The organism is Streptomyces sp. NPDC002911, assembly GCF_053591835.1.
The window spans coordinates 1-56,165 of record NZ_JBSFUO010000009.1; the positions used below are offsets into that span (position 1 = coordinate 1).

Annotated in this window: 51 protein-coding genes, 4 pseudogenes and 1 CRISPR repeat array (1 of these 56 running past the window's edge); of the genes and pseudogenes, 25 read left to right on the plus strand and 30 right to left on the minus strand. The window is 69.7% G+C overall.

The window, feature by feature from the left end:
- The first annotated feature begins 175 nt into the window (after positions 1-175).
- From ACWD04_RS16085 to ACWD04_RS16100, 4 genes are all read left to right on the plus strand, one after another.
- Positions 176-532, plus strand: a complete 357-nt coding sequence (locus ACWD04_RS16085) for a hypothetical protein (protein ID WP_451132281.1) — start codon at positions 176-178, stop codon at positions 530-532.
- A gap of 1,007 nt (positions 533-1,539) precedes the next feature.
- Positions 1,540-6,408 (plus strand): DUF6531 domain-containing protein, encoded by a 4,869-nt coding sequence (locus tag ACWD04_RS16090; protein WP_451132283.1) that lies wholly within the window; start codon positions 1,540-1,542, stop codon positions 6,406-6,408.
- A gap of 9 nt (positions 6,409-6,417) precedes the next feature.
- Positions 6,418-6,789 carry a DUF6193 family natural product biosynthesis protein gene (locus ACWD04_RS16095; RefSeq protein ID WP_451132285.1) on the plus strand — a complete coding sequence of 124 codons (372 nt, stop codon included), beginning with the start codon at positions 6,418-6,420 and terminating at the stop codon, positions 6,787-6,789.
- A 568-nt stretch (positions 6,790-7,357) separates the two neighbouring features.
- Positions 7,358-7,846 (plus strand): hypothetical protein, encoded by a 489-nt coding sequence (locus ACWD04_RS16100; RefSeq protein WP_451132287.1) that lies wholly within the window; start codon positions 7,358-7,360, stop codon positions 7,844-7,846.
- A gap of 290 nt (positions 7,847-8,136) precedes the next feature.
- Here the strand turns inward: ACWD04_RS16100 and ACWD04_RS16105 are convergent, their stop codons facing one another.
- Positions 8,137-8,325: a hypothetical protein gene (locus tag ACWD04_RS16105; RefSeq protein WP_451132289.1), complete on the minus strand. Its 189-nt coding sequence runs from the start codon at positions 8,323-8,325 to the stop codon at positions 8,137-8,139.
- 677 nt (positions 8,326-9,002) lie between these two features.
- Here ACWD04_RS16105 and ACWD04_RS16110 point away from each other — a divergent pair.
- Positions 9,003-9,686, plus strand: a complete 684-nt coding sequence (locus tag ACWD04_RS16110) for a hypothetical protein (RefSeq protein WP_451132774.1) — start codon at positions 9,003-9,005, stop codon at positions 9,684-9,686.
- A 677-nt stretch (positions 9,687-10,363) separates the two neighbouring features.
- Here ACWD04_RS16110 and ACWD04_RS16115 read toward each other — a convergent pair.
- Complete coding sequence (locus tag ACWD04_RS16115; RefSeq protein WP_451132291.1) at positions 10,364-11,218, minus strand: NAD(P)H-binding protein; 855 nt, start codon at positions 11,216-11,218, stop codon at positions 10,364-10,366.
- 103 nt (positions 11,219-11,321) lie between these two features.
- Here ACWD04_RS16115 and ACWD04_RS16120 point away from each other — a divergent pair, with 103 nt between their 5' ends.
- Complete coding sequence (locus tag ACWD04_RS16120) at positions 11,322-12,275, plus strand: AraC family transcriptional regulator (RefSeq protein ID WP_451132293.1); 954 nt, start codon at positions 11,322-11,324, stop codon at positions 12,273-12,275.
- Positions 12,276-12,457: 182 nt separating this feature from the next.
- On the opposite strand, the gene ACWD04_RS16125 is transcribed toward ACWD04_RS16120, so the two are convergent.
- The gene (locus ACWD04_RS16125; protein WP_451132295.1) at positions 12,458-13,339 is read right to left on the minus strand and encodes an NAD(P)H-binding protein; all 882 of its coding nucleotides are present in this window, start codon (positions 13,337-13,339) and stop codon (positions 12,458-12,460) included.
- Between the two features lie 89 nt (positions 13,340-13,428).
- Between ACWD04_RS16125 and ACWD04_RS16130 the strand changes: the two genes are divergently transcribed.
- On the plus strand, positions 13,429-13,890 hold the full coding sequence (locus tag ACWD04_RS16130) for an EamA family transporter (protein WP_451132297.1): 462 nt from the start codon (positions 13,429-13,431) through the stop codon (positions 13,888-13,890).
- Positions 13,891-14,014: 124 nt separating this feature from the next.
- Here ACWD04_RS16130 and ACWD04_RS16135 read toward each other — a convergent pair whose 3' ends face one another.
- The 4 genes from ACWD04_RS16135 to ACWD04_RS16150 form a co-directional block, all read right to left on the minus strand.
- Positions 14,015-15,448: an Nramp family divalent metal transporter gene (locus ACWD04_RS16135; protein ID WP_451132299.1), complete on the minus strand. Its 1,434-nt coding sequence runs from the start codon at positions 15,446-15,448 to the stop codon at positions 14,015-14,017.
- 71 nt (positions 15,449-15,519) lie between these two features.
- Positions 15,520-16,473: a phosphoglycerate dehydrogenase gene (locus tag ACWD04_RS16140; RefSeq protein ID WP_451132301.1), complete on the minus strand. Its 954-nt coding sequence runs from the start codon at positions 16,471-16,473 to the stop codon at positions 15,520-15,522.
- On the minus strand, positions 16,470-17,258 hold the full coding sequence (locus ACWD04_RS16145) for an HpcH/HpaI aldolase family protein (RefSeq protein WP_451132303.1): 789 nt from the start codon (positions 17,256-17,258) through the stop codon (positions 16,470-16,472). The genes ACWD04_RS16140 and ACWD04_RS16145 overlap by 4 nt, the downstream gene beginning before the upstream one ends.
- 30 nt (positions 17,259-17,288) lie before the next feature.
- Positions 17,289-18,269, minus strand: a complete 981-nt coding sequence (locus tag ACWD04_RS16150; RefSeq protein ID WP_451132305.1) for an aldo/keto reductase — start codon at positions 18,267-18,269, stop codon at positions 17,289-17,291.
- A gap of 353 nt (positions 18,270-18,622) precedes the next feature.
- Here ACWD04_RS16150 and ACWD04_RS16155 point away from each other — a divergent pair, with 353 nt between their 5' ends.
- The 3 genes from ACWD04_RS16155 (at position 18,623) to ACWD04_RS16165 (ending at position 21,732) form a co-directional block, all read left to right on the plus strand.
- Positions 18,623-19,867, plus strand: a complete 1,245-nt coding sequence (locus ACWD04_RS16155; protein ID WP_451132307.1) for a four-carbon acid sugar kinase family protein — start codon at positions 18,623-18,625, stop codon at positions 19,865-19,867.
- A complete protein-coding gene (gene pdxA / locus ACWD04_RS16160; protein ID WP_451132309.1) occupies positions 19,864-20,877 on the plus strand; it encodes a 4-hydroxythreonine-4-phosphate dehydrogenase PdxA in 1,014 nt (337 codons plus the stop codon). The genes ACWD04_RS16155 and pdxA overlap by 4 nt, the downstream gene beginning before the upstream one ends.
- Positions 20,878-20,946: 69 nt before the next feature.
- A complete protein-coding gene (locus ACWD04_RS16165) occupies positions 20,947-21,732 on the plus strand; it encodes a DeoR/GlpR family DNA-binding transcription regulator (protein WP_451132311.1) in 786 nt (261 codons plus the stop codon).
- Between the two features lie 76 nt (positions 21,733-21,808).
- Here ACWD04_RS16165 and ACWD04_RS16170 read toward each other — a convergent pair whose 3' ends face one another.
- The 4 genes and pseudogenes from ACWD04_RS16170 to ACWD04_RS16185 form a co-directional block, all read right to left on the minus strand.
- Complete coding sequence (locus ACWD04_RS16170) at positions 21,809-22,612, minus strand: hypothetical protein (protein WP_451132313.1); 804 nt, start codon at positions 22,610-22,612, stop codon at positions 21,809-21,811.
- Between the two features lie 137 nt (positions 22,613-22,749).
- Positions 22,750-23,511, minus strand: a complete 762-nt coding sequence (locus ACWD04_RS16175) for a polysaccharide deacetylase family protein (protein ID WP_451132315.1) — start codon at positions 23,509-23,511, stop codon at positions 22,750-22,752.
- A 297-nt stretch (positions 23,512-23,808) separates the two neighbouring features.
- Positions 23,809-24,048 carry a hypothetical protein gene (locus ACWD04_RS16180; protein ID WP_451132317.1) on the minus strand — a complete coding sequence of 80 codons (240 nt, stop codon included), beginning with the start codon at positions 24,046-24,048 and terminating at the stop codon, positions 23,809-23,811.
- A 504-nt stretch (positions 24,049-24,552) separates the two neighbouring features.
- Positions 24,553-24,684: pseudogene (locus ACWD04_RS16185) on the minus strand (LysR family transcriptional regulator); the annotation flags it as partial.
- 201 nt (positions 24,685-24,885) lie between these two features.
- Between ACWD04_RS16185 and ACWD04_RS16190 the strand changes: the two are divergent.
- Complete coding sequence (locus ACWD04_RS16190; protein ID WP_451132319.1) at positions 24,886-25,197, plus strand: NIPSNAP family protein; 312 nt, start codon at positions 24,886-24,888, stop codon at positions 25,195-25,197.
- Between the two features lie 444 nt (positions 25,198-25,641).
- Here ACWD04_RS16190 and ACWD04_RS16195 read toward each other — a convergent pair whose 3' ends face one another.
- Together ACWD04_RS16195 and ACWD04_RS16200 are read right to left on the minus strand one after the other, a co-directional pair.
- Complete coding sequence (locus ACWD04_RS16195) at positions 25,642-26,238, minus strand: hypothetical protein (RefSeq protein WP_451132321.1); 597 nt, start codon at positions 26,236-26,238, stop codon at positions 25,642-25,644.
- Between the two features lie 262 nt (positions 26,239-26,500).
- The gene (locus ACWD04_RS16200; protein WP_451132323.1) at positions 26,501-27,511 is read right to left on the minus strand and encodes a helix-turn-helix transcriptional regulator; all 1,011 of its coding nucleotides are present in this window, start codon (positions 27,509-27,511) and stop codon (positions 26,501-26,503) included.
- Between the two features lie 111 nt (positions 27,512-27,622).
- On the opposite strand from ACWD04_RS16200, the gene ACWD04_RS16205 reads away from it, so the two are divergent.
- The gene (locus tag ACWD04_RS16205; protein ID WP_451132325.1) at positions 27,623-28,045 is read left to right on the plus strand and encodes a VOC family protein; all 423 of its coding nucleotides are present in this window, start codon (positions 27,623-27,625) and stop codon (positions 28,043-28,045) included.
- Between the two features lie 156 nt (positions 28,046-28,201).
- Here the strand turns inward: ACWD04_RS16205 and ACWD04_RS16210 are convergent, their stop codons facing one another.
- On the minus strand, positions 28,202-28,585 hold the full coding sequence (locus ACWD04_RS16210) for a VOC family protein (protein ID WP_451132327.1): 384 nt from the start codon (positions 28,583-28,585) through the stop codon (positions 28,202-28,204).
- Between the two features lie 372 nt (positions 28,586-28,957).
- Here ACWD04_RS16210 and ACWD04_RS16215 point away from each other — a divergent pair, with 372 nt between their 5' ends.
- From ACWD04_RS16215 to ACWD04_RS16225, 3 genes are all read left to right on the plus strand, one after another.
- Positions 28,958-30,076: an NADH:flavin oxidoreductase gene (locus tag ACWD04_RS16215; RefSeq protein WP_451132329.1), complete on the plus strand. Its 1,119-nt coding sequence runs from the start codon at positions 28,958-28,960 to the stop codon at positions 30,074-30,076.
- A 521-nt stretch (positions 30,077-30,597) separates the two neighbouring features.
- Positions 30,598-32,262: an ABC-F family ATP-binding cassette domain-containing protein gene (locus tag ACWD04_RS16220; protein ID WP_451132331.1), complete on the plus strand. Its 1,665-nt coding sequence runs from the start codon at positions 30,598-30,600 to the stop codon at positions 32,260-32,262.
- Positions 32,263-32,336: 74 nt separating this feature from the next.
- Positions 32,337-33,041, plus strand: a complete 705-nt coding sequence (locus tag ACWD04_RS16225) for a class E sortase (RefSeq protein ID WP_451132333.1) — start codon at positions 32,337-32,339, stop codon at positions 33,039-33,041.
- On the opposite strand, the gene ACWD04_RS16230 is transcribed toward ACWD04_RS16225, so the two are convergent.
- Both ACWD04_RS16230 and ACWD04_RS16235 read right to left on the minus strand, forming a co-directional pair.
- Complete coding sequence (locus ACWD04_RS16230; protein ID WP_451132335.1) at positions 33,036-35,465, minus strand: glycoside hydrolase family 65 protein; 2,430 nt, start codon at positions 35,463-35,465, stop codon at positions 33,036-33,038. The two genes, ACWD04_RS16225 and ACWD04_RS16230, sit on opposite strands and share 6 nt — an antisense overlap.
- Entirely contained in the window at positions 35,465-36,226 is a 762-nt protein-coding gene (locus ACWD04_RS16235) for an HAD family hydrolase (RefSeq protein ID WP_451132337.1), read from the minus strand. The genes ACWD04_RS16230 and ACWD04_RS16235 overlap by 1 nt, the downstream gene beginning before the upstream one ends.
- 189 nt (positions 36,227-36,415) lie before the next feature.
- On the opposite strand from ACWD04_RS16235, the gene ACWD04_RS16240 reads away from it, so the two are divergent.
- On the plus strand, positions 36,416-36,634 hold the full coding sequence (locus tag ACWD04_RS16240; protein ID WP_451132339.1) for a hypothetical protein: 219 nt from the start codon (positions 36,416-36,418) through the stop codon (positions 36,632-36,634).
- 64 nt (positions 36,635-36,698) lie between these two features.
- Positions 36,699-36,923 (plus strand): annotated as a pseudogene (locus tag ACWD04_RS16245) (hypothetical protein); the annotation flags it as partial.
- A 94-nt stretch (positions 36,924-37,017) separates the two neighbouring features.
- Here the strand turns inward: ACWD04_RS16245 and ACWD04_RS16250 are convergent.
- Positions 37,018-37,908 carry a transglycosylase family protein gene (locus ACWD04_RS16250; protein ID WP_451132341.1) on the minus strand — a complete coding sequence of 297 codons (891 nt, stop codon included), beginning with the start codon at positions 37,906-37,908 and terminating at the stop codon, positions 37,018-37,020.
- Positions 37,909-38,032: 124 nt separating this feature from the next.
- Here ACWD04_RS16250 and ACWD04_RS16255 point away from each other — a divergent pair, with 124 nt between their 5' ends.
- Positions 38,033-38,398, plus strand: coding sequence for a PH domain-containing protein (locus ACWD04_RS16255; protein WP_356709317.1), 366 nt, complete (start codon positions 38,033-38,035; stop codon positions 38,396-38,398).
- A gap of 3 nt (positions 38,399-38,401) precedes the next feature.
- Here ACWD04_RS16255 and ACWD04_RS16260 read toward each other — a convergent pair whose 3' ends face one another.
- Entirely contained in the window at positions 38,402-39,142 is a 741-nt protein-coding gene (locus ACWD04_RS16260; protein ID WP_451132344.1) for an N-acetylmuramoyl-L-alanine amidase, read from the minus strand.
- A gap of 93 nt (positions 39,143-39,235) precedes the next feature.
- Positions 39,236-39,877, minus strand: coding sequence for a ScbR family autoregulator-binding transcription factor (locus ACWD04_RS16265; RefSeq protein WP_451132346.1), 642 nt, complete (start codon positions 39,875-39,877; stop codon positions 39,236-39,238).
- A 91-nt stretch (positions 39,878-39,968) separates the two neighbouring features.
- Between ACWD04_RS16265 and ACWD04_RS16270 the strand changes: the two genes are divergently transcribed.
- Entirely contained in the window at positions 39,969-40,895 is a 927-nt protein-coding gene (locus ACWD04_RS16270; RefSeq protein ID WP_451132348.1) for a ScbA/BarX family gamma-butyrolactone biosynthesis protein, read from the plus strand.
- A gap of 4 nt (positions 40,896-40,899) precedes the next feature.
- Here the strand turns inward: ACWD04_RS16270 and ACWD04_RS16275 are convergent, their stop codons facing one another.
- Positions 40,900-41,664 (minus strand): SDR family oxidoreductase, encoded by a 765-nt coding sequence (locus ACWD04_RS16275; RefSeq protein WP_451132350.1) that lies wholly within the window; start codon positions 41,662-41,664, stop codon positions 40,900-40,902.
- 185 nt (positions 41,665-41,849) lie between these two features.
- Here ACWD04_RS16275 and ACWD04_RS16280 point away from each other — a divergent pair, with 185 nt between their 5' ends.
- Both ACWD04_RS16280 and ACWD04_RS16285 read left to right on the plus strand, forming a co-directional pair.
- A complete protein-coding gene (locus ACWD04_RS16280) occupies positions 41,850-42,758 on the plus strand; it encodes a quinone oxidoreductase family protein (RefSeq protein ID WP_451132352.1) in 909 nt (302 codons plus the stop codon).
- Positions 42,759-42,837: 79 nt separating this feature from the next.
- Positions 42,838-43,914 carry an acyltransferase family protein gene (locus tag ACWD04_RS16285; RefSeq protein ID WP_451132354.1) on the plus strand — a complete coding sequence of 359 codons (1,077 nt, stop codon included), beginning with the start codon at positions 42,838-42,840 and terminating at the stop codon, positions 43,912-43,914.
- Between the two features lie 121 nt (positions 43,915-44,035).
- Here the strand turns inward: ACWD04_RS16285 and ACWD04_RS16290 are convergent, their stop codons facing one another.
- The 4 genes from ACWD04_RS16290 to ACWD04_RS16305 form a co-directional block, all read right to left on the minus strand.
- Complete coding sequence (locus ACWD04_RS16290; protein WP_451132356.1) at positions 44,036-44,344, minus strand: SCO5918 family protein; 309 nt, start codon at positions 44,342-44,344, stop codon at positions 44,036-44,038.
- Positions 44,345-44,408: 64 nt separating this feature from the next.
- Complete coding sequence (locus tag ACWD04_RS16295; protein WP_451132358.1) at positions 44,409-45,977, minus strand: DEAD/DEAH box helicase; 1,569 nt, start codon at positions 45,975-45,977, stop codon at positions 44,409-44,411.
- Positions 45,978-46,279: 302 nt separating this feature from the next.
- Positions 46,280-46,483 carry a cold-shock protein gene (locus ACWD04_RS16300; protein WP_031090619.1) on the minus strand — a complete coding sequence of 68 codons (204 nt, stop codon included), beginning with the start codon at positions 46,481-46,483 and terminating at the stop codon, positions 46,280-46,282.
- A gap of 305 nt (positions 46,484-46,788) precedes the next feature.
- Complete coding sequence (locus tag ACWD04_RS16305; protein ID WP_451132360.1) at positions 46,789-47,130, minus strand: MerR family transcriptional regulator; 342 nt, start codon at positions 47,128-47,130, stop codon at positions 46,789-46,791.
- A gap of 487 nt (positions 47,131-47,617) precedes the next feature.
- On the opposite strand from ACWD04_RS16305, the gene ACWD04_RS16310 reads away from it, so the two are divergent.
- Positions 47,618-47,836, plus strand: a complete 219-nt coding sequence (locus ACWD04_RS16310) for a hypothetical protein (protein WP_451132362.1) — start codon at positions 47,618-47,620, stop codon at positions 47,834-47,836.
- A gap of 92 nt (positions 47,837-47,928) precedes the next feature.
- On the opposite strand, the pseudogene ACWD04_RS16315 reads toward ACWD04_RS16310, so the two are convergent.
- Positions 47,929-48,198, minus strand: a pseudogene (locus ACWD04_RS16315) (SpoIIE family protein phosphatase); the annotation flags it as partial.
- 116 nt (positions 48,199-48,314) lie between these two features.
- Positions 48,315-48,494: a hypothetical protein gene (locus ACWD04_RS16320; protein WP_451132364.1), complete on the minus strand. Its 180-nt coding sequence runs from the start codon at positions 48,492-48,494 to the stop codon at positions 48,315-48,317.
- A gap of 168 nt (positions 48,495-48,662) precedes the next feature.
- Between ACWD04_RS16320 and ACWD04_RS16325 the strand changes: the two genes are divergently transcribed.
- The 3 genes from ACWD04_RS16325 to ACWD04_RS16335 all read left to right on the plus strand — a co-directional run bounded on the left by ACWD04_RS16325 (position 48,663) and on the right by ACWD04_RS16335 (position 51,297).
- A complete protein-coding gene (locus ACWD04_RS16325; RefSeq protein WP_451132366.1) occupies positions 48,663-49,148 on the plus strand; it encodes a peroxiredoxin in 486 nt (161 codons plus the stop codon).
- A gap of 104 nt (positions 49,149-49,252) precedes the next feature.
- On the plus strand, positions 49,253-49,774 hold the full coding sequence (locus tag ACWD04_RS16330) for a hypothetical protein (RefSeq protein ID WP_451132368.1): 522 nt from the start codon (positions 49,253-49,255) through the stop codon (positions 49,772-49,774).
- 83 nt (positions 49,775-49,857) lie between these two features.
- Positions 49,858-51,297, plus strand: a complete 1,440-nt coding sequence (locus tag ACWD04_RS16335; RefSeq protein ID WP_451132370.1) for a flotillin family protein — start codon at positions 49,858-49,860, stop codon at positions 51,295-51,297.
- Positions 51,298-51,329: 32 nt separating this feature from the next.
- Here ACWD04_RS16335 and ACWD04_RS16340 read toward each other — a convergent pair whose 3' ends face one another.
- From ACWD04_RS16340 to cas2e, 4 genes and pseudogenes are all read right to left on the minus strand, one after another.
- Entirely contained in the window at positions 51,330-52,379 is a 1,050-nt protein-coding gene (locus ACWD04_RS16340) for a hypothetical protein (RefSeq protein ID WP_451132372.1), read from the minus strand.
- A 204-nt stretch (positions 52,380-52,583) separates the two neighbouring features.
- Positions 52,584-53,012: a DUF6892 domain-containing protein gene (locus tag ACWD04_RS16345; protein ID WP_451132374.1), complete on the minus strand. Its 429-nt coding sequence runs from the start codon at positions 53,010-53,012 to the stop codon at positions 52,584-52,586.
- A 64-nt stretch (positions 53,013-53,076) separates the two neighbouring features.
- Positions 53,077-53,634, minus strand: a pseudogene (locus tag ACWD04_RS16350) (Uma2 family endonuclease).
- A 482-nt stretch (positions 53,635-54,116) separates the two neighbouring features.
- Positions 54,117-55,914: direct repeats of the CRISPR family, unit length 29 nt; unit sequence GGGTTCATCCCCGCGTGCGCGGGGAGCAG.
- Between the two features lie 77 nt (positions 55,915-55,991).
- Positions 55,992-56,165: the 3' portion of a type I-E CRISPR-associated endoribonuclease Cas2e gene (gene cas2e, locus ACWD04_RS16355; protein WP_451132376.1), read on the minus strand. Its footprint extends 174 nt past the window's final position; only the last 174 of its 348 coding nucleotides appear in the window; its start codon lies beyond the right edge, outside the window; its stop codon occupies positions 55,992-55,994.

The following is a 56,165-nucleotide window of genomic DNA, read 5'->3' on the forward strand; positions in this document are numbered from 1 at the left end:
ACCTCGTCCAGCGCGACTTCTCCGCCGGGCATTTGGACGAGAAGTGGTGCGGCGACATCACATACGTGCAGGTCGGCGGCGCGTGGATGTATCTCACAATCCCGAAACGGGGAGAGTCTTGAACTACGATTACAAGGTAATCATGAACAGAAGGTAATTTCACATGCGTGTCCGCGTGAACACCATCAGCGCCTCGGACCCTAAAATCTTGCAGGGAATCACCGCCCTCACCGACGAGCATGAGTACGTGGTGCTCGAAATTTCCGCACGGTTCAAAATGGGCACCTCGTTCCGCGTCGAGTTCATTGAGGGCGGACTAAGACAGTCCGCCCTCTTCGACACCCGATCTTTCACCGTCACTTCCCACTCTCTGTCGCCGACCTGGCAGTATTTTCAGCTCGATTCCGGCTCTTTCTCACTGTGCCCCGAATCATGGAACACACCCGGTTTTTGGGAGGCCTATTACGACGGCGACCCACAGGCGATCGCGGTATACGAAGATGAGCGGGCGACGATCCTGGCCCATTCGTAGGAGTACGGTCGCCCGGCGGACGGTAACCCCGGGCGGGCCGGCACTTGACCTACGGCGCGGCCGTACACCTCGCCCGAGGGGTGCAGCCTCAAACCACTGTGCCTACGGTTATCGCGCCGACGGGATACTGGGCTGCATCGAGACGACCTGTCCGAGCCCCGCGCTTCGCCCTCGACCCGGCCGGGGCCGCGTCACCGCGGTCCACGCGCAGGGCTAGAGCAAAACGTATGCCTAGAACGAGCCGGGCGCGCCGGCCGCTCGTGCCCCATCCGTGCCCAGCAGAACGGTCAACAGCGGTGAGCAAGGGCACCGCAAGTCCATGCCAGAAGCGCCTCGAGAGTGGCGAATCACCAGGTCAGAGCGGTTTGGGTCACCGTAAGAGCCGGTGATTCCCAAGCTCAGAGCGCGAGTTCGATTCTCGTCACCCGCTCCACAGCTCAAAACGAAAGCCCCAGGCCAGCGGCCGGGGGCTTCTTTGTTGTCTGGACCACTTCAGGGGTCGCACACCAGATCCGCACCAGAAGGCCCCTGATCAGCTTTCTTGCGGGAGGACCGCACGAGGTCGTATAGCCAGCGGACCCCGCTGCCCGCGATGGCACCGCCCAGCAGGACGCGACCGATCCCAGGAAGCTTCCGGAAACTCAAGCCATCGGATCGCTGCTCCCTGCCGTCGCACTGCCGAGTGACCTTGGTCATTAGCAAGTGCACCGAGGACAGGCGCCTCCGGGACCTCGTCGCCACTCACCCACCACCCCGCCGAGGCCTGTACCCGGCATTTGGCTCGGCCAGGATGCCGCCCCGGCAGGTTCTGGCGAATGTCGCAGGCTGCCGAGCTTCGTCGCCCCGGCGCCTTGGAACGCACGATCCGCTCGTCGAGGCGCCAATACCACCGCGCCACCTGCTGGTACGGGTAGGCCAAGAACCACCTTGGCTCGACAACACCGGAATGACATCCTGTTCGCAAACACATTCCGCGAACGCAGGCTCGTACGGGGGGATTTCATACTGTGGCCGTAACTGTTCCTGATTGGGCCGACACCATGCTCGACGTCATCGGCATCAGCTGGCCGAACGTCGACGAGGACGCCTATCGGGACATGGCCGTCTCACTGCGTGAGTTCGCAGATGACGTGGAGGACGACGGCTTCCTCGCCAACCAGCATGTGCAGCGTCTGCTGTCGTCCGGCCACGGCGAGGCCCTTGACGCCCTCAACGGCCACTGGGGCAAGGTCAAGGACAAACACATCAAGGACATCGCCGGCGCCGCCCGGACGATCGCTGGTGCTCTCGACAACGCGGCGATGGCGATCGAGGCCATGAAGTACGCGGCGATCGTCCACCTGGGCGTCCTGGCCGGCAAGGCAGGCATCTCCATGGCGCTGATACCCGTGACCGGTGGGCTGTCCATGCTCATCGGCGGGGCGGCGATCGCGGTCGCCCAGCAGGCCATCCGCCGCGTCATCAAGGAGTGCCTGGAGGAGGTCGTCGGTTACATCGTCTCCGCGATGACCGAGCCCGCCGTCGCCGCACTGGAGAACATGGCCGCTGATCTGGTCGTACAGATCGGCGCCAACGCGATGGGTCTCCAGAACGGCGTCGACATGAACCAGGTCGGCCAGTCGGGCAAGGACGGGTTCAAGGAGGGCATCGCGGGCGCCAGGGATTCTCTCCAGCTCGCCTCCGCCGACGGCCCAGGCCCTGTTTCCGGCAAGGGCGTGCACATCGAGCACTCGGAGCACGACCGCGCAGGCACCAAGCTGAACCTGGTCAGCATCGACATGCACGGCAAGACCGCAGGCAAATTGACCAGTGCCAAGTCCCACCACGGCCGCACCCGGGGCAAGGACGACATCGCCGGCGCACTCGACCCGGTGATCGACAAGGCGATGGAAGCCCTCGGCAAGGCGAACAAAGCGATGGGAGACCACCTCGGCGAGTCGCTGCCGAAGGCGGTCAAAGAGATCTCCACCATCCAGAAGAAGATCGACCTCGACATCAAGGACGGGATCGGCCCCCAGGACAAGGTTCGCCAGGAGGGTAGCGACACCGACCCCCGCCCCGAAGGACGCCGCGACTCCACCCACACCAAGCCGGACGCCCTGAACACCGCAAAGGACGAGCCCCGGCGCAATGCCATCTCGATGGAGAAGAAGACCTGCGAGAACGACCCGGTGGATGTCGCCACCGGCGAGATGACCCTGCCGCAGACCGACCTGTCGCTGCCAGGAGTCCTCCCTCTCGTCCTCCGCCGCACTCATCTCTCCGCGTACCGGTACGGCCAGTGGTTCGGCCGGAGCTGGGCGTCCACACTGGACGAACGGATCGAGCTCGACGCGAACGGCGCCGGTGCGGTCTGGGCGCGCGAAGACGGCTCGGTCCTCATCTATCCGCGGCTGCCGCTGCCCGACGACACCGACGGCGTACTGCCCGTGGAGGGCGCCAGGCTGCCCCTGCTGCACGGGGGCCAGCACAACGGGCAGACCACCTACTACGTCACCGACCCGCACTCCGGCCTGACCCGCTCCTTCCAGGGCGGCCCGTACAACGCGTCCCCGGCCTACTGGCTCAGGGAGATCGGGGACCGCAACCACAACCGCATCAGCTTCGCCCGCCTCGGCGACGGCAGCCCCACAGCGGTAGTCCACTCCGGCGGCTACCGGGTCGCCCTGGTCATCGAGGACGCCCGGGTGCGCGAACTGGCGCTGCGCACCCCTGACGGCCCGGTCACGGTCATGCGCTACGACTACGACGCTCTGGGCAACCTTGACGGCGTGGTCAACTCCTCCGGGCTGCCACTGCGCTTCACGTACGACCCGGACGCCCGGATCACCTCCTGGACCGACCGCAACGAGTCCACGTTCCGCTATGTGTACGACGACGCCGGCCGCGTCGTCCGCACGGTCGGCCCGGACGGCTACCTCTCGTCCACGTTCGCGTACGACACACACCCGGAGACGGGCGACCGTGTCACCCGGTACACGGACTCCCTCGGCGCGACCAAGGCCCACCACTTCAACGACCGTCTCCAAGCGGTCGCGGAGACTGATCCGCTCGGCGGTGTCACCCATCGCACCTTCGACCGCTACGACCGGCTCCTCTCCCGGACGGACCCGCTCGGCCGGACCACCACCTACACCTACGACGACCACGGAAACCCCACCCGCATCGAGCACCCCGACGGCAGCTCGGCCACGGTCGAGTACAACGAGCTGAACCAGCTCGCCGCCGTCACCGGCCCGGACGGCGCCACCTCACGCCAGGAGTACGACGACCGCGGCAACCCGACGGTCTTCACCCGGCCGGACGGGTCCACCACCCGCCTCACCCACGGCCCGAACGGCCACCTCACCGGCGTCGACGACTCCCTGGGCGCGCTGGACCGGCTGCGCTGCGACACGGCCGGCCTGCCCCTCGCGATCCGAGGTCCGCTCGGCACGGTCACTCGCTACACCCGCGACGCCTTCGGACGGGCGGTCAGGGTCACCGATCCGCAGGGTCGCACCACCGAGCTGGAATGGACCGTCGAAGGCAAGCTCGCCCGGCGTACGGACCCGGACGGCGCTCAGCAGTCCTGGACCTACGACGGCGAGGGCAACTGTCTCGCCCACACCGACGCGGCGGGCGGTGAGACCCGCTTCGAGTACACACACTTCGATCTGGTCGCTGCCCGCACCACACCCGACGGCGTGCGACAGGAGTTCACGCACGACACCGAGCTACGCGTCTCCCATGTCACCAACCCTCAGGGGCTGACCTGGGACTACACCTACGACTCGGCAGGCCGCCTCAGCTCGGAGAACGACTTCGACGGCCGCTCACTCAGCTATGCGCACGACGCCTGCGGGCAGCTCATCTCCCGCACGAACGCTCTGGGACAGACGGTCCGCTACGAGCGCGACACGGCGGGCCGCGTCACCGCCAAGAACGCCGACGGCGCGGTCACGCGATTCACCTACGACATCCACGGCCGTCTCGCCTCGGCGACCGGCCCGGATACCGAGCTGTCGTATGTACGGGACAGCTCGGGCAGGGTCCTGAGCGAGACCTGCGACGGGCGCACGCTGACGAACACCTACGACGAGACCGGGCGCCGTATTCGCCGGGCCACCCCGTCCGGGGCGGTCAGCACCTGGTCCTTCCCGGTCGGTCTGCAGGCCGAGCTGAACGCCTCGGGCCATCAGGTCGTCTTCGCCTTCGATGAGACGGGCCGCGAGACGACCCGCCGGATCGGTGATGCCCTGACCGTCGAGCACGACTACGACCCTGCGCGCCGCCTGACCGAACAGCACGTCCGCACAGCCGGCGACCGGACCCTCCAGCGCCGTTCGTACACCTACCGCGCCGACGGCCATCTCACCTCGGTCGACGAGCTGACCGGCGGTCACAAGCGGCTGGAGGTGACCCGTGATGGCCGTGTAACGGGCGTTACTGCCGAGAACTGGTCGGAGCGGTACGCGTACGACGAAGCCGGAAACCAAACCTCTGCGACCTGGCCCGGCGCGGACGACGCCACCGGTCCACGCGAGTACTCCGGCACCCGCATCACCCGCGCGGGCCGCGTCCGGTACGAACACGACGCGCAAGGGCGCGTGATCCTGCGCCAGAAGGCTCGCCTCTCCCGCAAGCCGGACACCTGGCACTACGGCTGGGACGCCGAGGACCGCCTGGTCTCCGTCACCACACCGGACGGCACGCGCTGGCGCTACCGCTACGACGCCCTGGGGCGCCGCACCGCGAAGCAGCGTCTGTCGGCGGACGGGACGACGGTCACCGAGGAGGTGACCTTCACATGGGACGGCAGCACCCTCTGCGAACAGACCACCACAACAGCGGGCGCCCCGGACTCCGTCGCCCTCACCTGGGACCACGACGGGGTAAAGCCGGTCACCCAGGTCGAACGGCGCCTCCTGAACCAAGCGGAGGTCGACCGCCGCTTCTTCGCGATCGTCACCGACCTCATCGGCACACCACGCGAACTCATCGACGAAGAGGGCGAGGTGGCATGGCACACCCGCGCCACCCTGTGGGGAGCAACCTCGTGGAATCGCGGTGCCTGGGCCTATACCCCGCTCCGCTTCCCGGGCCAGTACTTCGACCCGGAATCGGGCCTCCACTACAACCACCACCGCCACTACGACCCCGAGTCGGGCCGCTACCTCTCCCCTGATCCGCTCGGCCTGATCCCCGCCCCGAACGCGGTCACCTACGTCGACAACCCGACCCGGTGGATCGACCCGCTAGGGCTGGCGCTGTGCCCGCACCGCGGCGGAGAACACCGGCACAGTGTGGTGCTGGGGGTGTCCATAGAGCCGGACGAGGCATCGGATGCCCTGGCCAGGTACCTTCGAAACGACCCCTCGGATCCCGCCCATGATCGGGACCGTGGCAGCGACCTGGGAGCACACACCTACAACGGCCCGGACTACTCCGGTCGGCAAGCAGGGGGACCGATATGGATGACGAATGTAACGGACGCTGTGGGCGACCGCGGCACCACCTTGTCGATCACTCTCGATGGAATGCCCAACATTAAGGGTGCGATCTCGAATTGGAGTTCACCCGAGGACATCGTGGATGCATTCCAGAAAGCGGCGCAGCACGGATCCCAGTTCAACAGTTCACATGAGGACAACTATCCACGCCGAGGTGACGGAACCGCCTGGGAGATGAGTCAAGTAGCCTACGCGGTTCGCAACTACGATGGAGCCGCCGCGTGGAGAGACCCTGAGGACGAACGCCCTGGGCGACCGTGGGAAGAAATCCATTGGTACACCCGCGACGAAGAGCATGGGGGGTACATAGAGGTCAGTGTGCCCAAGCCAGACATTCCGGAGATCAAGCCAGACCTGTCCAATCTCCCAGAACATTTGAGGTAGAGGAAATTCATGACGCGCGATGAAGCCCCCAGGGCCGATGCTGAGGTCGTAGCTGCGGCATGGTCTGTTGTTCTGTCCTACGGAACTGATCGCGTCGATCCGGCTGTCCCTCGAGCTGCTTATAGCCACCCGTCGCTACGAGTGCTATTTCCCATGATCAGCCATGGCGTTCTGTACTTGAGCCGGTGCACCAAATGGCCGTGGACGTTTGACGTCGGTACGGCCTATCCTCTGGTCGCGGGCGGTTACCGAGTGCGGCGCGAGTCCGATAAAACTCTCCTCGGTGAGGTCGAAACCATCGAAGACGCCTATGAGCTGATCGCCTCCAGTCTTCCCGACGGCTGCGGCCCGGCGGTTGACGGCACCCCGGAGGATCTTTGACCGTAAGGTCTCCCCATAAGGACACAGACGTACCCATTGCGAGGTACCCCTGAGGTGAAGCCCCGAGGCTCCAGGTGACGACCACCGAAGACCCGGTGCAATCCGCAAAGGTCGTCGCTGCGGCGCGGACGGGCCTCCTTGAGCTGGGAGATAGCCTGATTGACTCCGCCATGCTCCAGGCCGCATACGCTGAACCCAAGCTTCGGGAGCTGCAGGGTCGGCAGGATTACAGCAGGAGACGAACTTGGAAAAGTCGTCAGGATCAATGAGCTCCCTGACGACCCGCCCAGCTACTTGATCCTCGCGGTGGACTCAGAGTTCCTCAACGGGTGCGGGGATTACTGGGTGGAAAACCGCGAAGACCTGGGCGAGTTCTTCACCGAATCATCCGGGTGGACAGCTGGGGGGTCCTTCTTCGGCTGCCAGGATCTGCTCTGGGCCACATACGCAGCGGGTGCAGTCCGGGTCGAGAGCCCTGCGCTTCAGAAATTCGCGGTGTGGTCTGCAGAGCGGGGACCTAGGCGCTGACACCTCTCGGCGGTGACTGGACATGCGATGTAATGCTCGAATGAGGGCGCTCCTGCAGGAGACGGACACCGCAGGACTGAGCGTCCGGGACATCCCTCCGATGTTCCGTGAAGTCGTGGAGCGAGGATGGTCTTTGACACCCGCCGGCGGGCGGGTACTGACCGACCTCCTCCCTGAGAGCCTCCCGGAGTACTCCGACAGGCTCACGCAGGAAACCACGGTCAACGGCAGGGGAATGACGGACTACGACCTGCCCACTGCGACGGACGAACGTGCGCCGCTCCTCGTACGGAGGTGCCTGGCCTACGTCGCCGCCTGCCTGCATGCCGCACAGGAGCACTTCGGCGACACAGCGGTGAAGTCCTACGTCTCGTTCTCCTTCGCCGACACCGACGAGGCACTACTGGCCTCCAACGTCACCTTCTGCACACCACTGCCCGACGTCCGCCCATACATCCCGGACCTCGAGGGCGTGACTGACGCAGCGGTCGCGGAGCTCTCCGCGGAGGACTGCTCCCACTGGTCATGAGCGTCAACGCGCACCGGTGTCCACACCGACGCCGGTGCGCACCGCAGCGGACATCCACAGACGCCACCGCTCGTGCCCCAGCCGTGCCCAGCAGAGCGGACAACAGGGGTCATGTACGGCGCCCAGAGACCACACCAACCTCGCTCACCCGGGGCAAACATCCAGGTCAGAGCTGCTTTGGCTAACCAGGAACCGTTGATTCCCAAGCTCGGAGCGCGAGTTCGATTCTCGTCACCCGCTCTTCGATGAAGGCCCAGGTCAGCGACCTGGGCCTTGTTTGCGTCCGGCTGCTACGGCTCCGTGTCGAGGAGTCGGGCGGCTGCACGAGGATCCATCAGGTTGGACCAGGCTTGTTCGGCGGGAAGCAGGCCCCGCTCCGGCAGGGCGTATTCGGGGTACCAGCCGTCGGCCTCACAGCCGGGAAGGTTGCGCAGGATCAAAGTGGTGAGGTTCGGCGGTACCGAGCTCTCGATCCGCACGAGGTAAGTCCACCGTGTGCTCTTGACCGCTCCGGAGAGTGCGGCACGGCTCGGGGTCGGAACCGCAGTCCGGAACCGCCGGACGAAACGGACTCCCGCTTCGGAGTGATAGCGGACGTGGTCCTCGCGAGCGGGGAGTAAGTGGCGGTGTACGTCGCGGACTTGAGCGCGTCTGCGTAGCCGGCGTCGTAACGGGTTCGGGCACTCTTGCCGTCGGCTTCGAGAGCGGCGTAGAAGTCGTCGGTGGAGCCGTCCTCGCGGCGGCCGGCCGCCGCCGGCCACAGTAGATCGGCGTCCACCCGGACCGCTCCACGCCAGCGCTGGACCTCCACCTTGCACAACACCTGGTCCTCGACAGCGCGGATGCGCTCATGCTCGATCTCTTCTTTTCCGACGGCCCCCAGTGCTTCCCAGAGGGGTGGCCGCCAGCGGCTCCCAGGGGCAGTGGACGCGAGTGCCGTGATCGCGGCACCATGTGATCTCGCGATATCGCAGCTCCGGCGGTTGCCCCCGGACCTGCCCCTTGAGCTTGGATCGGTGCAATCCAACCCCGCTTTATGGAACCGATGTTGCTGAGACAGAACCCGGACATGCACAGGATCATTTCAGGTCGACTCGGTCCTAGTGTCATCGGAGCAAGCAGTAAGCACCGCAACCAAAAGCCGCTGGAGATCATGATGCGTTCGCGCCTCGCCACCCGTTCCGCCCGTCTCGTCCTCGCCGCCGCGGCCGTGACGGCCCTCGCCGCCACCTCCACCGCCTGCAGCCCCGACGACGTGGCAAACACCAGCAGCTCCTCGGCTCCCTCCGTCGGCAGCGACGGGAGCGGTGGGAGCGGAGGCCCCTCCTCCGGCGACAGCCCCTCCACCAGCGGTTCCGGTTCCAGCGGTTCCTCCAACTCCAGCGACTCCCATGACAAGACCGCCGACTCCGGCGACGGCAAGAGCGCCTACGGGCAGTCCTGCGGCACCAACGACCTGGACTTCACGGTCACCTCGGAGTCCCAGGCCGGCGGCTACTACCTCGTCACCGCCAAGGCCAAGTCCGGTATCACCTGCTACCTGGAGAGCAACACCCCCAGCGTGTCCTTCGGCTCCGGCGCCGACGGTGTCGCCTCCCCTGTCGGACAGGGTGGCGAGGACCCCATCAAGCTCACCGGCTCCGCCGTCGCGTACACCGGTATCAGCCCCAAGACCACCAACAGCGATGCCGGCAAGGAATTCGAGAACGTCATCATCGCCACCACCAACGACGACCCCGACCCCGCCGAACTCAAGCTCCCCGACACCGCCACCGTCGACAAGCCCATCGTCACCAACTGGGCCACCAGCCGCGCCGAGGCAGTCCCCGTCATCGCCTGACGAACGGGCCGACACCTCGACGTCGCGCTCTACACCATGACGTCCGTCGGTGCAGTCGCCCCCGCGCACCCCTGGGGGCGTCTCGTGTATCACGTGCCGGGCCGGGTGAGGGTGCTTGCGGCAAGACGCCCCCGGTCCTCGGCACGGAGCCGTGAGCGGCGTCAGCGAACCCAGTCCGCAGAGCTGGGCCTCCAGCGCCGTACACCGCTGGCCAGGCAACACGGCGTCCCTCTCTGCCGACCTCTCACCTGGCGCCACACGTACAGCCGTGCCACAACGTGCCAGTAGGGGCGGCAGACAGCAGTCACCAAGAGGCTCACGAAGCGGCCAGGAGGACGCCGTCCGCGCGCGTGTCCGCGGTTCGGAGGCCATACGTGAGACCAAGCACCGGGTGGTTCCCCAAGCTCGGGGCGCGAGTTCGATCCTCGTCACCCGCTCATGAAAATGTTCCAGGCCGGCGGCCCGTGGCTTCTTCGTCGTCCACATCAGTTCACGGGACCAGGCCGCGTTGCCGCAGGTGAGGCGGTTACCGCGGCACGAGCAGGCCTTGCTCCCGGCGACCGGCGGCCGGTATCCCGGCGCGCTGTCGCCACCCGGCCCTCGCCGGCCGCGTCATGGAGATTCTTGAGGCGCGTCCGCGCCTCCGTGTAGCTCGGCCACGTGACGGGCAGCGCCTCTCACGGCGCCCAGGTCCCCCGGGCCGCGATGCGGCGGGCCCACGGCTCCAGGTCGGCCGGCTCGCGGCCCAGCACCCGGCGGACATCGTCGGTCACCTCGGCCGAGGCGCCCGCCCGGTGCAGGGCGAACATGCCACCGAGCGCGTCGGCGGCCGCCTCCGGCCAGCCGTCGGCGAGGAGTTCGGCCCGATGAGCGGCCGGGGTGAGCTCCTCGTAGCGGATGGGGCGACCGGCCGCTTCGGCGATCGTCCGCGTGGCCTCGGCGAAGGTGAGCGCGCGCGGGCCGGACAGTTCATACGTGTGGCCCGCGTGCCCCTTCTCGGTGAGTACCGCCGCCGCAACCGCCGCCACGTCGTCAGCGTCGATGAACGGTTCCGGCATCTCCCCGATCGGCAGGCCCAGACGCCCCGCCCGGAGCGGCGCCAGCCACAGGTCCTCGTCGAAGTTCTGGAAGAAGTTGTTGGGCCGAAGGACGGTCCACTCGGCACCGGACGCCCGGACCGCCTCCTCGCCGGCGGCCATGCCCTGGCCGAAGTCGTCGCCCGCCTTCTCCATGCCGTGGCCGGAGAGAGTCACGAAGCGGCGCACTCCGGAGGCCGCCGCTTGCCGCACGAACTCCCCTACCGGGGAGGGGTCGTCGGGTGCGACGAGGTAGACCGATCCGGCTCCGGCGAGCGCGGGCTCCCAGGTCTCGGGCAGGGTCCAGTCGAAGACGACCTCACCGGAGCGGGAGGCGGCCCTGACCCGGGCGCTGCCTGTGCCGCGCAGCCGGGCGGCTAGCCGGCGGCCGGTCTTGCCGGTGGCGCCCAGGACGAGGATGTCGGACGAGGTCCCGTACGTGCTCCGTGTCGTCATGGGGCCAGTCCATCGCGGCGGCGGCACCGGGACCATGGCCGCCCGTCCGGCGTGCATAGGTGATCGTCCGGAACGCCCCTGGGTGCTGACTATCGTTGATGCCATGGACGTGTTCGACGAGCTGTTGCGGGGCGTGCGGGGCAAGGGCGCGGTGTTCGGCCGGTCGGTACTGTGGCCGCCGTGGTCGCTGCGGTTCACCGACGGCGCGTACCTGACCCTGTGCCTACCGCTGCGCGGTGCCGGGTGGATCGTGCCGGAGACCGGGAAGGCATGGTACGTGGCGCTCGGCGAGACGGCGATCGTCCGGGGGCCCGCGCCGTTCTCCTTCACCGACGACCTGGCGAACGGTACGGGGACGGAGCAGACGCCAGGCGCACGGGAGGTGCACTGCGGCGGGGACGCGCCGGGCCCCGCGGACCTGGGCCTCGAACTGAGGGGCTCCACCGTGCTGTTGGCCGCGGCCTATGACGTACGCACGCAGGTTCCGCAACGGCTCCTCCGTGCTCTGCCGCCGGTCCTGGTGGTACCCGACGAGCAGGACTGCGCGCCGATGCGGGACTACCTGGAGGCTCAGATCGGCGGCGGCCGGCCGGGGCACCAGATCGTGCTCGACCGGCTTCTGGACTGGCTGCTGGTGTGCACGCTGCGGGACTGGTTCGACCGTCCGGAGGCCGAGCCGCCAGGGTGGTACGGCGCACTCGGTGATGAGGTGGCCGGGCCCGCCCTGCGTGCGATCCACGAGGATCCGGCGCACCCGTGGACCACGGCGGAGCTGGCAGGCCGGGCGGGAGTATCGAGGACGACCCTGGCGAAACGGTTCACGGAACTGGTCGGGGACGGGCCGGTGGCGTATCTGACCGAGTGGCGGATGACGCTCGCCGCCGATCTGCTGACCCGCCCGGAACTGACGGTGGCGGCGGTGGCCCGGCGGGTCGGCTACGCGGACGCGTTCGGCTTCAGTGCTGCGTTCAAACGGCTCCGGGGCGAGAGCCCGAGCGCGTACCGGCAGGAGGCCGCCACCACCCACGTACCGGACCGCGCCGTACCGGCGGGCTGATACCGGCCGGAGCAGAGGGACGAGCCGCTTCGGTCGGGCGCCTCTGGCCGCTCCGGTGGAAAGTGGAAAAAGGGAGCCGGTGCGTGCAGGCGGCGAGCGGGTTCAGGGTGTTGCCGGAACACTCCGAGGCCTTCCCATCGCCCGCACGCCCCGGCTCCGCTCAGTTCCAGGGCGCCCTCCGTTCAGCTCCAGGCGCCCTCCGTCGCCGCGTCACGGGCGAAGTCGGCGATGTCGCGCGGTGGACGGCCGAGCGCTCTCTGTACGCCGTCCGTGACCGGGGCCTCCTGGCTCGTGCGGATCGGCTTCATCCCGTCGGCCCAGAGCGCGGCCTCCTGCTCGGCCAGCCCCTGTGCCACCAGACCGGCCCGGAAAGCGGACTCCTCCACCGGGACGTAGGCGGCGCGTACGCCGGTCACCTTCGCGATCTCGTCGAGTACGTCGGCGATGCCGAGCGCCCGGGGGCCGGAGAGTTCGTACACCTCGCCGTCGTGACCGTCCTCGGTCAGGGCCGCGACGGCGACCGCCGCGATGTCGTCGGCGTCGACGAACGCGGCGGCGCCGTCGCCGGTGGGCAGGGCCAGTTCGCCGGCGCGTACGCCGTCGAGGAAGACGCCCTCGCTGAAGTTCTGGGCGAACCAGCCGGGCCGCAGGATGGTCCAGGCGACGCCGGAGGACCGGACGGCTGTCTCGCCCTCCGTGTGGGGGCCGCCGCCCTCGTAGGAGGCGCCGAAGTAGCCGGGCACGTCCACGCCCCGGGCCGAGAGCAGCACCAGCCGTCGCACTCCGCCCGCGACGGCCTGCTCGACAAAGGCGGGCGTAGGGGAGGGCGAGGTGTCCAGCGGGACGATGTAGACGGCGTCGACTCCGTCGAGGGCCGCCTGCCACGTGGTCCGGTCCGCCCAGTCGAACAGGATGTCCCCGGACCGCGAGGCCGATCGGGTCTCGACCCCCATCTCGCGGAGCCGGGCCACCGTCCTGGAGCCGGTCTTGCCGGTGCCGCCGATCACCAGCACGGTGTTCCCGGCGCTCGTCGTGTCCGTACGTGTCGCGTCTGTCGGTGTCATGCCGCAAGCCTGACCGCGCCGGCGCCGCCCGACCATGGCTCATCGTCCGGGAGGGATGTCCGCGCGTCCGGCCGTGTGAGGAGCAGCGGGTGTCCGTGGCCGCCCTGCCCGCCGCCCGCCCCGCTCGTGCCGTATGGCACGTACTTCCGCCCGGCGCCTGCCGTCACCTCCGCCGAGCCACCACGTGTGTGTCGGAGGCCCCGGATGGCCGGCTCAGCCCGCCCCGTGCGGCCGTCGTCCTCAGTGTCTTCTGCACTGCGATCACCTTCCATCTCACCTACCGGATCATCAACGACGAGGGCGCCAGTGCCGCCGTGGTCGGCTACCTCCTGCCCGTCGTCTCCCTACTGCTCGTCGCGGTCGTCCTGAGCGAGGACATCGGCGTGCGGGTGGTGCTGGGCATGGCCGTCGTACTCGTCGGAGTCGGGATGACGCGGCGGCAGGGCACGGCGGCGGTCACCGAGGAGCGGGCCCCTGAGGAATCGGCCACTTACGAGCCGGCCGCCGAAGGCCCGGACGCCCGGCACACCGACCTGGAGGACGCCCGGTGACCGCCGGCCACAGCCCCAGGGCCCTGGCTGTGGCCGGCGTACCTCGAGTCGACCGAGCAGCTGTCTGCACGGACCTCACCCATGTCTGTCGCGCGGCCCGCAGTGCGGCGTCCGTGGTGCCGGTCTAGTCGGAGCCGATTCCCAGTCCCAGGGTGTCGAGCACCCCGTACACGCCGAGGAAGGCGATGGCGGCGCTGCTGATCACCAGGGCTGCGGTCAGCCACGGGTTGGCGCGGAAGCGTGGGTCGACGCCGGTGGAGCGCAGGCGCCAGACGGCGACGACCACGGCGAGCAGGAATACGCCGCCGCCGATGCCACCGATCTGGACCATGAGGACCGGGGACTGCACGAAGAGGAAGAAGGCGGCCCAGACCGACGGGAGGAGGCAGGTGAGGACACGGATGGTGCGCTTCCTGGTGCGGAGGTCGGTCCAGTCGATGACGCCGAGCAGGCCGAGGGTGGAGGTCCACAGGCGGGGCACGCTGGCGGTGGAGCCGATCAGGGTGGAGTAGAGGACGGCGATGGCGCCGACCAGGAAGGCGTATTCGGCCCAGGGGCCCATGGTGTCCGTGTAGATCCGCGACAGGGTGGTGATCATGTCGTTGCCCTCGGGAACCAGCTTCTGCGGGTGCAGGACCGCGGCTCCGATGACGTAGAACGAGAGCGTGCACAGGGTGCAGATGACCCAGCCGGCGGCGATGTCCAGGCGCATCACCTTGAGCCAGCCCTCCGCACGGCGGGCGCGGGCCTCGGTGCCGTCGTCGGTACCGGTCCAGCGTGCGTAGCCCTTCTCGACGCACCAGTAGGTGTACGTGGTCATCTCGTCGGCGCCGACGCCGGTGATACCGAACATGGCGAGCGCGATGCCGATGGTGCCGGCGGGGATCTCGAAGGAGAGTCCTTGGACGAGGTCCTGGCTGCCGTACCCGAAGTCGGTGAAGGGCAGACCGAGGGCGAGCCCGACGGTGGCGAGGGTGAAGACGATCACCGACAGGCCGCAGGCCCGCTCGATCAGGCTGTACTTGCCGCCGTAGAGCAGTGCGACGGCGCTGAGGGTCACCAGTACGGTCCACAGCGCGAGCGAGGAGAAGGAGAGGGCTTCTCCGGTGATCGGCCAGAGGATGGAGAAGGCGGCCGCGGTGCCGCCGATGATGCCGCCGCGCTGGAACATCTTGGCGAAGTCCATGCCGATCCAGAGCCAGTTGATCCAGCTCACGCGGCCGATGCGGGGGCCGACCTCGCGGTAACCCTCGAGCGCCGGGCGGCCGTTGAGGATCGTCCAGCGGCCGAGTTCCATCTGGACCCAGACCTTGACGCCGGTGGAGATGATCACCAGCCAGAGCAGGGCGAACCCGGCCTGGGCTCCCATCGAGGTGGTGACGATCAGCTCGCCGGAGCCGACGACGGCGGCCGACAGGACGAAGCCGGGGCCCAGGTGGCGCAGGCGTCCGCGCAGGGTGGTGGGGGCTTCGCGGACGTCCTCGGCGCGCAGTGCGTAGGGGTCGGCGGGTGCGGCGGGCACCGTGCGTGCCCCGGTCTCGGTGATGGTTTCGGGCATGGCGGTTCCTCGGACTTGTCCGGCACCGTCGCCGGATGAGCGGAAGGGGAGGAAAAGCGGTGGGGCGGGCGTCAGGCCGCCCGGTGGACGGGCGGCTGTCCGGTCAGGACCCGTACGACGTCCTGTGCGACCAGGACTCCCATGGCGTGGTTGGCCTGGGGGGTGCAGGCGGCCATGTGGGAGGTGAGCAGGGTCCGGGGTGCGGTGCGCAGGGGTGAGGCACCGTCGAGGGGTTCCACGGCGAAGGCGTCGAAGGCGGCGCCGCCGAGCCGGCCGGAGTGGAGCAGGCCGGCCAGTGCGTGCTCGTCGACCAGTCCGCCGCGGGCGGCGTTGACCAGGAGCGCCCCGGACTTCATGGTGCTCAGCCGGGCCTGGTCGAGGAGGGGGCCTGCCGCGGGGTCTACGGGCAGGTGCAGGCTGACGACGTCGGAGCGTACGAGGAGGTCGTCGAGGCCGACGGGGGTGGCGTTCTCGCGTTCCACGGCAGCCGGGTCCAGGTGGGGATCGTGGGCCAGGACGGTCATGCCGAAGGCACGGGCGTAGCCGGCCAGGAGACGTCCGATGCGGCCGAGTCCGACGATGCCGAGGGTCTGCCCGGCGAGTTCGGGGCCGAAGATCTTGGGCCAGCCGCCGTCGGCGACCGCCTGGTGGGAGGCGGTGATGGAGCGGCGGGCGGACAGGATGAGTCCGAAGGTGTACTCGGCGACCGCGCGGGAGTTGCTGCCGGGGGCGAAGACGACGGGGATGTCCCGGCGGCGTGCCGCCTCGAGGTCGATGGTGTCGGTGCCGACGCCGTGCTTGGCGATCACCTTGAGCCGTGGTGCGGCGTCCATGACGTCGGCGGTGATCGGGTCCATGCCGACGATCAGCGCGTCCGCTTCGCCGATCCACCTGAGGAGTTCGCCGTGCGGCAGCGCGGCGTTCTCCTCGGGGCGAACGGGTCCGGCGTCCGCGCGCCGGAGGATCTCCCAGGGTTCGCCGGAGTGCCGGGCGAAGGTGGGAGTCGTGATCAGCGTGGTGGTCATACTCCCGGCTCCCGGCTCTGTCCGTCGCGCGCGGCCGTGAGGTGGGCGGCGGCGACCTGCTGGAGGTGCACGATGTCGCAGGCGACGGTCGCGAAGGTGAAGCCTTCGGCGAGGCGCTCGGCGGCGCTCGCGCCGTCGGCGTTGTGGATGCCCGCGGCGATGCCGGCCTCGGCCGCGGCTTCGCGGACGCGCGCGACGGCCGCCTCGAAGGCCTCGCTGACGGTGGGGTCCTGGGACGTACTGCCCCCGATGGCGAGGCGCAGGTCGGAGGGGCCGATGTAGATGCCGTCGAGACCGGGGGTGGCGCAGATCCGCTCGACGTCGGCGAGCCCTTCGGCGGTCTCGATCATGGCGAGGACGACGGTCTGCTCGTGGGCGTCGGCGGGGTTCGGGCCGATCCTGAGCTGGGAGCGCATCGGCCCGTACGAGCGCTTGCCGAGCGGCGGGTAGCGCACCGCGGCGACCGCGTCGGCGGCGTCCTGGGCGTTGTCGATCAGGGGGACGATGACGCCGGTGGCGCCCGCGTCCAGGGCCCGGCCGATCGCCCCGGGGTCGTTGGCCTCGACGCGGACCAGGCCGACGGCGGTGGAACCCTTCGTGTCCGTGGCCATCAGGTTGTTCAGCATGCCCTCGTAGCCGAAGAGCCCGTGCTGGGCGTCGAAGGCCAGATAGTCGTATCCGAGGCGGGCCAGGCGCTCGGCGGCGACGGGTGAGTCGAGCAGCGACCAGTAGCCGATGAGGTGCTGGCGGGCCCGCAGGGCGGTGGCGAAATCGGCTGAGTTCATTGGGAAGTCGGTCCTCACAGGCTCGGGGGCTCAGCGGTTGTAGGCGGGCATCGGGCCGCGCAGGGCGGCGCCGGTCTCGTCGCAGGCGAGGGTGACGTCGGCGGGCAGCGGGCCGGCCGCCACGGCCGCGATGTTGGCCAGCAGGTGCTCGGTGCGGGAGCCGCCGAGCAGCAGCGCGTGGGTGGAGGGCCGGTCCATCAGCCAGCGCAGGGCGAGTTCGGTCAGCGGTATGCCGGCGTCCTCGGCGATGCGTGCGAGGTCACTTACGGCGGCGAAGAGCCGCTCGTCCCAGTAACGCTGCTTGTACATGGAGGCGAGCTTGGAGTCGCCGAAGCGGCCGGTGGCCGGGTCCTGCTCGAAGCGGTGGCGGCCGGTGAGCAGTCCGCCGCCGAGCGGGTTGTAGACCATGGTCGCCAGACCGGTGGAGGCCGCGAACTCCACGTACTCCTCCTCGATCCGGCGGGCCAGGAGGTTGTGCAGCTGCTGCGCGACGACCGGGCGGGGAGCGCCCACCTGCTCGGCGGCGCGCTGGATCTCGGCGATCTGCCAGGCCGCGAAGTTGGAGACGCCGAGGGCGCGTACCTTGCCTTCCTGGACGAAGTCCGCCACGGCGGTGAGTGTCTCGGTGATCGGCGTGGCGCGGTCCGGCTGGTGCAGATAGAAGAGGTCCACGTGATCGGTGCCGAGCCGCTCGAGGCTGCCCTCGAGGGCAGCACGCATTCCGGTGGCCGACAGCGGAGCGTGGGCGCCCTGGTCGGGGTGGGCGATGCCGGCCTTGGTGGCGAGCACGACTCGGTCGCGGCGGCCGGGAAGCAGCTCGCCGAGGATGCGCTCGCTCTCGCCGCCCGCGTAACCGTTGGCGGTGTCCACACCGGTGATCCCCGCGTCCAGAGCGGCGTCCAGCATGGTCGCGGCGCCGACGCGGTCGACGGTGTCGCCGAAGGTCATGGTGCCCAGGACCAGTGGGGAGAGCGGAACGGGGGCTCCGGGAAGCGGAATGCCGGTGGTCACGAGTGGTCCTTCCCTAGGGACGACAGGGCGTCGGTGCGTACCGCCGAAGGACGGAGGATCCGGGCCCGGCCGTCGTGCGGTCGGGCCGTCGCGACCCGCGCCCGTCGGGCGGGTCGTTGCGGACACGTCGCAGGGACGCACCACGACGAACACCTCGCCGCGGGCGGGGAAGGTGTGCGGGCGAGCCGCCGCCGTTCCTCGCCGCTCCTTCACGGCTTCGCACAAGGTGGCACGGCTTGCGCGTTATGCGCAAGGGGTCTCGCGCAGATCACGCAATCCATGTCATGCTCTGGCATCGAGGCGGTCCGAACGGGCTGCCCGAGCAAGTGTCCGTCCTGCACGAGGAGGTACCCGTGACACACGACGCGTACGTCCCACACGTCGCGCCCCAGCGCGTCCTCGCCCTCGCCGACGACCTGTCCGGCGCGGCCGAGACGGCGATCGCACTGCGGGTGCCCGGCCGGCTGTCCCTTGGTGTGCCGTCGCTCCCCCGACCTGCCGACGCGTCCCTCGTCATGGATCTCGACACCCGGCAGGCCGGGCCGGACACGGCGGCCGAAACCGTCCGCGACGCTCTCGCACTCAACGCCGGACACCGGCTCCTCTTCAAGAAGGTCGACTCGCTGCTGCGAGGGAATCCGGCCTCGGAGGCTGCGGCGTTCGCCGTCGGCGCGCGAGCAGTGGTCATCGCGACAGCACTGCCCGGACTGGGGCGAACGGTGCGAGACGGCGTCGTTCACCTGCGGGGCGCCGCGCTGCACACCACCGACGCCTGGCGGGCCGAACACCGTCCTCCGCCGCAGTCGGTCGCCGCGGCACTGACCGGGCTGCACACCGCGGGGGTCCCGCTGGGCACGGTACGTTCGGGAGCCGGCACCCTCTCCTCCCACCTGCGGGATCTGGCCACGCAGGGCCTGCACGCGGTGTGTGACGCCGAGACGGACGACGACCTGGACGCGATCGCCGCAGCCACGCTCACCCTGGGGCCAGGCTTCCGCGCCCTGGGCTGCGGTGGCCTCGCAGCGGCCTTCGGGCGGCTGCTCGTTCCGCGGGCGTCCGACGCCGACGCCCCGTCACCTCCACCTCCTGGCAGACCTGAACACCCGCTGCTCGTGGTGGTAGGAACCGCCGACCCCACCGCTGTTGCGCAGATCGCGCAACTCACCGCCTTGGGTGCGCACCATTTCGCGCTGCCGCCGCGCGACCTGCTCGACGGCACCTGCACCCTGCCGCCCACCCTCGCCCCGGACGGCATCACCGTCCTCAGCATCGACAACTCCCCTGTCGTCACGCCCTCTTCGTCCCGGCGTCTGGCCGACGCCCTGGCCCGAACCGCCGCCCGGCTGTCCGCCGAGGGGCCCGCACCCGACCTCGTACTCACCGGCGGCGAGACGGCCCGCCGCATGCTCGACGCTCTCGGCATCGCCGAACTGACCCCGCTGGGTCAGGTCCACCACGGCGCCGTGCTCTCCCGGACCGCCGACGGCCGCTCGGTCGTCACCCGGCCGGGCAGCTTCGGCGACACGCACTCCCTGCTCCGTATCGCCCACGCCCTGCGACCGGCCGCCACCGCCCGCTTCGAAGGAGAACACCTGTGACCACCGCGCCCGCCCCGCTCCCGCTGATCGCCCTCACCATGGGCGACGGCGCCGGCATCGGCCCCGAGGTCATCGTCCCCGCCGTACTCCACCCGGACACCCTCGCCCGCTGCCGCCCGGTCGTCATCGGCGACGCGGAACGACTGCGACAGGCCGCCCGCATCCTCGGCGTCGACTGCGCCATCGTCTCCGTTCCGACGCCGGCCGAGGCCGAGTTCACCCCGGGCCGCATCAACGTCGTGGACCTGGGTCTGCTCCCCGCCGACCTGCCGTGGGGCGCACTGTCCCCGGTGGCCGGGAGCGCCGCGTACGCCTACGTCGAGCGGGCCGCCGGCCTCGCCGTGAACGGCGAGGTCCAGGCCATCTGCACCGCCCCCCTCAACAAGGAGGCCCTGCACGCGGCCGGCCACCTCTACCCCGGGCACACCGAACTCCTGGCCCACCTCACCGGCGTCGACGAGGTGTCGATGATGCTCTCCACCCCGAAGGTGAGGGTCATCCACGTCACCACCCACATCGGCCTGATCGACGCGGTGAACCGCATCGAGCCCGGCCTGGTCGAGCGCACCGTCCGCCGCGGCCACCAGGCCATGGTTCGGGCCGGAGTGCCCGAACCCGTCATCGGTGTCTGCGGCATCAACCCGCACGCCGGTGAGAACGGACTCTTCGGATACGGCGAGGAGGAAGAGAAGATCGTCCCCGCCCTCGAGGTGCTGCGCCGCGACGGAATCGACGCCCGGGGCCCGCTCCCCGCCGACACCGCGTTCTTCCTGGCATCCCGCGGGGACTACGACCTCGTCGTCGCGATGTACCACGACCAGGGCCACGGGCCCGTCAAGGTCCTCGGCATCGAAGCCGGTGTCAATCTCACCGTCGGACTCCCCGTGATCCGCACCTCGGTGGACCACGGCACCGCCTTCGACATCGCCGGAACCGGCAAGGCCGAGGCCGGTAGCATGATCGAAGCTCTGCGCCAGGCCGCCGAGATGGCGACGGCCCCGGTCAACTGACCACCAGCCCCTTGCACTTCCCGACTCCCACCACCCACTTCCCGTACGACGCGGAAGGACGTACTCGAGATGGCAGCCCTGGGATCCCAGGCCCGGCGGGACCGCATCGAAGAGCTCGCCACCACTACCGGCCTGGCCAGCGTCGAGGAGCTCTCCCGCCTTTTCGACGTCACCGCCTCCACGATCCGCCGCGACCTCGCCAAACTCACCGCGGACGGCCGGCTGGCCCGCACCTACGGCGGCGCGATGGCGCTCACCGCACACCCGGAGGCATCGCTTCGCCAGCGCACCGGCGAAGGCTTCGAGGCCAAGCGTGCCATCGCCCGGTGGGCCGCGGCCCGGGTACGAGCCGGCGAGACCCTGCTGCTCGACGCCGGCTCCACGGTCGGCGCCCTCGCGCACGAGCTACGTACCGCGAAAGACCTCACCATCGCCACCACCGGCCTCACCGCACTCCAGGAACTCTCCGACGTCGAAGCCCTCCATGTGGAGTGCCTCGGCGGCACACTGCGCCCGCTCAGCCAGGGCTTCGTGGGCCCACTCACCGAGGCCGCCCTGGAGCGCATGACCTTCGACCGGGTGTTCCTGGGCACCGACGGGGTCTCCTCGGAGCACGGCATCTGCGAGGCCGACCTGCGCCAGACCCGCCTCAAGGAACTGATGGCCCGCCGGGCCGAACACGTCTATGTGCTCGCACACGCCGCGAAACTCGGGCGCCGCCCCTTCCACGCCTGGGCGAAACTGCCACCGGGCTGGACCCTCGTGACCGACGCCGAGGCCGATCCGGACCTGGTGTCCGCGCTGCGGGCACGCTCGATCGGCGTGGAGATCGCCACGGGCGGCGGCAACCAGTGAGGACGCGTCGCACGGGCTCCTTGCGGTAGAGCTTTCGGGCTCCTGCCCCCGACGGGGCGCCGGGAGTCGCCTGCGGTCACAGCGTCTCCTGGTACTGGTGGCCGACTTCGCGCGCGAGGTCCAGCCCGAGGACGCGGTCGAGATGTGCGAACGTCTCGAACTTTGCGCCGGCAGGCATGTCGGCGTGCCTCTCCACGCTGCGCAGCATGTCCAGGACGGCGGGGACGCCGAGGTTGTCGGCGAGTGCGGCGTGAGCCTGTCGCGACAGATCGGCGGGGATCGGCCTGGATGGCTCCTGCGCCCAGTCGGCCACCAGGTGCCGCCAGTGCCGCAGTGTCCGCCGGGCCTGGGCGAGCGCGGCGCCGGTGACCATGACGGGCGTGGGATAGGTATGGCCGAGCAACAGCATCCTGACAGCAAGCGGATCGGTTCCCTCTGGCGCGGTGGCGTCGAGGGTGCCCGGGCCGCCCTCGTCCGGGGTTGCTGTGCCGACCTGGCCCACCTCGATCCGTACCCCGTCGACGCCGTCCTGCCGGTCGGTGCCGTGCGCGAGCACGTGCACTTCGGCGGGAGCGCTCGGCGTCCGACTCGGATCGTGAGCACGGACGGTGGCGGGTGGGTGGATGCCGAGTACGGCCATGACCCGGTCGAGCCCCTGAACTCGCTCCCGCAGGTCCGGCGCGGTGAGCACCGTGAGGGTCTGCAGGCCGTGCAGCTCAGCGGTGCGCGCCAGTACGTCGCCGAGCAGCAGCACGCGCAGGTGCACCGCGCCGATCCCGTTGTCGATGACCGGCAGATGGACGCAGATGCGCAGGAGGTGGCGGTGCGCGGAGGGAATCTCCACGAGGTGGCCCGTGCGGGCGTCGGCGATACGCAGCATGCTGCGGAGGCTAGTCGTGGAAACGTCCGGTACGGCGGAAGCCGGCAGACGAGCCTCGGACCGTGGAAATCCGGGCTCGGCAGTCTGTCTGCCGGTACCAGGGGTCCGGGCCCGGTGTCAGTGCGGGCGAACCTCACTCACCGCACGGGGAAGCCGAAGGAGTACCCCTGCTGCTTCAGCCAGGGCAGGATCTCGCGCAGAGCGGCCAAGGTCTGGGAGCGATCCCCTCCCGCGTCGTGGAAGAGGACCGTCGGTCCGTTGGTGATCTCGCTCTTGACGGTGGCCACCATGGCGTCCACACCGGGATGCTCGAAGTCTTTGGTGTCGACGTTCCAGCCCAGCGGCCGCATCCCCCGGGACGCGGCGAGCTGGCGGCTGTACGGGGTGAAAGCACCGCCCGGGGCCCGGTAATACTGCGGCCGAACGCCCCCGGACGCCTTGATGATCATGCGTTCCGCATCCAGGATCTGCTGGGACTGGTAGGACTCGGACCGGGTGTCCATGGCGGTGTCGTGCGAGACGGTGTGGTTACACAGCCGGTGTCCGTCCGCCACGACCGCCTTGACCAGGTCCGGGTACGCCTGGGCCTGCGTACCCACGATGCAGAACGTGGCCTTCACACCGCTGTCCTTCAGGAGTTGCAGCACCTGCGGCGTCCAGACGGGGTCCGGTCCGTCGTCGATGGTGATGTTGACGCCCCGGGCGCCACGATCCGAGGCGTGCGCGATGTCCACGGCCACGGGCCGGGCGTCCGGCGCCGACGCACGCGCTTGCGGCGGCGGCCCTCCGGTGATGTCGGCCTGCGCGGTCCACACCGAGGTGGCGGCGGCCACCGCTGTCACCCCGAGCGCCGCCGCGAAAAGGCGGCTGTGCCATCCCCTTCCCTTATGCCTTGCCATGTCCGCCCGCCCCTTTGCCGTCTCCGCCGATGCCGTGCACCCATCAAGACACAGGAACGCCCCTCCGCGATCCGTCGGTTACCGATCACGGACGAATCTGCAGGGGGCCGGCGACAAACGCAGGAGTTCCGCGACAGATGAGGGTGCGCAACGGCTCGACCAGCCGGGGAGGAACGCTCACGGGCCCGGCTCGTCCAGGTCGTCCCGGCCAGGCCCCGCGGCGCGGATCGCGTTTCCGCCCCGACAACCGCCACGCCCAGGCGAAACAGCGAGGTTGCAGCCAAGGACAGCAGAGGCCTACCCGTCTGCATTCTCTGTTGCGGCTGCTCGATCACCCGGGAAAATCAGCGACGTGCTGCATACGATCACGCCCAGCGAACTCACAACCAGGGCGAAGCGCAACAATCGCATACCTCCCCGCCAGCCTTGAGGGTCACCAAAGACCACCCAGAGAACGACAGCGATACCGAGCAACATGACCAACACGCCAAGAACACGACTCAATGCAGAATTCACGGACTCAATGATGGCGGGCATGCGCTATCAGTTTCAACTCATGACAGAAAGATCAAGACATGCACCGCACCCATCCAGACGTCATAAAAAAACCACATTCAGGAACACATGTCCGATTTCGACATCCGATCGAGTCCTGCCGTGGCATCAACAGCGGACCTCCACTATTCGGCAGGTCTGGCGTGATACGGCTACAGCGCTCGGTAAAAGTTGGCCGCGAGCAACCTTGTGGGCGTAATTCCCCACAAGAGAGCGGGGAGATGTCATAGGCCGCCGAGGTCACGGGACAAGTCAGCGGAATCCAAGGCTCCGCCTGTTGCCCGCCCACTACCGTGCGCCCACAAGCATTTCACGGGTGACGCGTTGCTCGTCGACAGCGATTCGCCCGAGGTCCACTTCTTTCCCGCATAAGAGGTGACCGGCTCCGATGAGGTCGGGCGTCATGACTCCAGCATCAACCCGAACGGGGTCGAGACGTAGTCGGTAACAAGCTACGAGTACGACTTACCCGTAGCAGCTCGACGCACCCTGCTCCTTCTTGGAGCGGCGGATCCGCTGGGACACCGACGGCTGAGCGACGTGCGGCAGCTCCTCCGCCGCCGCCGCCGAGCCCTCCTCGGCTACGGCCAGGGCGTACTCGTACTGACGAGGGCTCATCGCCTCTCGTCCGCTCCCAGCGGACCACCCCGTTGTATTCGTACGTGCCTCAGTTCCACCGGCGAACATCCCGTGGACACGGCGGAGCCGGAAGTCGACGGAGCCTGGACGTGCGGAGCGCCTCCGCGTCCTGCGCGGGCATCGCTGAGAGCAGGCGGCACAGTCACACGGATGTCGGCCGTGACACGGCATCATGCAGGCGTGATCACCATTCATCTGAAGTACGAGATCGACGCCGACAAGCTCGAGGACTTCGAGGAGTACGGTCGCCGCTGGGTCCGGCTCGTCAACCGTTTCGGCGGGACGCACCACGGCTACTTCCTGCCGAGTGAAGGCGACAGCGACATCGCCTACGCCCTGTTCTCGTTTCCCGGTCTGGCCGCGTACGAGCAGTACCGCTCGGACAGTGCGTCCGACCCGGAGTGCCGGGAAGCGTTTGAACTGGCTCGTGAGACCCGCTGCATCAAGCGCTACGAGCGCCGGTTCCTCCGGCCGCTCGACGGCCTGTCCTAGGCCTGCGGGAGATACGTGGCGCGATTTCGCCGCGCGGCTGTGCGCAGGGCTGCGATGACGGCCGTGGTCGTGGGGTTCGCGGTCTCGGTGTGACGCGTCACCCGCTCCGTACAAGAGCCTCGGGCCAACGGCCCGAGGCTTCGTTGCCGTCCGGTCGGAGTTCGCCGTGACGGTCAGAGGCATCCACGATTCGCGGGCACCGGCAGTCGGGGCTTCACGGACCGCAGGCCTGAGGCCCATCCCCTTCCGCTGCCACGACCGCTGGACGTCGTCGCTGCGGAACCCGGCGCCCGCCCACGCAGAACGCCCGGCTGGAAGGCTCCAGCCGGGCGTCTGGCTGAGCTGCTGACCACAGCCACTCGACCAGCGGATCGCTAAGCCCTCTTGAGTTCGCCCATCAGGAGGGCCTTGTGCCACCGGCGTGGCCTCCAGGCTGCCGCCAGGTCAGATCGTCGGTGTTTCGTCGACGATCTCCTTGTGCGGTTCGATGATGAACTTCCAGCCCTCGCTGGGCTCCAGGAACCGCACCCGGGTGGGGTAGATGTCCAAGGCGCGGCGGTCCCGGTTCTGGCTGTTGTTCTTCCGCCCCCGGGCGGGCTCCTCGTAGAGGTCGACCTTGACGTCCGGCACCGCGGCGACTTCCTCGCTCCAGCGCTGGACGACCCCCGCGCCGAACGCGTCCCGCGCGGCGGTGTAGAGCGCCTTCAGGGATTCCTCGTTCCCCTTGGGCACGAAGAGCGCAAGGTTCAGGAGGACGCCGGCGCTCTGGAGAACCTCGATTTCCTCCCCCGCCTTGTCGGCAATCCAGACCCCGCCCTCTTCAGCATTGTCCGGGAGGACATGAATCACCTCACCGAAGATCGTCCTCGCAGCGAAGGCCCCTCCCTCGAAATTCTTACCCGGCTCCGTGAGGAAAGCCGGGGCGTAGCAGTCGAGAGGAAGGCCTTCCATCCCTGCCGAGACGAAGATGCCGTCCTGGAGGCCCAACTCTGAAATATCCTCGGCCGTAAGACGTCGAGCCGTGACCTTCTCGGTATTCACGCCATTCCCCTTTTGATCGTGGCGTCCTGTGAATTCACCGAAACTCTACCACGAAAACGATCACCCACTTCCTGTCGCGCATGGCTTCGCGCTCACGACAGTACGGGCCGACCGTCCGAGTAATTCCCTCGCAGAGAACAGCGGGCAACCCCTCCCGCATCACCGGCGAAACGCAGCACTCATAGAGAAATGCGGCAATATTCAGAAGGTGACCATCTCGCGTCGGCACTGCTTTCGGCAGCGAAGTCGGTCGCCGGTGAAATCAGTCGGAGTTCCCATGCGAGGACCGCACGAGAGACGCAGCGCCCGCGGCGTCGGCGTAGCGCGCGGCGAGTTCGGCGAACGCACTGGTCAGTTGGGGTGGACCGATGACGTGGATGCCGGTGTCGAAGCGGCCGACAGCGGCGGCGAGGGCGGTCCACGACCAGGAACCGAGAGTGAGGCGACAGCGGTCCGGGCCGAGCTCTTCGACGACTCCGTCCTGTACGAAGGGGGCCACCGCCTGCGCGGGAAGGCCGAGGACGACGTCGCCGCGGCAGGGCCAGTCGCTGTCGGAGCCGTCGGTTCCCCGGAATCGGCCGAGGACGAACGCGGCCACGTCATCGCCGGGGAGCGCGCGTGGGGTGAAGCGCGGGCCGGTGGGGATCCGGGGGCGCAGGCGGTCGACGCGGAAGGTGCGCCAGTCGTCACGGTCGAGGTCCCAGGCGATCAGGTACCAGTGGCCGCGCCAGGTGACGAGGTGGTGAGGCTGTGTCCGGCGGGGTTGCCCGGCGAGGCCGGCTGCGTCCTGCCCGTAGTCGAAGCGCAGCTCCTCCCGGGCGTGGATGACGCGCCCCAGTTCCACGAGGAGCTGCTGCGTTCCGGCCGGGGAGGCGCCGCCGGTATCGGGCGACCGGACGGCAGTGACCTGGAGCGTGTCTATGCGCTGACGCAGCCGGGGTGGCAAAACCTGGCGCACGGTGGACAGGGCGCGCGCGGCGTCTTCGCCGATCGTGCTGCTGGTGACCGCGGACTGCAGGGCGAGGGCCAGGGCGACGGCTTGGCCGTCGTCGAACAGCAGCGGGGGCAGTTGGGCTCCGGCCTCCAGGCGATAGCCGCCGGAGGGCCCCTTGAACGCGCGGACCGGGTAGCCCAGTTCTCGTAGCCGGTCGATGTCGCGGCGCACCGTGCGCGGGGTGGTTCCGAGCCGCTCGGCGAGGTGGCCACCGGACCAGTCGCGGTGCGTCTGAAGGAGCGAGAGCAGCGTGAGCAGCCGCGAGGACGTCTTCTGCATGCCCACCAGTCTGCCCCAGTACAGGACACATCCTGTCCGCTACCCGTGGAATGGTCGGCCGCAAGATCCGCCGGAGAGGCCGCCGCTCCGGCCACGAGCAAGGAGATAGCCATGTCCGTCACGACCACCACCCACCTGAACTTCCGGGGCGACGCCCGGGCGGCACTGGACCATTACCGGTCCGTCTTCGGCGGGCGCGTCACCGCCGTCACGTACAAGGACGCGGGCGACGTGCGGAACGAGAACGAAGCGGACTGGGTGGTGTGGGGCGAGGTCGTGGGCGACAACGGTTTCCACGTCATGGCGTACGACGTCCCCGGCCGGCTGCCCTGGGACCAGGGCAGCAACCCGTTCTTCGTCTCCGTGCGCGGTGACGTCACGGACGAGATCAGTGCCCTCTGGCAGAAGCTGGCAGAGGGATCGACGGTGGTACAGCCCCTGGCGCCGTCGCAGTGGGCACCGCTGTACGGCATGCTCACCGACCGCTTCGGCGTGACCTGGGTCCTGGACGTGGCGGCCCCGTACAACGGCTGACCCACGCGCTCGACGACAGCGCGCGGACGCGGCGTTCACCGGGCGAGTGCCTGACCCACGGCCGGGACGCGATCGCCGGCCACCTGGAGGCGGATCCGGCATGAGGGCCGCCGGACCACCGGCCGGGCAGCCTGACCGCACCGGGGACGGACGTGGTCAGAGGGGCTGGAGCCGGGTACGCAGGAGGCAGAATTCATTGCCTTCCGGGTCGGCCAGGACATGCCAGCTCTCGGTGCCGGTCTGGCCGACGTCCGCAGGCCTTGCGCCGAGAGCGAGCAGCCGCCCCAGCTCGGCGTCCTGATCGCGGTCGGTGGCGTTGACGTCGAGGTGCAGGGGGAGCTTCCCGGCCCGCGGGGCGCTGCTGGGGGAGAGGACGAGGGTGGGCTGCAGGCCGCCGAAGCCGGCGCCGGGCGGCCCGATCTCGATGCTGCCGTCGTCCTCGCGGCCGATTTCGACGTAGCCGAGGACCTCGCTCCAGAAGGCGGCGAGCCGGTCGGGGTCGGCGGCGTCGAGGACCAGCTCACTGATGCGGCATGCCATGCCCGTCAGTGTACGAAGAGGGCGCGCCGTGTCACCTGATTTCCGTACGCGCAGCGCGAGTTCGTCTCCGAAGCACCTGGGCCGCATGCGCCGGGGGCCGGATACGACGAGGGCGGGGCACGCCCTCGCCCGGTTCACCGGGAAACGTCCGGCCAGGGGCTGCGGCCGGGGCCGATCGGGTGGGTTCCCGTGACGCCCCTGAGGACACGGGGCAGAGGCTGGTCTCCGCGGTGACGGAGCGGCGGTCGCGCTTGGCGCCACGCCCGAGCAAGGGGAGACCTTGGCCACATCGGGCCCGGTCCGGGGATGCGGGGGCGGCGTTCGCATGTTGGCGACGGATGGACGTGCCCCCACCCTTGAACAGGACACCCAGTGACAGACGAGAACGCCCGCCGTGCAGCAGCCGCCCTCTCACGCCCGTTCGCGGTCCGTGGACTGACCTCGCGCAACCGGATCGCCATGGCGCCCATGACCCGCCAGTTCTCTCCGAACGGCGTCCCGGGCCAGGACGTGGCGGACTACTACGCCCGTCGCACCGCCGGTGGCGTGGGCCTGATCATCACCGAGGGCACCTACGTCGACCACGCCTCCGCCGGCACCAGCGACCGCATCCCGCTGTTCCACGGCGAGGACGCGCTCGCGGGCTGGGCGGGTGTCGTCGACTCTGTTCACCGCGAGGGCGGCGCGATCATCCCGCAGCTGTGGCACGTGGGTGTCACGCGCGCCGAGGGTGCCCCGCCGGTGACGGAGGCGGAGCCGGTCGGCCCGTCGGGTGTGTCCCTGTCGGGCGAGCCCAAGGGCCGCGCCATGACGCAGAAAGACCTCGACGACGTCATCGCCGCGTTCGCCGACGCCGCGGCGGCCGCGGAGCGTCTCGGCTTCGACGGGGTCGAACTGCACGGAGCGCACGGCTACTTGATCGACCAGTTCCTCTGGGAGGGCAGCAACCGCCGCACCGACGCGTACGGCGGCGGCATCGTCGCGCGCACCCGGTTCGCGGCGGAGCTCGTGGCGGCGTGCCGCGCGGCCGTGTCCGACTCCTTCCCCCTCTTCTTCCGCATGTCCCAGTGGAAGATGGATGCCTACGAGGCGAAGCTCGCCCGGACGCCCGAGGAGCTGGACGCCCTCCTCACGCCGCTGGCCGAGGCCGGCGTCGATGTCTTCCACGCGTCCACCCGCCGCTACTGGCTCCCGGAGTTCGACGACTCCGACCTGAACCTCGCCGGGTGGGTGAAGAAGATCAGCGGCAGGCCGACCGTCACCGTCGGCTCGGTCGGCCTGGACGGCGACTTCTTCAGCGCGTTCCAGGGCAACAGCTCCTCGGTCACCGGCGTCGACCAGCTGCTGGACCGGCTGGAGCGCGACGAGTTCGACATGGTCGCCGTCGGCCGTGCGCTGATCGCCGACCCCGAGTGGGCCGCGAAGACCCTGCGCGGACGTACCGAGGACATCACGCCGTTCGGGGCGGAGATGCTGAAGACCCTGCGCTGACGGAGCCTGGGGCCCTCAGCCCAGGAGGCGCAGGAAGCGCAGGAGGCGCAGGAGGCGCAGGAGGCGTTCCTCGTTCTCCGGGCTGTAGAAGCCCGGGGTGTCGCCCTCGAAGGGCAGGACCGTGTCGCCGCAGGCCTGAGGCCCCGGTCATGGGCGTGGACGATGATCCGGCGGTGGGCCTCGACGAGGTCCGCCGCCGTGACCCGTCAGGCCGCCGCCGCCCGGAATTCCCGCCCGGCTCGGCCGGGCTCGGTGTACATTTTTTGAGTCCTGTCATCTCCGATAGAGGTGGACGTTGCGCATCTGAGGTCCGCGATCATCGCGCGGTACGGCCCCTGCCGTAGCCCGTCACGCCTTGTCGGCTTTCCTGCCGCCCCGTGACTGACCGCGTGGATGCGACCTCGGTGCACGATCCGTCCCCCGTACGTCCGGAGGACCGCACCCCTTCCTCTCCCGGCCGGTCGCCGCGTGGTGCTCGCATACGAAGCCCCTGTTCACACGCTTGCGACTGCGAGGATCACATGTCCCACCCCACCCCGCCCGCCGCCTCCCTCAGCTGTTCCGCCCTGTCCTTCCGATGGCCTGACGGCACGGCGGTCTTCGACGGGCTGTCGCTCGGCGTCGGCCGAGGCCGCACCGGGCTCGTCGGGACCAACGGCTCCGGCAAGTCCACCCTGCTGCGGCTGCTGGCCGGCCGGCTGAAGCCCTCCGCCGGTTCGGTGACCGTCGGCGGGCACCTCGCGTACCTCCCGCAGAACCTCACCCTGGACACGGATCTCCGCGTCGAGGACGCCCTCGGCATCACCGAGCGGCGTACGGCACTGCGCGCGATCGAGGCCGGCGACGTCACCGAGGAGCACTTCGAAACGGTCGGCGACGACTGGGACGTCGAGGAGCGGGCCCTGGCGACCCTGGGGTCGCTCGGCCTCGGCGACGTCGGTCTCGACCGCACCGTGGGACAGCTGTCCGGCGGCGAGACCGTGCTCCTGCGCCTGGCCGCCCTGTTGCTGGAGCGCCCCGACGTCCTGCTCCTCGACGAGCCGACCAACAACCTCGACGTGTTCGCGCGCCGCCGGCTGTACGAGGCCGTCGAGTCCTGGCGCTCCGGGGTGCTCGTCGTGGTCAGTCACGACCGTGACCTGCTGGAACGGGTGGACCGCATCGCCGACCTGCGTGCCGGTGCGGTGAGCTGGTACGGCGGTGGCTGGTCGGCCTACGAGGAGGCGCTGACCACCCGGCAGGAAGCGGCCGGACGCATGGTGCGGGCCGCCGAGTCCGACGTACGCCGTCAGAAGCGCGAGCTGGAGGAGGCCCGGATCAAGGTCGCCCGGCGGCAGCGGCACAACAAGAAGATGGACGCCCAGCGGCGGGCGCCGAGGATCGTCGCGGGCGAGCACAAGAGGTCCTCCCAGGAGGCGGCCGGCAAGCTCCGCGGTCTGCACGAGGACCGGCTCCAGGAGGCACGGGAGCGGCTCGACACGGCGTCGGAGGCGGTCCGTGACGACGCCGAGATCCGGGTGCGGCTCCCTCATACCGCCGTCCCGGCCGGCCGTACGGTCCTGAGCGTGCAGGGTCTCCGCCCTCGCTTCGGCGCCCTGCGCGACGGCGGACTGCACGTCCAGGGGCCGGAACGCATCGCGCTCGTCGGGCGTAACGGGGCCGGGAAGACGACGCTGCTGCGCACCCTCACCGGGGAGCTCGCGCCGGAGTCCGGCGAGGCCAGGGCCCATGTGCCGTTGCGCTTCCTGCCGCAGCGGCTCGATGTGCTGGACGACGCGCTGAGCGTCCTCGCGAACGTAGGGCGCATGGCCCCCGGGACCACCGACAACGAGATCCGCTCCCAGCTCGCCCGCTTCCTGTTCAAGGGAGCGCGCGCCGAGCAGCCGGCGGGCACCCTGTCGGGCGGCGAACGCTTCCGCGCCGCCCTGGCGGCGACGATGCTCGCGACACCGGCCCCGCAGCTGCTGATGCTGGACGAGCCGACCAACAATCTGGACCTGGCGAGCGTGCGGCAGCTGACGAGCGCGCTCGAGTCCTACGAGGGCGCGCTGATGATCGCCGGGCACGATCTGGCGTTCCTGGAGTCGGTCGGGATCACCCGCTGGCTGCTCGTGGGCGAGGAGCTCACGGAGCTGAGCGCCGAGGAGGTGCGTGAGCTGCTCGGCACACCCGACGCGACCGTATGACCGGTGGTGTACTGGAAGGGTGCGGGTCCAGGGCCCGCACCCCGGCACCACCGGCTACCGATGCGGATCCCGCCATGCACCCTCCCCATAGATGTCGCTTCCCACGCGTCGTCCGGGCCCTCGCGGGCGCGGCCGTCGTCCTGACGGTGGCCGGGGGAGGCCCGGCAGCGGTGGCCGCCGCCGGGCCTCCCCCGGCCACCGCGTCGACCGCCGCACCGGCCACCACGGGCTCTTCTGCCGGGTTCCCGTCTGACCGGACTGATCCGCGTACGGCGACCGCGGAGCTCACCATCCCGTCGATCGGCGTGACGGACCTGCGCGTCGTCCCGTACGAGGGCACGACGGACGACGGGCCCGGGACCCGGGTCCAGGACCGCGGGGTGGCGGCCAGCCCGTACGGCCGGAAGGGCGGCGTCGGACCGGGTGAGGTCGGGAACTACCTCGTGACGGCCCACCGGCTCTCCGCCGGAGGCCCGCTCCGCGACCTGCCGGCGCTGGAGAAGGGCGACTCTGTCCTCGTCACGGAGGGCGGCAGGGTCCACGAGTACCGGATCACGGAGACCCGGCGGACGTCCTTCCGGTCCGAGCGCTCCCTCGCCGAGCAGCGGGCGGAGGTGCCGGGCGAACCGGGCGGGAAGCCGACCCGGGCGATGATCACGCTCTCCGCCTGCGCCACCCCCGAGGACGACGCCGCGGGGAACTTCTGGCGCGACGCCCACAACAACCCGGAGCACCGCATCGACAAGATCGGCGTCCTGGTGTCCACCCGGGCGTCATGAGCCGCCCGGCATGTCGGCCGGGAGCTCCAGCCACCGCGCCGTACCCGGCTCGATGACATACGTGCTGCCGTCCAGCTCCACGCGGACCCCCGGCCGTTCCGAGTCCGGTACGGCGATCCTGAGGCGCTCCGCGCGGATGCGCAGGTCCACGTCCCAGTGCCGGCGGAAGCGGAGCCGTATCCGGAACTTCGAGAGCTGGGGCAGCGTGGCCGGAGCCAGCCACAGGGCGTCTTCGCGGGTCTCCAGGCCCGTCATGCCGCGCTGTACGAAGTCGAGGGTGCCGGCCATCGCGCCCAGGTGGATTCCCTCCTCCGTCGTACCGCCCTGGATGTCGGCGACATCGCCGAGCAGTGCCTCCTCGCAGTACGTCCAGGCGTCGTCGCGGTGCACCCGGGCCAGCACCCAGGCGTGGACGAGGGAACTGAGGGTGGAGCCGTGGCTCGTGCGCTTCACGTAGTAGTCGACGGTGGCCCGCCAGGTCTCGTCGTCGAGTTCGTGCCCGAGCCTCCGGAACAGCGCGGCGAGCTCCTTGGGTGAGAAGAGGTAACCGAGCATCAGCACGTCGGCCTGCTTGGACGCCTGGTAGCGGTTGACCGTGTCGCCCTCCGCCTCCAGGATCCGGTCGAGCCTCCGGATGTCCCCGTACCGCTCCCCGTAACCCTCCCAGTCCAGCTCGGCCAGACCTCCGTAGCCGGCGAACTGGCTGATGACGCCCCGGTGGTGGGGCACGTACAGCCGACGGGAGATCTCGTCCCAGCGGTCCAGCTCCGCCGGGTCGAGCCGGATCAGGGCGAGGAGCTGCCGGCAGCGGCTCGCGGGCAGGGAGCGGCAGAGCTCGCCGGCCCGTGCCAGCACCCAGGCCGCCGTCACGTTCGTGTACGTGTTGTCGTCGAGCCCCGCCGTGTCGGAATCCGGATAGGCGTCGTGGTACTCGTCCGGCCCGACGACCCCCCGGATGCGGTACCGCTCGAGGTCGTCGTCCCACGCGGCGCTGTCCGCCCAGAAACGGGCGATCTGCATCATCATCTCGGCGCCCTTGGAGTAGAGGTACTCCGTGTCGCCGGTGGCCTGGCAGTACTGCCACAGGTTGTACGCGACGGCCGAGCCGACATGGTGCTGCAGCCGTGAACGGTCGGGCAGCCAGCGCCCCGAGCGCGGGTTGAGATGGACAAGCTGGGTCTCCTCGCGCCCCTCGTCGGCGCTCTGCCACGGATACATCGCGCCGGCCCTGCCCACCGCACGCGCGGCGGCGCAGGCCGCGGGGAGCCGCCGGTGACGGTAGTCGAGCAACCCCCGGGAGATCTCCGGGAGATGCAGGTTGACGAAAGGCAGGACGAACAGCTCGTCCCAGAAGACATGGCCCCGGTACGCCTCGCCGTGCAGTCCTCTCGCCGGCACCCCGACATCGAGTTCCGCGGTGTGCGGGGAGAGGGTCTGGAGCACGTGGAAGAGGTGCAGCCGCAGGATGCGTCCGGGCTCGCCCGGCACCTCCATCTTGGCCTGCTGCCACAGATCCGCCCAGGCCCGGCGGTGTGAGGTCAGCAGCCGGGCGTACACCGGAGCTTCGTCCACCGCGGACACGGCGGCCCGCAGCGGGCTGCCGATCGCCGGGTCCCGGGAGGTGAAGAGCGCGACCGTCTTGTCGACCACGGCGTCGGAGTCCGGGGCCAGCGGCAGCAGCAGCGTCTGATGGACCGCGCGTGGCTCCTGCCGGGGTTCGGCCCGGTGGTCGCCGTTCCGTTCCGTACCGCAGGAGGCCACGATGCGGGCGGCCAGCGCGACCCCGATGTCCGACTCCACCGTGCGGCAGCGCAGCCACACCGCGGCCTCCGGTTCCGTGCCGGTCTCCCAACCCGTGAGGTGGCGGTCGGCGAGCTCCCGGTAGCGCGCGACACCGGTGTTGCGGACGTCGCCGTCGATCGCGGACTCCACCTCCAGCTCCCCCGCCCAGCCCTCCGCGGTGAACACCGTGTGCACCGCGGCGAGATGGGGGTCCCCCATGTGGACCAGACGCTCCTGCCCGACGGTCAGCCGGCGGCCTGCCCCGTCCTCGTACACCGAGTGGCGGGTCAGAGTCCCGCCGCGCAGGTCGAGCGACTGACGGTGGTCCACGAGGAAGACGTGGTCGGGGGTCAGCCACGGACCGGGGCGGGCACCGGCGGGGTGGATGCGGTAGCGCAGCGGCAGCCAGTTGGGGAGGTTGACCAAATCCTCGTTCTCGACCTGGCGTCCCTGGACGGAGGACGTCAGCCGGTTGTAACAGCCCGCGACATACGTACCCGGGTAGTGCGAGACGCCTGCGGGCGTCTCGGGCGCGGCTCCCCGGGTGGCGAAGTAGCCGTTGCCCAGTGTGCACAGCGCTTCGCGCAGGCGTTCCTTCTCCGGGTCGTATCCCTCGTACGCCCAGATCCAGCCGCGCGCCATCAGTCCACCCCGTTGATCAGCAGTTCTCCCGGATCGGACACCACGAGATCCGCGCCGTGCCGCCGCAGACCGCTGGCGCCCTCGGGGCTGTCCGTCCGGTCCACCCCGACGACCAGCCCGAAGCCGCCCCGCCGGCCCGCTTCCACTCCGGCCCGTGCGTCCTCCACCACGGCGGTGTCCCCGGCCGGGGCACCCAGACGCCGTGCCGCCTCGGCGAACAGGGCGGGGTCCGGTTTGCCGGGCAGCTCCAGGCGGCGCGCCTCGTTGCCGTCGACCACCGCCGTGAACAGGTCCAGGAGTCCGGCCCCGGCCAGCAGCTCGGTCGCGTGCCGGGACGCGGACGCGGCGGCGAACGGGACGCGCGCGTCGTGCAGCACGTGCAGGAGGCGGACCGTCCCCGGCCAGACCGCGACCGGGTGGGTCCGCAGGCTCCGGGTGAACGCCTCGTCCTTGCGTGCGGCGACGGCCCACACCGTCCCGGTGCCCGGGGCGTCGTCGGGGCTGCCCTCGGGGAGGCCGAGGTGCCTGGACTCGAGGAAGGCGGCGGCACCGTCCTTGCGCGATCTGCCGTCGACGTAGCGCCGGTAGTCGTGCGCCTCGTCGAAGGGCCGCTGACCTTCGTGAGCGGCCAGGCAGGCGTCGAAGGCCAGCTTCCAGGCAGCGGCGTGCGCCGGAGCGGAGTCGATGATCACGCCGTCCGTGTCGAAGACCACGGCGTGCACGGAGAGCAGGACTGCGGCCGGTGACGGTGCGCGTGCCATGACCGGGTGGTCCCTTCGTCGAGGCGTCCCCCGTCCCATGGCACCAGGTTCCGGGCCGGGTCGCTCCTCGTGGCTTCCGGAGCGGGCCCACGTGCGGGTCCTGCGACGGGCCCGAGGAACTCCCGTCACCAGCCTTGGCAAAAAGTCGGAAAAGTTTCTTCGTGCCCCTTTCAGGACTACCGTAAAAGTATGGCCAGAACCGAGCGTCAGACCGATCGGCAGGCGGAGTACGTGTGTCCGGCCTGCAAGCAGCCCGTCGAGAGCGTCCTGGCGCGGCACAAGACCCTCGGCATCTTCGTCCCGCACTGGGGAGCCGGGCCGTGTCGCAACCCCGAGTGCCACAGCTACGAGCCGAAGTCCGGCGACACCTCCGACTCCGCCCGGGCCCTGGGCTCCGTCGGGCGGTGAACGAGAGGGGCGACCAGGTCCTGTGTGATATCTGATGTCCCTCCTGGACTCGTCCCGCCGCCGCACGGGTAGGACCACCGTGGCCCGCATCTACGCCGGGCTCCTGCACTCTCCGGGAGTACTGCCCCGGGGCCGGCTCGTCGAGGTGGCACACGCGGATCTGTTCGGCCGCTACGTCGGCCACACCGCGCAGCTCAGTGAGGACGTCTTCGAAAACGCCCTGGGTGGCGTGCTCTTCAGGAGGCCTGCACCCTCACTCCCGACGGGGGCTTCCTGCGGCTTCGGCTGTTAAGCCCAGGACTCACTGCTCAAGGTCATGGGGGGCCACCGTGACGACGTCGTCATCGTCGGCCGGTTACATCGTGGTTCAGGCGTTCAGGCGGTCAGGCGGTCAGCTGGAGGCGCTGACCGGGGAAGATGAGGTGCGGTCCGCGGTCCAGGACCTCGCGGTTGAGTTCGTACAGCGCGGGCCAGCCACCGGACACGTCCGCACGCTCGGCGATCACCGAGAGACAGTCGCCCGGCTCGACTACATACGTCTTCGCGTCGGCGAGGTCCTCGGAGTAGTGCGTCACCTCGCTGTCTCCGCTGCCTTCGTTCGTGCCGCCCGTCGAGCTGCCGGACGACGCGTTATCGGAGGAGCCGCTGTTCGGGTTACCGGTCGACTGCCGCTCGGGGGCCGTCTGTGCCGTGTCGCTCCAGTCGGTGCTGTCGGACGAAGAGGATTCGGACGAAGAGGATCCGGACGAAGAGGAGGACCCTGCAGACCCGGAGGACCCGGCGGACCCGGCGGACCGGGAGGACTTGGCGGACTCATCGGACGAGGAGCTCGACGTACCGTTCACGCCGAGGCGTCCGCACGTGGGCCAGGCACCCATTCCCTGTGACCGGGCGACGCGTTCACCGACGGCGATCTGCTCAGCCCGGGTGGCGAGGTCGGCGCGGGGTGCGTACTGAGCGCCTCCGTAGGCCCGCCAGGTGGACGGGGCGAACTGCAGGCCACCGTGGTAGCCGTTCCCTGTGTTGATGTTCCACCGGCCGCCGCTCTCGCACTCGGCGATGCGGTCCCAGTCCGTACCCGCCGTGACGGTAGCCGCGATGACGACCCGGACGGGAGCGGCCTGGGCCGGTACCACCTGGGCGGGGATCTGGGCCGGGGCCTTGACCGGAGCGTCCGCGACGCTGCGGCCGGCGAGGCCGAGCACGCTCAGGAGGACGAGCAGAAGGGCGAGCACCGATTCGACGGGCCGCTTGGCGAGGGGTGATGCCGGCATGACGGTATTCCTCCGCTGTGCTCCGGAAGGTGTGCAAGGGCACGAACAGAAAAGCCGCCGATATTCTTTTCAGTGGGCTTCGACGCGTTCAAAGTCCGCACATTCACTCAGGTGGGGGTCTCTCATGGCACTGTTCGGCAACGCGCACACCGTCGATCCGGCGGCCGCACAGCGTGACTACGCACGGCTCCTCGGGCAGGGCGAGCAGGTGCACGCCGCGTATCTGCTGATCCGCGACACGATCCTCTTCACCGACCGCAGGCTCGTCCTCATCGACAAGCAGGGGATCACCGGCAAGAAGGTGGAGTACCACTCCGTCCCGTACCGGAGCATCACGCACTTCGCGGTGGAGACGGCCGGGACCTTCGATCTGGACGCCGAGCTCAAGATCTGGATCTCCGGCTCCGCCACCCCCATCCAGAAGACGTTCACCAAGGGTGTCGACATCTACGAGGTGCAGGCCGTTCTCACCCAGTACGTCGCGAGGTAGGCGCTACGGCTTCCGGGCGGCAGCCCGCAACCTGGCCATCTCCGCGCGTATGGCGGGTAGTTGCGCGTAGAGCGCCTCACCGGGGCAGTGCGTCTGGAAGGTGTCGTGGTGACCCGCCACGGCATGGAGATAGGCCACCTCACCGCGCCTGTACAGGCTCTCGTCGTTCGTCGAGACCATGCGCACGATGCCTCGCGGGTCGACGGCCCGGTCCAGTTTCCACGCGCCCACTTTCGCGATGCCCTCGATGAGCGCCTTCGGCACCTGTACGCCGGTGTCGAAGGCGCCGAGGGCCGCGATCCCGACGCTGTGCGCGTTGAACCCGGTGGCGTGGGCCCCGCGCACGGAACGTCCGACACCGCCCGCCCGGCCCTCGTATATGGTCCCGCAGCGGTCGACGACGAAGTTGTAGCCGATGTCGTCCCAGCCCTCGCCCCGGACGTGCGCCTCCTCCATCGCTCGGAGCATCTTGGGGGCGTCGGCGCATTCGTACCCGTTGGCGTGCCCGGTGTGGTGGACGAAGACGGCCTTCACCGTCCCCGTGTACACCGCGTCCTCCTTCACCAGGCTTTCGTCCGCGTGCCACTCCGCCCGGCTGACGACCGCGGGTCTCGGGGCACCGGCCGGCGTCACCGGCTTCGCGGTGGCCCGCTCGGGGGCGACGAGCCGTACCGGCGCGTCCCGGAACACCAGGAACGCCAGTGGCACGACCATGGCGCACACGGCTGTTCGGCGAAGCCACATAGGGCCACCATGCGCGCTGACCAGCCGCGTCGCAGGTACCCGGCGCCCGATCGGGTGACTGGTGCCGGCGCGGCCCGTGGCAGCGCCCGGCGGTCAGGAAACGGTTACGGACTGCTGCTCGACGATGCGTGCCGCGCGGTGCGGGGACGTGTCGAGCCGGGCCAGCACGCCCGGAACCGCGTTGTTGGGGAGGATGAGCTCGAAGAGGGCGGAGATCTCACCGACCAGGTCCGGCGGCTCGGCCATGGACTCGGTCACCAGCTGGACCCCGGTCCATGCCCCGACGACCAGCCGGGACGTGGTGCCCGGATCGACGTGCGGGAGGAGCTCGCCGCGCTCCTTGGCCTCGGTCAGCATCTCCGTGCCGAGAGTGATCCAGTCCGGCCAGCGGGTGCCGAAGAGCCCGCGCGCACGCGGGTCGACGGACAGCCGGATCGAGGCGCTGAGCAGGGGTTCCCGTGGCAGTCGGTAGGCGAGCAGGAGCGCCATGTCCACCCACTCCTGCAGCTTGAAGGTCTGCGGGGTGACCCCGTCCGACGTCACCGCCTCCTGGAGGACACCACGGGCGAGCTCCTCCTTCGACGTGAAGTGGAAGTAGAGGGCGCCCCGCGTCAGACCGGCCCGGTCGAGGATCGCGGCGATCGTGGCAGCGTCGTAGCCGTGCTCGTCGAAGACCTCGGCAGCGGCTTCCAGGAAGATTCGGCGCGTGCGGATCGCCCGTTGCTGTCGTGCCAACTCGCGCACCCCTTTGAACGTTGCCTGACGCTACTTCAAAAAGTACCGGTGAACCGGTATCATATCAGCGCCGGAATACCCATTTTGCGCCATGTCCGGGAGGGCCGTGCCCGACATACCTGCTGATCCGTATCCGCCGCTGTCAGCAGCTGAGGGACGGGACGGAGTCCGCAAAGAGTACGTCCACCTCGGACGTTCCGACATGGTTCTCCTCACCTCCTGGCAGCGCCGGGAGGACGGCGAGTTCTCGTTGTCCGCGAGGTGGCCGGCCCCTACTGCGGGCCTCCCTTACGACCCACGGGTGCTGACCCAGACGGTCCGGCAGAGCGGCCTGGTCATCGCGCACGCGGCGTACGGCGCGCCCCTCTCCGATCACACCCTGCTGCACTATTTCGACTTCACCGTCGCTCCTGGATTCGAAGTCGCCCCCGAGGGGCCCTGTGACCTCGCGGTCGAGGTCACCGTCAAGGAGGCCAAGGAGCGAGCCAGGAAGGTCAGTGCACTCGACATGGAATTCCGCATCCTCCTGGGCGGCAGCATGGCGGCCCGCGCAAATTCCGAGTTCGGCTGGATCTCACCGCGCGTCTACCGCCGGCTCCGCGGCGAACACTTTGCCGTCGACTGGAACGCATGGCCGCTGCCCGATCCTGTCGACGCACGCACCGTCGGCCGGGCCGCCCCGTCCGACGTCGTCCTGGCGGCAGGCCATCGGCCCCGTCACTGGCAGTTACGCAATGACGTGGACAACACCGTGTTGTACGACCACCCGGTCGACCACGTCCCGGGGCTCGTCCTGATGGAGGCCGCCGACCAGGCCGCGCGCGCCGCCCTGCACCCCGCCCGCTTCGAGGCGACCACCGTCACCAGCGCGTTCGAGCGGTACGCCGAATTCGACCGCCCCTGCTGGATCGAGGCGGCGATCCTGCCCGCCGGCTCCGGAGAGACCTCCGTCCTGGTCACGGCGACACAGGACGGAGAGCCGGTCTTCCGAAGCCGGCTGACCGGCCCCTGCGCCTGACGGCTCACTGGTTGACGAAGCCGCCGTCCACCGGCAGAACCGTGCCCGTGAGGAAGGGGCAGCGGTCGCTGAGCAGCCAGGCCACCGCGTTGGCGATCTCCTCCGGATCGGCCGTACGCCCTTGCGGTGTACGGCTGTTGACCATTTGTTCCAACCCCGGGTTGCGCCCGAACCAGTCGGCCGTGATCTCGCTGCGCGTGGAGCCCGGCGCCACCGCGTTGACCCTGATGCCCTGCTGGGCGTACTCGTCCGCGGCGGCTCTGGTGAGACCGACGACGGCGTGCTTGGCCGCTATGTAGGGCGCGGCCGACGGTATGGCCACCAGGCCGCCCACGCTGCTGTTGTTCACGATGGAGGAGTCGCCGGAGTTCGCCAGCATGGCCGCGATCTCGGGCCGGAGGCAGTTCCAGACGCCCCGGACATTGGTGTCCATGACCGCGTCGTAGACGTCATCGCCCATCAGGTGCAGGGGAGTCCGGTCGCCGCCGAGTCCCGCGTTGTTGAAGGCCGAGTCCAGGCGCCCGTAGGTGTCGACCGTGAAGTCGACGGCACGGGCGGCGTCCTCGGCCACCGTGACATCACAGACCACATAGGAGGCTTGCGCCCCTTTGTCCCGCAACTCGGCCACCAGGGAGGCCAGCCGGTCCTCCCTGCGTGCGGCCAGTACGACCGTCGCGCCTTCCTCGGAGAACACCCGCGCCGCCGCCGCACCGATACCGCTGCTCGCCCCGGTGATCAGGACGACTCTGTCGTGAAGAAGATCGCTCATGGCCGCAGTCTGGCAGCCGCCCAGTCGGACGACCACGGTCGCGCACACCCCAAGGCCTCGACGCAGAGTCACGGCAATAACAGACTGTACGTACTGTTTTTGTCCCACTCCTGACTCCTGACAAACCTCCGACGGCGGGTTCACAGGCCTCCGGCCGCCCGGAGGGCTTCGCGGTACCGTGCGGCATGCTCGCCATACAGTTCGACCGCTTCGGTGGTCCCGAAGTACTCCGCGCCGTGGAACTGGCCACCCCCGAGCCCGGCCCCGGAGAGGTGCTCCTCACCGTCGAGGCCGCCGGGGTGAACTTCGCGGACACCCATCAGGTGGACGGCTCCTACCTCGGCGCCGACGCCCTGCCGTACGTCCCCGGCAGCGAGGTCGTCGGCCGCACCCCGGACGGCAGGCGGGTACTGGCCCGGGTCTCGCACGGTTACGCGGAGCAGGTGACCGCCAAGGAGTCCGGCGTCCTGGAGATTCCCGAGGAGCTCGGCGCCGCCCAGGCACTCGCCCTGATGATGCAGGGGCTGACCGCCTGGCATCTGCTGCGGTCGGCGGCCCGTCTGCGTGACGGCGAGAGCGTCGTCGTGCACTCCGCGGCGGGTGGCGTCGGCAGCCTCGCCGTCCAGCTGGCCCGGGAGTTCGGAGCGGGCCGGGTGCTCGCCCAGGTCTCCACCCCGGCCAAGGAGCGGCTCGTCATGGACCTCGGCGCGGACGCGGTGATCACCTACCCTCTCGCGGAGAAGGCGGACATCGTCCTGGACGCGGTCGGCGGGGACCTGTTCGACCAGGCTCTGGGCTCCCTGGCCTCCTTCGGCCGGCTGGTGACCTACGGCAACGCCACCCGCTCCGGCTTCACCCCGGTCGATCCGGGCAGGCTGGGCCGGCTCAACGCCTCCGTCGTCGGATTCTGGCTGCGCCCCGCCCTCGCCGCTCCCGGCGCGGTCAGCGGCCCCCTGAAGGAGCTCTTCGCCCTGGTCGCCGAGGGCCGCCTCGAGCCCGTGACCGGCGGCAGCTACCCGCTCGCCGACGCGCGGCGCGCCCATGAGGACCTGCTCGCCCGCCGGACCACCGGAAAGCTGATCCTTACCCCCTGAGCGCATCCGGCGGGGTCAGGGCCGGCCCCCGCCCCGGCACTGACCGAGGACTCGGCGGTACAGCCCTTAGGGTGGCCCGATGCCCTCCCTGACCTCACGCGCCCCTGGACCAGCCGCCGCCGGGGGTAAAGCGCCGGCCACCGCACCGTCCCGTGCCGGCCGTGACCCGTTCTTCGACAACGCGAAGTACCTGGCCATCGTCCTCGTCGCGGTGGGGCACTCCTGGGAGCCCCTGCCCGGCAGCGGACGCCTGGTGGAGACGTTCTACACCTTCGTCTACACGTTCCACATGCCGGTCTTCATCATCATCGCCGGTTACTTCTCACGCGGCCTCGAACTGCGGTCCGGCCGGGTCTGGAAACTCGTCACCAGCCTGGCCGTGCCCTACGCCGTCTTCGAGATCGCCTACACCCTCTTCGAGCGCCTGACCGGCTCCCCGGATTACTCCCTGAGCCCGCTCACGCCCTACTGGCTGCTGTGGTTCCTGCCCGCCCTGTTCCTCTGGCGCCTCACCACCCCCTTCTGGCAGACGGTCCGGTGGCCCGTGGCGGTGGCCCTGGTCATCGCGGCCATGGGCGCGGTGACCAGCAACATCGGCGGGGACCTGCACCTCCAGCGCATCCTGCAGTTCCTGCCGTACTACGCCCTGGGCCTCCAGCTGCGGTCCGCGCACTTCGACTTCGTACGCCGCCGTGCTGTGCGCATCGCGTCCGTCCCCGTCTGCCTGGTGGCCCTGGCCGTCGCCTACTGGGCGGTACCGCGCACGACGACCTCATGGTTCTTCCGGCGCTACGGCGCCGAGCAGCTCGGCTCGCCCGCCTGGACGGGCGCCGCGGTGACCCTGCTCCTGTTCGTCTGCGCCCTGGTGCTCAGCGCCTGCTTCCTCGCCTGGGTACCGAACCGCAGGCTGTGGATGACCGCCCTCGGCGCGGGCACGCTGTACGGCTATCTGCTGCACGGGTTCGTCATCAAGGGCGCGGTCAAGCTCGACCTCTACGAAATGGACGTCATCTCCACCCCGCTGGGCCGGATCCTGGTGTCCGTCGCCGCCGCGGCCATGGTCACGGCCCTCTGCAGCCCGCCCGTCCAGCGGATGTTCCGGTACGCCGTGGAGCCCCGGCTCGACTGGGCCAGGAAGCCGGACCCGGCGCCCTGACGCCTCCTGGCCCGCCGTCCCGGCGGAGTCCGCCGGTCCCGGGCGGAGGACTGTCACGGGACGCACCGCACCCCCGGGCCGGGAGGGCTCGGGGGTGCGGGTGTACGGACGGAGCGGCGGTTCAGGCGTCGCCGGGCGTTCCCAGCATGGCGGACGCGTTCTCCAGCGGGGTCAGCGGCACCGCGGGTGCGGGCGCCTCCGCCGGACGGCAGGTGAAGCCGAGACGCGTCAGCGCCCTGGTCACCTCGCCGGCGGTGAAGTCCCGGCGGTCCTGCCGGGTGATGATCTCGCCGACCTGCTTGACGGGGTAGACACGGCGGCTGATGACCACCGCGTCACCGGTGACGGGCTCGGGCTTGACGCCCTTCATCATGTCCTCCACCTCGTTCTTGAAGAGGTCGAAGGGGAAACGGGCGATGACACAGCGCATGGTGCCTCAACAGGGTGGTCGTGGAGAAAGCCGGACAGGGTCGGCCGGACACCCGGCCGGATGACTACGCTGCCTTGTTGGACCGGCGCATCGCAGCCGCGGCACGCGCCTGCGGCGTCGCCGTGTTGGCGTTGGAGCGGCGCCCCTGGCCGGGACGCGCGCCGCGCCGGCCACGGGGACCGGAACCGCTGCCATTGCCGCGCTCCGACACCGGTGAGGTGATCGTGACGGGCACACCCGACGGCGCCTGGGCCCCGGTGATGCGGTTGAGCTCGGCCTCGCCGGAACGGACCTGGGCGATCTGCGGCGTGATCCCGGCATCGGCCATCAGCCGGGTCATCTCGCGGCGCTGGTTGGGCAGCACCAGCGTGACGACACTGCCGGACTCACCGGCACGCGCGGTACGACCGCCACGGTGCAGGTAGTCCTTGTGGTCGCTGGGCGGGTCCACGTTGACGACCAGGTCGAGGTTGTCGACGTGGATGCCGCGGGCGGCGACGTTCGTGGCGACCAGCACCGTGACATGGCCGGTCTTGAACCGGTCCAGGGTGCGGGTGCGCTGCGGCTGCGACTTGCCGCCGTGCAGCGCGGCCGCACGCACACCGCTGTGCAGCAGGTGGTCGGTGAGCTTGTCCACCGCGTGCTTCGTGTCCAGGAACATGATCACCCGGCCTTCGCGGGCGGCGATCTCGGTGGTCGTCGCGTACTTGTCGGCGCCCTGGACGTAGAGCACGTGGTGCTCCATCGTCGTCACCGCACCGGCCGCGGGGTCCACCGAGTGGACGACCGGGTCGTGCAGGTAGCGACGGACCAGCAGGTCGACGTTGCGGTCCAGGGTGGCCGAGAACAGCATCCGCTGGCCGTCGGGGTTGACCTGGTCCAGCAGCTCGGTGACCTGGGGCATGAAGCCCATGTCCGCCATCTGGTCGGCCTCGTCGAGGACGGTGATGGCGACGCGGTCGAGCTTGCAGTCGCCGCGCTCGATGAGGTCCTTGAGCCGGCCCGGGGTGGCGACCACGACTTCGGCGCCGCCGCGCAGCGCGCTGGCCTGGCGGCCGATCGACATACCGCCGACGACCGTGGCCAGCCGCAGCCTGAGGGAACGGGCGTACGGGGTGAGCGCGTCGGTGACCTGCTGGGCCAGTTCCCGGGTGGGGACGAGGACCAGGGCCAGCGGACGGCGCGCGTCGGCGCGGTTGCCCGCGGTGCGGGCCAGCAGGGCCAGGCCGAAGGCGAGCGTCTTGCCCGATCCGGTGCGGCCTCGGCCCAGGACGTCCCGCCCGGCGATCGAGTTCGGCAGGGTGGCCGCCTGAATGGGGAACGGCACGGACACGCCCTCGGAAGCCAGCGCCGCCAGCAGCGGTGCGGGCATGTCCAGGTCCGCGAAGGCCTCGGCGGCGGGCAGGGCGGGGGTGATGGTCACCGGCAGGGCGAATTCACCCGTGACGGAGGAGGAGCGGCGTCCGTAGCCGCCGGAGCGCTTCGGCCCGCCGGAGCGGCCCTGCGAACCCGGGGCGCCCTGTCGGCCGGATCCCGTCGAGCGGAATCCGTTGGCGGTACGACTTCCGGCGGATCCACCGGAACGCGTCCGGGAAAATCGGTCGTTCGTGCGAGCTGTGCGATCGCGGTTCAATGGAGAACCTTTCCCTCGAATGGCACGTATCGAGGGATTCTTTCCGGGCGGCTGCAGCCATGTACGGCGCCAAGAATCGCAAGAACGAGCCGGTGAAATAACGAAAAACGAAGCCCGTCCGGCGGATGAACCAGCCGGGAACGGCACTCCACATGACTGCATATAAAACCGCCGCGCCATGGCCTGCACACACCGGGAATTACTCCATCAGTGCGTCGGCACAGGCAAGGGCCGGGAAAACGCAACGAGCTGGGGCCCGCACCCCAAGGTGCGGGCCCCAGCTACGCCCTACGCCTGAGTGATCAGGCGGGGGTGATGTTCTCCGCCTGCGGGCCCTTCTGGCCCTGCGTGACGTCGAAGTTCACCTTCTGACCTTCCTGCAGCTCGCGGAAGCCCTGGGCGGCGATGTTCGAGTAGTGGGCGAAGACGTCAGCGCCGCCACCCTCCTGCTCGATGAAGCCGAAACCCTTTTCCGCGTTGAACCACTTCACGGTGCCAGTAGCCATGTCATATCTCCTTCGGGGCGTTGCCCTAGGGCCCACACTGTGCGAGCCCTACGTCGCCGCAAATGATTGCCCCGACCGGAATGAACCGGAAATACAAAAGCGCGCCCACCGGAGTGAAACCGATGAGTGCACTTGAAGTTTTGGGAACCACAACTGCAACTGAGATCAACAGTAGCACGATCCGGGTACAAGCGAGCTGTACGCCATATCACTACGGCGTCACTCCACCGCACACGGCATAAACTCTCACTGCTCATTGCGCGTATTTCTATGCCCGCCGAAACAGATATACACCCGTCCGCCGGTCAGGAATCGCCACTCCGGCCGGCCGCGGGCCGCCGCAGCTCCTCGTTGAGCCGCAGGGCCTCCTCGAGCTGGTCCTCCAGGATGACGATGCGGCAGGCGGCCTCGATCGGCGCGCCGCCGTCCACCAACTCACGGGCACGGGCGGCGATACGCAGTTGGTAGCGCGAGTAGCGGCGGTGACCCCCCTCGGAACGCAGGGGGGTGATCAGGCGAGCCTCACCGAGGGCCCTGAGGAAACCTGGCGTCGTACCGATCATCTCGGCGGCCCGCCCCATGGTGTACGCGGGGTAGTCGTCGTCGTCGAGACGGCCCGTTGCTTGCGCCGGGGATTCCGGGGGCATCTGCACCTCTTCCACTGCGTACCCGACCACCGATTTGGCCTGATTACACAAGAAATCCTAGGTGTATGAGTAGGTGATGTCTATTGCCGCCAAAACAGCTTTCCTCCGTCCTTGGCGTCGCCCCCGCGCGACCACCTGCCGAGCGGGCCCGCAAGGAGCCCTCCGTAGCCACCTGACCACTCCAACACGGCTGACCGGCCGGTCAGTTGTCGACAGACCGGCGAACGGTCATACTGCACGGGTAGCCCTTCACGCATCCCCCGTCGTGAAGGGCTACATTCACGTGCGGCCACCAGCGCCTGCCCGCCCCCATGAGGCCCGCGAGCGCCCGGGCGAACCGGAGCACACACGGCAACAGCTGCGCCGGCGGCCGGCTACCTGTCCGCCTGACGCCGGGGGACGCAGCGGCTCCCCGATTGCGCACCCGCCCGGGAGCCGGTTACGTGGACGAAGGGGCCGCGCAGCGATGTCACCGGGAGGCACGCAGATGCCGAGGAAGCCCGCGAACTCCAGGGTCGGCCTGCTCCTGAGCCTGGGCAGCAGCGCGATCGCCGTAGCCCGCGCCGTGAAGCAGATGCGCAGGGCCAGAGGCAGCCAGAACGAACTGACCACCGCGAACACCTTGGCGGGGCTGCTGCCCCTGGTCGCATCCGCGCTGCTGGTCCTGCGCCGGCTGCGCGGACGCTCCCGGCAGCACTCCGGCTGAACCGGCCCCGCCACCAGGGCGTCTCACCCTGCCACGGATTCCACTCCGCCCGGTGTCCGGGCGTGGTCGTGTCGGCATCCCGGCGGGCACGTTCAGCAGCCCCGGCTTCGCGACACGAGTACCGCGATGTCGTCCTCGGCCGTGTCCGCGAAACGGTCGACGACCTCCCGCAGCAGGTCGTCGAGCCGTCCGCTCGCCGGAAGCGTGAGCCGTGCCAGCTGCTCGATCGACGTGTCGATGTCCTCGCCCCGGCGCTCCACCAGCCCGTCGGTGTACATGAACAGCACCGTTCCGGGAGCGCACGGCAGCACGGTCGTCACGTATCCGCCGAGGCCCGTGCCCAGCGGCCGGCCCACAGGCACCGAAGCGTCGAAGGGCGGTGGGTCGGCATACTCTTCGGCCTGCAACGGAGCCTGCAGAGGGGTACGTGCCCGCGGAGCCTCGGCCCTCACCGGCCGGACGCCCATCATCCGGCTTCTCATCGTCTGCCGCTCCGCTCCGCCCCGCATCTCCGCGGACCCGGCCCACCGGTGTCCGGTCCGTCCAGCGACAGCGTCCCCTCGGAGACCGCGGCGCCACGCGGCAGCTCGAACGCCGCCTCGACCCGCTTCGGCACCGAGGTCAGCCCCAGCAACCCGGTCACCAGCAGGCCCGCCACACGTACCTCCCGATCGAGGTGCGGGCCCGGTGCCCGCGCACACCCCGTGTTCGGTGCCGGAGGGCGTACGGACGGGTCGAACGTGTCGATGCGTGGAATGTGCCGTTGACTGTGCCCTTGACTGTGCGAAGCACGCATCCATCCGTACGCGACCCAAGGAGGCGCCCCATGGCGTCAGGACCCCGAATCGGCTCGCCCGCACCGGACTTCACCCTCCCCGGCGGCATACTCGCCGACGACACCTTCGAGCGGAGCGACTACACGCTCGCCGCCGCTCGCGGCCGCAGCGTCGTGCTGGCCTTCTACCCCGGTGACAACACGGCCGTCTGCACCAAGCAGCTCTGCTCGTACTCCTCCGGCTTCGAGACCTTCGAAGGCCTTGACGCCGAGGTCTGGGGAATCAGTCCACAGGGTGTGGACAGCCATGAGTCCTTCGCCCGGGGCCACGGCCTGCGCATGCCCCTCCTGGCCGACACGGGACGGGAGACCGCCCGGGCCTACGGGGTTACCGCACCCGGCATCGGCGTACGCCGCTCCGTCTTCCTGATCGGGCCGGACGGGGTGCTCCGGTGGAAGCACGTCGCCCTGCTCGGGGCCACGTTCCAGTCGCTCGACACGCTCGCCGAGCGGCTTTCCGGCATCAAAACGCCGTAGAAACTGCCGGACTTCGGCAGTACCCCCGGCGCGCACCGTATGGGACCATGCAGCCAGTCCGACGGAAACATTCCGGGGGATTGCGAACACGGGGGAGTGATCGCGTGACCGTACTTCTGGGTCTGGGCATTGCGGGAATCGTTCTTCTCGTCCTCTCCTTGATCTTCGACGGAATTCTCGAAGGGCTCTTCGGCGACGCGCTCGGCGGGCTGCTGAACGGCCTCTTCGACGGCCTGCTCTCCCTGCCCGTCATCGCCGGCTTCCTTTCCATGCTCGGCTTCGGCGGTGCGATCGTCCTCGGCACCACGGACGTCGGTACCCCGGTGGCTGTCGTGGCGGGGGCCGGGGCCGGGCTCGTCGCGGCCTGGCTGACCTGGAAGTTCAGCCAGGCCCTGATGCGGGATCAGACCACGGCCACACCACGCGGTGACGACCTCGTCGGCACCTCGGGATCCGTCGTCACACCGATCCCGGCCGACGGCTACGGCGAGGTGCTGCTGCGGCTCGCGGGCCAGACCGTGAAGTTCTCCGCGAAGAGTGCCGTGCCGGTCGAACGCGGCGCCGAGATCTGGGTGGAGGCCACCCTTTCGACGACTGCCGTCACCGTCCGCCCCGTCGAGCGCTGACCACCAACGAACCACTCGTCCGTCCGAAACCCGTACAGCCGAACAACTGCCGTCCCGTCGGGAGGGCAAGGGGGACACCTCTCATGAGCCCAGTAGTGATCGCCGTCATCGGTATCGTCGTACTTCTCGTACTTCTGGCCCTCGCCGTCATCACCCGGTACAAGGTCGCGGGCCCCAGCCAGGCTTTCATCATCACGGGACGCCGGGGCAAGAAATCCACCGACCCTGTGACCGGGCGCACCAGCATCGACAACAGCGGCCAGAAGGTCGTCGTCGGCGGCGGCGTCTTCGTCGTGCCGTTCGTCCAGCAGAAGTTCACCCTCGACCTCTCCAGCCGGCACATTCCCGTCGCCGTACGTGGCGCCGTCACGCTGCGTGGCGTGAAGTCCAACCTCGAAGGTGTCGCGATCGTCAAGGTCGGCGGCAGCGAGGACGCGATCCGCGCCGCGGCCCAGCGCTTCCTCCAGCAGCAGAACGGCATCGTCGGCTTCACCCAGGAAGTGCTCTCCGGAGCCCTCCGCGCCATCGTCGGCCGTATGTCCGTCGAGGACATCATCCGCGACCGCGCCGCGTTCGCAGGCCAGGTCGCCGAGGAGGCCGAGGCCAGCCTCTCCGGCCAGGGCCTCATCCTGGACGCCTTCCAGATCCAGGACATCACCACCGAGGGCTCCTACCTCGAGGACCTCGGCCGCCCCGAGGCCGCCCGCGCCAAGCAGGAGGCCGACATCGCCGAGGCGATAGCCCGGCGCGCCTCCGAGCAGGCACGGCTGAAGGCGGCCGAGGAGATCGCCATCGCCGAGCGGACGTTCTACCTCAAGCAGGCCGAGATCAAGGCCGAGACCGAAGCCGCGGCGGCACAGGCCGACGCCGCCGGGCCCCTCGCCGAGGCGGCCCGTCAGCAGGAGGTCCTCGCCGAGCAGGAGAAGGTCGCCGAGCGCCAGGCGGCCCTGACCGACCGCGAGCTCGACACCAAGGTCCGCAAGCCCGCCGACGCCGCCCGCTACCAGGCGGAGCAGGAGGCCGAGGCCCGTCGCATCGCCCAGGTCAAGGAGGCCGAGGCCGACGCGGAGCGCTCCCGCCTCACCGGTCAGGGCGAGAAGCTCCACCGCTCGGCCCTCGCCGACGCCGTACGCATCGAAGGCGAGTCCGAGGCCGCCGCCATCGCCGCGAAGGGCACCGCAGAGGCCGAGGCCATGCACAAGAAGGCCGACGCCTTCGCCCGCTACGGCGACGCGGCCGTCCTCCAGATGCTGGTCGAGGTGCTCCCCCAGGTCGTCGCCAAGGCGTCCGAGCCGCTCAGCGCCATCGACAAGCTGACGGTCATCTCGACGGACGGCGCCAGCCAGCTGTCCCGCACGGTGACCGACAACGTGGCGCAGGGCCTGGAGCTTCTCAACAGCACCACGGGCGTCGACCTGGCCGCGCTGCTCCGGAACCTCCAGGGCAAGGCAGCCGGTACCGAGTCCGTACCGGCGGGCCCCTCTCCCACCGCCAACGGCGAGAAGATCGCGATCAAGGACTGACCCGGACTCTCCCCACGCCCGGCCGGTTGCACTTACCGGCCGGGCGCATCCATGGCCGCGCCCGCCTCGGCAGCCTTGACGGCGGCGAGCTTCTCCCGCCAGGGCGTATGGGCGTACGGATCTTCGTGTGCCAGGACTGCGGCCTCCGAGGCGAACTGCGCCGACCGCGCCTCGCCCCATGCCGCCCACGCGGCCTCGCGGCGGCACGCCCCGCACCGCGTCTCGCCGTCCTCACCGGGCCCCGGCCGGAAGACATGCTCGTCCCCGGGCCCGGTGCAGGCCACCAACGCCGCTACGGAAGGCTCCGGTTCGAGCTGCGGCACCGGCGCGGACACCGGCTCCTCGGGAAGCTTGTGCACGAGCCTGTGGCGCAGGAATCCCACGGCCGACCGCACCCCTCCCACCGGCAGATCGCTGACCAGCACCCGCCGCATGTCGTCGGCCGTGACACCACGCCGCAGCCACGTCACGGCGAACTTCACCAGCTTCCGGGCCTCCGCCACTCCCAGATGCAGCGACCTGTGCGCATGCCGCAGGGACAGCAACACCCACTCGGCCTCGGCCGACTCCGGGTCCGGTCCGGCCGACTCCGGTTCGTGCGGGTCGGGTTCGTGCGGGGCCGGTTCGGTGGGTGGGTGGGAGGAGTTCTTCTCCCGTTCTTCGTCTACCGGTGTGTAGCCACCGACAACGCGAGCTCCCGGCTGACCGACCGTCGGCTTCCGCTCACCCGGAGACACGTCCACCGGCAGCGAACTTCCGTCCCGGGCCGCCCTCGCCGCGTCCGGACCGAGACACACATTCGCGAGGAGCTGCTCGGTCGTCCAGAAACCCCGACCACCCTGCTGTCGCCACTCGTACAGAAAACCGTGCATGAGCAGCAGTTTCTTGGCCTTCTGGTACGCCCGCCCGGTGATCCCGAGGTCCCGCGCATGCTCGCTGAGAGCCACGCCACGCCGATCGGCGGGGAGCCCCTGCACATAGAGGAGGAGGATCTTCGCGTCACTACTCAGACGCTGATTGCGTACCAGATCATTCGCGGCCTTCGTATAGCCGCGCGACGGCGCGATAGCATGCCAAAGCATCCCGTTGGCTCCTTTGTGGCCACTGGCGGTGAAGGTCCTCGGTGGGTGCTGATGACACCCCCGGGGACCGCCGCCCCATGCCGTACCGGCACAGAGCGTGATGACGCGCTTACCGTACCGCAGTTGAAACCGCCACCGCGACACGGCCAGAAACGCTCAACTGCGCTGGTCAGTAGTAGTTTCACACTCAATGAAACGGGCGCGTCAGGACGCGGTTATACCCCGCGCCGCGAGCTGCTCGACGGCATCGGGCACTGCCAGCATCTCCGCGTTGTCGATGCGCCTGAGGTTCGGCAGCAGCGCGAGGTCGTCGAGCGAGCGGACGTCGTAGAGGTCGTCCTCGCCGTCCCAGACCGGCGAGCACTCGTAGTACACCTGGTGCCCGCCGTCGAGGAGCAGCTCGTCGACGGTCGCGAGCAACTCGGCGCTGATCTGCAGCTTCTCGAAGTAGGCCCGGGACTCGTCGAGCACGGTGAAGGCCAGATCCTGCTCGTACACGTGCGTCACCGTGTCGTCGATGCCCTCGGCCCGCATCCGCTCGTCGATGCTGTACGCGGGAGCGAGCGTCTCGTCGTTGTACATGAGCTTCTCGATCACGAGCAGCTTGAAGTTGAAGTCCTTGAAGTCAGCCATGTGGGCAGAGGTATCACGGGCCGCCGACATCCCCGCCGCCAACGGGTGCGAGGCGCGGTCGGACCTACACCAGGGCGCCGGTGTCGAGGTCCACCTCGAACGGCGCCGGCAGACGCAGCACCGCCCCGAACGGATGCGGGCCGTCCACGCACTCGCATCCGAGCCGCACCAGGCTCCGAGAAGAGGGTCACTCCGCCCTCCCTACGATCCACGAGGAGATGCAGAGGCGCCCGGTACTCCGCACAGCGGCGCCGTTTGACCACCCGGCCGGTCTCGGCGTTCGACTCCGAGGTCACCTCCACGATCAGCAACGTCTGATCCGGAAGGAGGGCGCCCCCGCCCTTGGCGAGCCCCTCGGGCACTACCGCGATGTCAGGGACGTACCAGTTGGACAAGCCGGGCAGATCCAGGTTCCCCAAGCCCTCGACGCAGCCCAGCTCATCGACGCGGCCCTCGATCTGCCGGCGGACGAGTCTCGCGGCACGCTCGTGGTCCCACTTCGGTGACACCGGTTCGATGACCCCCTCGATGATCTGGACACGGTCCCCGCGAACGGGTGCACAGCGAATGTGAGGGCGCGCTCGGCGTCAACACCCTGGCTGTAGTCGGGTGCGCTCGTCATAGGGTCCCGCTTCCGTCCATGTCCACGGCTATGGCTATGGCTACCCGACATCACGCCCGGTCGGAGCCGCCCCCGGCGCGATCGACGGCGAAGTAGCAAATCGCTCATTCATGACCAAAACGCGCACCATCTGCGCGCGTGCCAGGCAGGCACGGTGAACGAATCCGCACCGACCCGGCCGGCCGGGCACCGGTCACAGGGGGGCGGGCCCCTTGCCGGAGCCGCCGCCGCCGCCACCGCCACCGCCACCCCGACAGCCGGGAGCTGGGGCCCGTACGCGGGCTCACCCGAGGCAGGGCTGCACACGTCACGCCGGGAAGTACCCAATCCGCAGCCGCAGGGTGTGGTGCATCGGCACCGAGGCCAGCTCCCTGGGCGCGATGAAGCGAAGCTCCGTCGACTCGTCGGACAGCACGAGTGTGCCTCAGACGCCGCGTGCACGGGGAGCAGCCAACGCGCACGACCGGTACGGGCGGGAGACCGGGTTCATCCCCGCGTGCGCGGGGAGCAGAACGCCACGACGCTGGCCGCCATCTCGCAGGCGGGTTCATCCCCGCGTGCGCGGGGAGCAGAAGGGACTCACCGCCAGCAGGTTCGGCGGGGCGGGTTCATCCCCGCGTGCGCGGGGAGCAGGGCTCGGCTCCTTCGGGGGTCGGGCCCTTTGCGGGTTCATCCCCGCGTGCGCGGGGAGCAGAACACCCTGCGGGCCGCCGCGGTCAGCCTCTCGGGTTCATCCCCGCGTGCGCGGGGAGCAGTTCCACTCCAGCGGCAGGATGCTCAGTCGAAGGTGTTCATCCCCGCGTGCGCGGGGAGCAGGCCACCACCGGATCCGGCGCGACGGGCGGTTCGGGTTCATCCCCGCGTGCGCGGGGAGCAGAACGCCACGACGCTGGCCGCCATCTCGCAGGCGGGTTCATCCCCGCGTGCGCGGGGAGCAGGTGCGCCGCGGCGGCATGGTCCTCTTCGTGACGGGTTCATCCCCGCGTGCGCGGGGAGCAGGCTATGCACCAGTTCGGATCCTCTGCCCCGGCGGGTTCATCCCCGCGTGCGCGGGGAGCAGTACAGCTGGTCGACCAGGGCGTAGGCGCGCGGGGGTTCATCCCCGCGTGCGCGGGGAGCAGTACGCCCTTTGTCGGCAACTACGGCGGCAGTAGGGTTCATCCCCGCGTGCGCGGGGAGCAGCCCAAGCCCCTTCCACCGCCCGCCATTCGAGCGGGTTCATCCCCGCGTGCGCGGGGAGCAGGAAAAGATCCACCGGTTCGGATCCCGCCGCTGGGGTTCATCCCCGCGTGCGCGGGGAGCAGGACCCGATGGTGGTCTACGCCGCCCTGGGTGAGGGTTCATCCCCGCGTGCGCGGGGAGCAGCATCGACTTCAAGGACCAGGACGGGACGGAGGGGGTTCATCCCCGCGTGCGCGGGGAGCAGCACCCGTACACCGGCGTCACCGCTCTCGGCGTGGGTTCATCCCCGCGTGCGCGGGGAGCAGGGCGATCGGCCGGGCGCTCGACGAGATCGAGCGGGTTCATCCCCGCGTGCGCGGGGAGCAGGAGCAGCCGTGACCGACCAACTCGTCGTCTTCGGGTTCATCCCCGCGTGCGCGGGGAGCAGGCCCCGACGGTGATCGGGTCGGCGGTCGCCCCGGGTTCATCCCCGCGTGCGCGGGGAGCAGCCGCCCTCGAGGGCCAGGCTGGCGGTGACCCGGGGTTCATCCCCGCGTGCGCGGGGAGCAGGTCAGACCTCATCGAGGGGGATACGGGTCGTGGGGTTCATCCCCGCGTGCGCGGGGAGCAGATGCCGTGCCAGAAACCGGCGCGGCCCCGGTGGGGTTCATCCCCGCGTGCGCGGGGAGCAGATGCCGTGCCAGAAACCGGCGCGGCCCCGGTGGGGTTCATCCCCGCGTGCGCGGGGAGCAGCCTGGACTCTCCTCTTCGGATCGTGGTGGTCCGGGTTCATCCCCGCGTGCGCGGGGAGCAGGTCTCAGCCCTTTGCATTATTTCCGCACGCTTGGGTTCATCCCCGCGTGCGCGGGGAGCAGGCCCCGGCGGTGATCGGGTCGGCGGTCGCCCCGGGTTCATCCCCGCGTGCGCGGGGAGCAGGCGGCCAAACTCGCCGCGGCCACCTACGCGGCGGGTTCATCCCCGCGTGCGCGGGGAGCAGAAGACGAACAAATTCGCGTCCGCGGCCGGATCGGGTTCATCCCCGCGTGCGCGGGGAGCAGGCTGCCCTGTCCTCCGCCTCGGCCGCCTTGCGGGGTTCATCCCCGCGTGCGCGGGGAGCAGACTGCGCGACCTGCGATTTTATCCGCCCGTGGCGCCAGATTCGAGCACTTTCACCAACTCGGACATTTCATCCTGCCTCATCGTCCGCCGAACCGTCGCCGTTTCGCCGCCTTGCTCCACCCCTTGGCCGGGACTGACGAGCTCGGCGGCATGTCCTTGAGGCGTCGGATCAGTGTCAGGCCTTCGTGGTCCACCGGATGCCACTTGTGATCATGAGTCTCGAAGGAAAAGCCCTGCTCGCTGTTGTCGCT

Excerpts from the sequence above, each read along its gene's own strand:
- ACWD04_RS16250 (WP_451132341.1), bottom strand. The coding sequence starts at position 37,908 with ATGCCGGCATCACCCCTCGCCAAGCGGCCCGTCGAATCGGTGCTCGCC.
- ACWD04_RS16345 (WP_451132374.1), bottom strand. The coding sequence starts at position 53,012 with ATGGCTGACTTCAAGGACTTCAACTTCAAGCTGCTCGTGATCGAGAAG.
- ACWD04_RS16285 (WP_451132354.1), top strand. The coding sequence starts at position 42,838 with ATGCCCTCCCTGACCTCACGCGCCCCTGGACCAGCCGCCGCCGGGGGT.
- ACWD04_RS16340 (WP_451132372.1), bottom strand. The coding sequence starts at position 52,379 with ATGCTTTGGCATGCTATCGCGCCGTCGCGCGGCTATACGAAGGCCGCG.
- ACWD04_RS16165 (WP_451132311.1), top strand. The coding sequence starts at position 20,947 with ATGGCAGCCCTGGGATCCCAGGCCCGGCGGGACCGCATCGAAGAGCTC.
- ACWD04_RS16100 (WP_451132287.1), top strand. The coding sequence starts at position 7,358 with ATGAGGGCGCTCCTGCAGGAGACGGACACCGCAGGACTGAGCGTCCGG.
- ACWD04_RS16305 (WP_451132360.1), bottom strand. The coding sequence starts at position 47,130 with ATGCCCCCGGAATCCCCGGCGCAAGCAACGGGCCGTCTCGACGACGAC.
- ACWD04_RS16235 (WP_451132337.1), bottom strand. The coding sequence starts at position 36,226 with ATGGCACGCGCACCGTCACCGGCCGCAGTCCTGCTCTCCGTGCACGCC.
- ACWD04_RS16175 (WP_451132315.1), bottom strand. The coding sequence starts at position 23,511 with ATGGCAAGGCATAAGGGAAGGGGATGGCACAGCCGCCTTTTCGCGGCG.
- ACWD04_RS16205 (WP_451132325.1), top strand. The coding sequence starts at position 27,623 with ATGTCCGTCACGACCACCACCCACCTGAACTTCCGGGGCGACGCCCGG.
- ACWD04_RS16095 (WP_451132285.1), top strand. The coding sequence starts at position 6,418 with ATGACGCGCGATGAAGCCCCCAGGGCCGATGCTGAGGTCGTAGCTGCG.
- ACWD04_RS16210 (WP_451132327.1), bottom strand. The coding sequence starts at position 28,585 with ATGGCATGCCGCATCAGTGAGCTGGTCCTCGACGCCGCCGACCCCGAC.
- ACWD04_RS16255 (WP_356709317.1), top strand. The coding sequence starts at position 38,033 with ATGGCACTGTTCGGCAACGCGCACACCGTCGATCCGGCGGCCGCACAG.
- ACWD04_RS16310 (WP_451132362.1), top strand. The coding sequence starts at position 47,618 with ATGCCGAGGAAGCCCGCGAACTCCAGGGTCGGCCTGCTCCTGAGCCTG.
- ACWD04_RS16290 (WP_451132356.1), bottom strand. The coding sequence starts at position 44,344 with ATGCGCTGTGTCATCGCCCGTTTCCCCTTCGACCTCTTCAAGAACGAG.
- ACWD04_RS16200 (WP_451132323.1), bottom strand. The coding sequence starts at position 27,511 with ATGCAGAAGACGTCCTCGCGGCTGCTCACGCTGCTCTCGCTCCTTCAG.
- ACWD04_RS16220 (WP_451132331.1), top strand. The coding sequence starts at position 30,598 with ATGTCCCACCCCACCCCGCCCGCCGCCTCCCTCAGCTGTTCCGCCCTG.
- ACWD04_RS16260 (WP_451132344.1), bottom strand. The coding sequence starts at position 39,142 with ATGTGGCTTCGCCGAACAGCCGTGTGCGCCATGGTCGTGCCACTGGCG.
- ACWD04_RS16135 (WP_451132299.1), bottom strand. The coding sequence starts at position 15,448 with ATGCCCGAAACCATCACCGAGACCGGGGCACGCACGGTGCCCGCCGCA.
- ACWD04_RS16325 (WP_451132366.1), top strand. The coding sequence starts at position 48,663 with ATGGCGTCAGGACCCCGAATCGGCTCGCCCGCACCGGACTTCACCCTC.
- ACWD04_RS16230 (WP_451132335.1), bottom strand. The coding sequence starts at position 35,465 with ATGGCGCGCGGCTGGATCTGGGCGTACGAGGGATACGACCCGGAGAAG.
- ACWD04_RS16280 (WP_451132352.1), top strand. The coding sequence starts at position 41,850 with ATGCTCGCCATACAGTTCGACCGCTTCGGTGGTCCCGAAGTACTCCGC.
- ACWD04_RS16225 (WP_451132333.1), top strand. The coding sequence starts at position 32,337 with ATGCACCCTCCCCATAGATGTCGCTTCCCACGCGTCGTCCGGGCCCTC.
- ACWD04_RS16300 (WP_031090619.1), bottom strand. The coding sequence starts at position 46,483 with ATGGCTACTGGCACCGTGAAGTGGTTCAACGCGGAAAAGGGTTTCGGC.
- ACWD04_RS16270 (WP_451132348.1), top strand. The coding sequence starts at position 39,969 with ATGTCCGGGAGGGCCGTGCCCGACATACCTGCTGATCCGTATCCGCCG.
- ACWD04_RS16145 (WP_451132303.1), bottom strand. The coding sequence starts at position 17,258 with ATGAACTCAGCCGATTTCGCCACCGCCCTGCGGGCCCGCCAGCACCTC.
- ACWD04_RS16125 (WP_451132295.1), bottom strand. The coding sequence starts at position 13,339 with ATGACACCGACAGACGCGACACGTACGGACACGACGAGCGCCGGGAAC.
- ACWD04_RS16275 (WP_451132350.1), bottom strand. The coding sequence starts at position 41,664 with ATGAGCGATCTTCTTCACGACAGAGTCGTCCTGATCACCGGGGCGAGC.
- ACWD04_RS16170 (WP_451132313.1), bottom strand. The coding sequence starts at position 22,612 with ATGCTGCGTATCGCCGACGCCCGCACGGGCCACCTCGTGGAGATTCCC.
- ACWD04_RS16240 (WP_451132339.1), top strand. The coding sequence starts at position 36,416 with ATGGCCAGAACCGAGCGTCAGACCGATCGGCAGGCGGAGTACGTGTGT.
- ACWD04_RS16335 (WP_451132370.1), top strand. The coding sequence starts at position 49,858 with ATGAGCCCAGTAGTGATCGCCGTCATCGGTATCGTCGTACTTCTCGTA.
- ACWD04_RS16140 (WP_451132301.1), bottom strand. The coding sequence starts at position 16,473 with ATGACCACCACGCTGATCACGACTCCCACCTTCGCCCGGCACTCCGGC.
- ACWD04_RS16120 (WP_451132293.1), top strand. The coding sequence starts at position 11,322 with ATGGACGTGTTCGACGAGCTGTTGCGGGGCGTGCGGGGCAAGGGCGCG.
- ACWD04_RS16180 (WP_451132317.1), bottom strand. The coding sequence starts at position 24,048 with ATGCCCGCCATCATTGAGTCCGTGAATTCTGCATTGAGTCGTGTTCTT.
- ACWD04_RS16110 (WP_451132774.1), top strand. The coding sequence starts at position 9,003 with ATGCGTTCGCGCCTCGCCACCCGTTCCGCCCGTCTCGTCCTCGCCGCC.
- ACWD04_RS16115 (WP_451132291.1), bottom strand. The coding sequence starts at position 11,218 with ATGACGACACGGAGCACGTACGGGACCTCGTCCGACATCCTCGTCCTG.